Origin of the sequence: Brevibacterium sp. UCMA 11752, from assembly GCF_021532235.1 — a bacterium.
Classification (GTDB): Bacteria; Actinomycetota; Actinomycetes; order Actinomycetales; family Brevibacteriaceae; genus Brevibacterium; species Brevibacterium antiquum.
Genome location: NZ_JACBOS010000003.1, coordinates 56380 through 112277 on the forward strand (window position 1 = coordinate 56380; position 55898 = coordinate 112277).

General features: G+C 62.3%; 55 protein-coding genes and 1 pseudogene (2 of these 56 only partly in view). 22 read left to right on the forward strand and 34 right to left on the reverse strand.

What is annotated here, in order from left to right:
- Positions 1-464, forward strand: the 3' portion of a protein-coding gene (locus HU144_RS00330; protein WP_235349609.1) for a glycosyltransferase. 247 nt of this gene lie to the left of the window's left edge; 464 of the gene's 711 nt are visible here — the last part of the coding sequence; its start codon lies beyond the left edge, outside the window; the stop codon is at positions 462-464.
- Between the two features lie 64 nt (positions 465-528).
- Here HU144_RS00330 and HU144_RS00335 read toward each other — a convergent pair whose 3' ends face one another.
- The 3 genes from HU144_RS00335 to HU144_RS00345 are packed head-to-tail and all read right to left on the reverse strand — an operon-like array spanning position 529 to position 3038.
- Positions 529-990: a DUF3151 domain-containing protein gene (locus tag HU144_RS00335; protein WP_235349610.1), complete on the reverse strand. Its 462-nt coding sequence runs from the start codon at positions 988-990 to the stop codon at positions 529-531.
- Positions 991-1023: 33 nt separating this feature from the next.
- The gene (locus HU144_RS00340) at positions 1024-1962 is read right to left on the reverse strand and encodes a hypothetical protein (RefSeq protein ID WP_235349611.1); all 939 of its coding nucleotides are present in this window, start codon (positions 1960-1962) and stop codon (positions 1024-1026) included.
- Positions 1959-3038 carry a glycosyltransferase family 2 protein gene (locus HU144_RS00345; protein ID WP_235349612.1) on the reverse strand — a complete coding sequence of 360 codons (1080 nt, stop codon included), beginning with the start codon at positions 3036-3038 and terminating at the stop codon, positions 1959-1961. The genes HU144_RS00340 and HU144_RS00345 overlap by 4 nt, the downstream gene beginning before the upstream one ends.
- A gap of 189 nt (positions 3039-3227) precedes the next feature.
- On the opposite strand from HU144_RS00345, the gene HU144_RS00350 reads away from it, so the two are divergent.
- The 4 genes from HU144_RS00350 to HU144_RS00365 are packed head-to-tail and all read left to right on the forward strand — an operon-like array spanning position 3228 to position 7384.
- Positions 3228-4820, forward strand: coding sequence for a sodium:solute symporter (locus HU144_RS00350; RefSeq protein WP_235349613.1), 1593 nt, complete (start codon positions 3228-3230; stop codon positions 4818-4820).
- Positions 4813-5730, forward strand: a complete 918-nt coding sequence (locus tag HU144_RS00355; protein ID WP_235349614.1) for a dihydrodipicolinate synthase family protein — start codon at positions 4813-4815, stop codon at positions 5728-5730. Before HU144_RS00350 ends, HU144_RS00355 begins: the two co-directional genes overlap by 8 nt.
- A complete protein-coding gene (locus HU144_RS00360) occupies positions 5727-6695 on the forward strand; it encodes an ROK family protein (protein WP_235349615.1) in 969 nt (322 codons plus the stop codon). The genes HU144_RS00355 and HU144_RS00360 overlap by 4 nt, the downstream gene beginning before the upstream one ends.
- Positions 6695-7384 carry an N-acetylmannosamine-6-phosphate 2-epimerase gene (locus HU144_RS00365; RefSeq protein WP_235349616.1) on the forward strand — a complete coding sequence of 230 codons (690 nt, stop codon included), beginning with the start codon at positions 6695-6697 and terminating at the stop codon, positions 7382-7384. Before HU144_RS00360 ends, HU144_RS00365 begins: the two co-directional genes overlap by 1 nt.
- Positions 7385-7415: 31 nt before the next feature.
- Here HU144_RS00365 and nagB read toward each other — a convergent pair whose 3' ends face one another.
- Together nagB and HU144_RS00375 are read right to left on the reverse strand one after the other, a co-directional pair.
- Positions 7416-8198, reverse strand: a complete 783-nt coding sequence (gene nagB, locus HU144_RS00370) for a glucosamine-6-phosphate deaminase (protein WP_235349617.1) — start codon at positions 8196-8198, stop codon at positions 7416-7418.
- Between the two features lie 13 nt (positions 8199-8211).
- Entirely contained in the window at positions 8212-8895 is a 684-nt protein-coding gene (locus tag HU144_RS00375) for a FadR/GntR family transcriptional regulator (RefSeq protein ID WP_235349618.1), read from the reverse strand.
- 170 nt (positions 8896-9065) lie between these two features.
- On the opposite strand from HU144_RS00375, the gene HU144_RS00380 reads away from it, so the two are divergent.
- The 3 genes from HU144_RS00380 (at position 9066) to HU144_RS00390 (ending at position 11334) form a co-directional block, all read left to right on the forward strand.
- A complete protein-coding gene (locus tag HU144_RS00380; protein ID WP_235349619.1) occupies positions 9066-10148 on the forward strand; it encodes an SPFH domain-containing protein in 1083 nt (360 codons plus the stop codon).
- A 227-nt stretch (positions 10149-10375) separates the two neighbouring features.
- Positions 10376-10900 carry a MarR family winged helix-turn-helix transcriptional regulator gene (locus tag HU144_RS00385; RefSeq protein ID WP_235349620.1) on the forward strand — a complete coding sequence of 175 codons (525 nt, stop codon included), beginning with the start codon at positions 10376-10378 and terminating at the stop codon, positions 10898-10900.
- Between the two features lie 11 nt (positions 10901-10911).
- Positions 10912-11334 carry an organic hydroperoxide resistance protein gene (locus HU144_RS00390; protein ID WP_235349621.1) on the forward strand — a complete coding sequence of 141 codons (423 nt, stop codon included), beginning with the start codon at positions 10912-10914 and terminating at the stop codon, positions 11332-11334.
- Positions 11335-11457: 123 nt separating this feature from the next.
- On the opposite strand, the gene HU144_RS00395 is transcribed toward HU144_RS00390, so the two are convergent.
- On the reverse strand, positions 11458-12666 hold the full coding sequence (locus HU144_RS00395; protein WP_235349622.1) for an NAD(P)-dependent malic enzyme: 1209 nt from the start codon (positions 12664-12666) through the stop codon (positions 11458-11460).
- A gap of 432 nt (positions 12667-13098) precedes the next feature.
- Between HU144_RS00395 and HU144_RS00400 the strand changes: the two genes are divergently transcribed.
- A complete protein-coding gene (locus HU144_RS00400) occupies positions 13099-13641 on the forward strand; it encodes a TetR/AcrR family transcriptional regulator (protein ID WP_235349623.1) in 543 nt (180 codons plus the stop codon).
- A 17-nt stretch (positions 13642-13658) separates the two neighbouring features.
- The gene (locus HU144_RS00405; protein WP_442862669.1) at positions 13659-14300 is read left to right on the forward strand and encodes an NAD(P)H-dependent oxidoreductase; all 642 of its coding nucleotides are present in this window, start codon (positions 13659-13661) and stop codon (positions 14298-14300) included.
- A 67-nt stretch (positions 14301-14367) separates the two neighbouring features.
- Here the strand turns inward: HU144_RS00405 and HU144_RS00410 are convergent, their stop codons facing one another.
- On the reverse strand, positions 14368-15180 hold the full coding sequence (locus HU144_RS00410; RefSeq protein ID WP_235349625.1) for a CoA-transferase subunit beta: 813 nt from the start codon (positions 15178-15180) through the stop codon (positions 14368-14370).
- Entirely contained in the window at positions 15177-16109 is a 933-nt protein-coding gene (locus HU144_RS00415; RefSeq protein WP_235349626.1) for a CoA transferase subunit A, read from the reverse strand. The genes HU144_RS00410 and HU144_RS00415 overlap by 4 nt, the downstream gene beginning before the upstream one ends.
- 224 nt (positions 16110-16333) lie before the next feature.
- On the opposite strand from HU144_RS00415, the gene HU144_RS00420 reads away from it, so the two are divergent.
- Positions 16334-16987 (forward strand): histidine phosphatase family protein, encoded by a 654-nt coding sequence (locus HU144_RS00420; RefSeq protein WP_235349627.1) that lies wholly within the window; start codon positions 16334-16336, stop codon positions 16985-16987.
- Positions 16988-16994: 7 nt separating this feature from the next.
- Here the strand turns inward: HU144_RS00420 and HU144_RS00425 are convergent, their stop codons facing one another.
- A complete protein-coding gene (locus HU144_RS00425) occupies positions 16995-18347 on the reverse strand; it encodes a 2-hydroxycarboxylate transporter family protein (protein ID WP_235349628.1) in 1353 nt (450 codons plus the stop codon).
- 155 nt (positions 18348-18502) lie between these two features.
- Between HU144_RS00425 and HU144_RS00430 the strand changes: the two genes are divergently transcribed.
- Genes HU144_RS00430 through HU144_RS00440 form a run of 3 tightly spaced genes read left to right on the forward strand, consistent with a single transcriptional unit; the run spans position 18503 to position 21366 of the window.
- Positions 18503-19723, forward strand: coding sequence for a CaiB/BaiF CoA transferase family protein (locus HU144_RS00430; RefSeq protein WP_235349629.1), 1221 nt, complete (start codon positions 18503-18505; stop codon positions 19721-19723).
- A complete protein-coding gene (locus HU144_RS00435) occupies positions 19723-20658 on the forward strand; it encodes a hydroxymethylglutaryl-CoA lyase (protein ID WP_235349630.1) in 936 nt (311 codons plus the stop codon). The genes HU144_RS00430 and HU144_RS00435 overlap by 1 nt, the downstream gene beginning before the upstream one ends.
- A gap of 27 nt (positions 20659-20685) precedes the next feature.
- Entirely contained in the window at positions 20686-21366 is a 681-nt protein-coding gene (locus HU144_RS00440; RefSeq protein ID WP_235349631.1) for a GntR family transcriptional regulator, read from the forward strand.
- A gap of 68 nt (positions 21367-21434) precedes the next feature.
- Here HU144_RS00440 and HU144_RS00445 read toward each other — a convergent pair whose 3' ends face one another.
- The 3 genes from HU144_RS00445 to HU144_RS00455 are packed head-to-tail and all read right to left on the reverse strand — an operon-like array spanning position 21435 to position 24583.
- Positions 21435-22946, reverse strand: a complete 1512-nt coding sequence (locus HU144_RS00445) for an amidohydrolase (protein WP_235349632.1) — start codon at positions 22944-22946, stop codon at positions 21435-21437.
- Between the two features lie 57 nt (positions 22947-23003).
- The gene (locus HU144_RS00450; protein ID WP_235349633.1) at positions 23004-23837 is read right to left on the reverse strand and encodes a hypothetical protein; all 834 of its coding nucleotides are present in this window, start codon (positions 23835-23837) and stop codon (positions 23004-23006) included.
- Between the two features lie 17 nt (positions 23838-23854).
- Positions 23855-24583, reverse strand: coding sequence for a DUF5058 family protein (locus HU144_RS00455; protein WP_235349634.1), 729 nt, complete (start codon positions 24581-24583; stop codon positions 23855-23857).
- Between the two features lie 138 nt (positions 24584-24721).
- On the opposite strand from HU144_RS00455, the gene HU144_RS00460 reads away from it, so the two are divergent.
- Entirely contained in the window at positions 24722-25717 is a 996-nt protein-coding gene (locus HU144_RS00460) for an Lrp/AsnC family transcriptional regulator (RefSeq protein WP_235349635.1), read from the forward strand.
- 57 nt (positions 25718-25774) lie between these two features.
- Entirely contained in the window at positions 25775-26668 is an 894-nt protein-coding gene (locus HU144_RS00465; protein ID WP_235349636.1) for an oxidoreductase, read from the forward strand.
- 1 nt (position 26669) lies between these two features.
- Here the strand turns inward: HU144_RS00465 and HU144_RS00470 are convergent, their stop codons facing one another.
- The 3 genes from HU144_RS00470 to HU144_RS00480 all read right to left on the reverse strand — a co-directional run bounded on the left by HU144_RS00470 (position 26670) and on the right by HU144_RS00480 (position 30751).
- The gene (locus HU144_RS00470; RefSeq protein ID WP_235349637.1) at positions 26670-27536 is read right to left on the reverse strand and encodes a uroporphyrinogen-III synthase; all 867 of its coding nucleotides are present in this window, start codon (positions 27534-27536) and stop codon (positions 26670-26672) included.
- A gap of 100 nt (positions 27537-27636) precedes the next feature.
- Positions 27637-29331: an SLC13 family permease gene (locus HU144_RS00475; RefSeq protein WP_143923636.1), complete on the reverse strand. Its 1695-nt coding sequence runs from the start codon at positions 29329-29331 to the stop codon at positions 27637-27639.
- A 256-nt stretch (positions 29332-29587) separates the two neighbouring features.
- On the reverse strand, positions 29588-30751 hold the full coding sequence (locus HU144_RS00480) for an enolase C-terminal domain-like protein (RefSeq protein WP_235349638.1): 1164 nt from the start codon (positions 30749-30751) through the stop codon (positions 29588-29590).
- Positions 30752-30884: 133 nt separating this feature from the next.
- Between HU144_RS00480 and HU144_RS00485 the strand changes: the two genes are divergently transcribed.
- Entirely contained in the window at positions 30885-31568 is a 684-nt protein-coding gene (locus HU144_RS00485) for a GntR family transcriptional regulator (protein WP_235343673.1), read from the forward strand.
- 24 nt (positions 31569-31592) lie between these two features.
- Here HU144_RS00485 and HU144_RS00490 read toward each other — a convergent pair whose 3' ends face one another.
- Positions 31593-32078: a DUF2000 family protein gene (locus HU144_RS00490; RefSeq protein WP_235349639.1), complete on the reverse strand. Its 486-nt coding sequence runs from the start codon at positions 32076-32078 to the stop codon at positions 31593-31595.
- A gap of 48 nt (positions 32079-32126) precedes the next feature.
- Here HU144_RS00490 and HU144_RS00495 point away from each other — a divergent pair, with 48 nt between their 5' ends.
- On the forward strand, positions 32127-32903 hold the full coding sequence (locus tag HU144_RS00495) for an AraC family transcriptional regulator (RefSeq protein ID WP_235349640.1): 777 nt from the start codon (positions 32127-32129) through the stop codon (positions 32901-32903).
- 76 nt (positions 32904-32979) lie between these two features.
- Here the strand turns inward: HU144_RS00495 and HU144_RS00500 are convergent, their stop codons facing one another.
- The 5 genes from HU144_RS00500 to HU144_RS00520 all read right to left on the reverse strand — a co-directional run bounded on the left by HU144_RS00500 (position 32980) and on the right by HU144_RS00520 (position 38589).
- Positions 32980-33702 (reverse strand): hypothetical protein, encoded by a 723-nt coding sequence (locus tag HU144_RS00500; protein ID WP_235349641.1) that lies wholly within the window; start codon positions 33700-33702, stop codon positions 32980-32982.
- Between the two features lie 152 nt (positions 33703-33854).
- On the reverse strand, positions 33855-34982 hold the full coding sequence (locus tag HU144_RS00505; RefSeq protein WP_235349642.1) for an epoxide hydrolase family protein: 1128 nt from the start codon (positions 34980-34982) through the stop codon (positions 33855-33857).
- A 696-nt stretch (positions 34983-35678) separates the two neighbouring features.
- A complete protein-coding gene (locus tag HU144_RS00510; protein WP_235349643.1) occupies positions 35679-36497 on the reverse strand; it encodes a 2-keto-4-pentenoate hydratase in 819 nt (272 codons plus the stop codon).
- Positions 36498-36550: 53 nt separating this feature from the next.
- Positions 36551-37516: an NADP-dependent oxidoreductase gene (locus tag HU144_RS00515; RefSeq protein ID WP_235349644.1), complete on the reverse strand. Its 966-nt coding sequence runs from the start codon at positions 37514-37516 to the stop codon at positions 36551-36553.
- Positions 37517-37626: 110 nt separating this feature from the next.
- The gene (locus tag HU144_RS00520) at positions 37627-38589 is read right to left on the reverse strand and encodes a CPBP family intramembrane glutamic endopeptidase (RefSeq protein WP_235349645.1); all 963 of its coding nucleotides are present in this window, start codon (positions 38587-38589) and stop codon (positions 37627-37629) included.
- A gap of 107 nt (positions 38590-38696) precedes the next feature.
- On the opposite strand from HU144_RS00520, the gene HU144_RS00525 reads away from it, so the two are divergent.
- Positions 38697-39296, forward strand: a complete 600-nt coding sequence (locus tag HU144_RS00525; protein ID WP_235349646.1) for a TetR/AcrR family transcriptional regulator — start codon at positions 38697-38699, stop codon at positions 39294-39296.
- Between the two features lie 54 nt (positions 39297-39350).
- Here the strand turns inward: HU144_RS00525 and HU144_RS00530 are convergent, their stop codons facing one another.
- The 7 genes from HU144_RS00530 to HU144_RS00560 all read right to left on the reverse strand — a co-directional run bounded on the left by HU144_RS00530 (position 39351) and on the right by HU144_RS00560 (position 45762).
- Positions 39351-40307, reverse strand: coding sequence for an alpha/beta fold hydrolase (locus HU144_RS00530; protein WP_235349647.1), 957 nt, complete (start codon positions 40305-40307; stop codon positions 39351-39353).
- Between the two features lie 8 nt (positions 40308-40315).
- A complete protein-coding gene (locus HU144_RS00535) occupies positions 40316-41002 on the reverse strand; it encodes a TetR/AcrR family transcriptional regulator (protein ID WP_235349648.1) in 687 nt (228 codons plus the stop codon).
- A gap of 97 nt (positions 41003-41099) precedes the next feature.
- On the reverse strand, positions 41100-42125 hold the full coding sequence (locus tag HU144_RS00540) for a phosphotransferase family protein (RefSeq protein WP_235349649.1): 1026 nt from the start codon (positions 42123-42125) through the stop codon (positions 41100-41102).
- Positions 42122-43345, reverse strand: coding sequence for an acyl-CoA dehydrogenase family protein (locus HU144_RS00545; RefSeq protein WP_235349650.1), 1224 nt, complete (start codon positions 43343-43345; stop codon positions 42122-42124). The genes HU144_RS00540 and HU144_RS00545 overlap by 4 nt, the downstream gene beginning before the upstream one ends.
- A gap of 97 nt (positions 43346-43442) precedes the next feature.
- Positions 43443-44444, reverse strand: coding sequence for an NADPH:quinone oxidoreductase family protein (locus tag HU144_RS00550; RefSeq protein WP_235349651.1), 1002 nt, complete (start codon positions 44442-44444; stop codon positions 43443-43445).
- Between the two features lie 29 nt (positions 44445-44473).
- The gene (locus tag HU144_RS00555) at positions 44474-45256 is read right to left on the reverse strand and encodes an SDR family oxidoreductase (RefSeq protein ID WP_235349652.1); all 783 of its coding nucleotides are present in this window, start codon (positions 45254-45256) and stop codon (positions 44474-44476) included.
- Positions 45253-45762, reverse strand: a complete 510-nt coding sequence (locus HU144_RS00560; protein ID WP_235349653.1) for a MaoC family dehydratase — start codon at positions 45760-45762, stop codon at positions 45253-45255. Before HU144_RS00560 ends, HU144_RS00555 begins: the two co-directional genes overlap by 4 nt.
- Positions 45763-45941: 179 nt before the next feature.
- On the opposite strand from HU144_RS00560, the gene HU144_RS00565 reads away from it, so the two are divergent.
- Together HU144_RS00565 and HU144_RS00570 are read left to right on the forward strand one after the other, a co-directional pair.
- Complete coding sequence (locus HU144_RS00565; RefSeq protein ID WP_235349654.1) at positions 45942-46901, forward strand: phosphotriesterase family protein; 960 nt, start codon at positions 45942-45944, stop codon at positions 46899-46901.
- Positions 46902-46955: 54 nt separating this feature from the next.
- Entirely contained in the window at positions 46956-48344 is a 1389-nt protein-coding gene (locus HU144_RS00570) for an MFS transporter (protein ID WP_235349655.1), read from the forward strand.
- A gap of 93 nt (positions 48345-48437) precedes the next feature.
- Here the strand turns inward: HU144_RS00570 and HU144_RS19505 are convergent.
- Positions 48438-49405: pseudogene (locus tag HU144_RS19505) on the reverse strand (Abi family protein).
- Positions 49406-49555: 150 nt separating this feature from the next.
- Positions 49556-50365: an SDR family oxidoreductase gene (locus HU144_RS00580; protein WP_235349657.1), complete on the reverse strand. Its 810-nt coding sequence runs from the start codon at positions 50363-50365 to the stop codon at positions 49556-49558.
- 158 nt (positions 50366-50523) lie between these two features.
- On the opposite strand from HU144_RS00580, the gene HU144_RS00585 reads away from it, so the two are divergent.
- Positions 50524-52059 (forward strand): AMP-binding protein, encoded by a 1536-nt coding sequence (locus HU144_RS00585; protein ID WP_235349658.1) that lies wholly within the window; start codon positions 50524-50526, stop codon positions 52057-52059.
- 212 nt (positions 52060-52271) lie between these two features.
- On the opposite strand, the gene HU144_RS00590 is transcribed toward HU144_RS00585, so the two are convergent.
- The 4 genes from HU144_RS00590 to ligM form a co-directional block, all read right to left on the reverse strand.
- Entirely contained in the window at positions 52272-53177 is a 906-nt protein-coding gene (locus tag HU144_RS00590; RefSeq protein ID WP_235349659.1) for an FRG domain-containing protein, read from the reverse strand.
- Positions 53178-53428: 251 nt separating this feature from the next.
- Positions 53429-53989, reverse strand: coding sequence for a type IV toxin-antitoxin system AbiEi family antitoxin domain-containing protein (locus tag HU144_RS00595; protein WP_235349660.1), 561 nt, complete (start codon positions 53987-53989; stop codon positions 53429-53431).
- Between the two features lie 115 nt (positions 53990-54104).
- The gene (locus tag HU144_RS00600; protein ID WP_235349661.1) at positions 54105-54323 is read right to left on the reverse strand and encodes an HTH domain-containing protein; all 219 of its coding nucleotides are present in this window, start codon (positions 54321-54323) and stop codon (positions 54105-54107) included.
- Between the two features lie 395 nt (positions 54324-54718).
- Positions 54719-55898, reverse strand: partial view of a vanillate/3-O-methylgallate O-demethylase gene (gene ligM / locus HU144_RS00605; protein WP_235349662.1) — the 3' portion only. Its footprint extends 230 nt past the window's final position; only the last 1180 of its 1410 coding nucleotides appear in the window; the start codon falls outside the window, past its right edge; it ends in the stop codon at positions 54719-54721.

A 55898-nucleotide genomic window follows, 5' to 3' on the forward strand; every position in this document is an offset into this window, starting at 1 on the left:
ATGCCGCCGCCGAGTACTTCATCGGACAATGTGGCATTCACACCCAGCAGGCGCTTGATGCGATGTGGCTCGCGTTCACCGACGCCGACAGCCGCGTGCCCGAACATTGGATCGCCTCCCAGATCCGTAATGCCGAGCTCGGTGTCGACTGCATCGTGGGCACGGTTGCACCGCGACCTGAGACCGGGTCGTCCGAGCTCCTTGCCAAATGGCATGCCGCACATGAACTGGGCGAGGACCACCCGTTTGTCTTCGGGGCCAACCTTGGTGTCCGCGGAACCTACTTCGAACTCGTCGACGGAATTCCGCCCCTGCCATGCGGTGAGGACGCGGCCTTGGTGGCTGCGGTTCTCGAGGCCGGCGGCCGGGTGCTGCGCACCGACACCTGCCGGGTCCTCACCTCAGCTAGGTTGGAAGGACGAGCCGCAGGCGGGTTCAGCACCTACCTGCAGGAGCTGGCGTGAACTGGCTCCCAAGACGGCTTGGAGCCGCCCTCTCGCGATAAAGAGTTCTTCTTCTGAAGAGCCCCTACTCCCCTGCTGCAATCGCATCGATGGCAGCTGGGTCGGACGAGCGCAGGAACTCTTCGATCCGAGCAGCCTCTTCACCTTCGCCGATCGCACCGGCGGCACGGCCCAGAGCGTTGAGCGCGCGCAGAAATCCGCGGTTGATCTCATGCTTCCACGGGATCGGACCGGCACCGCGCCATCCGGCAGCACGCAGCGAATCGAGACCACGGTGGTAACCGACGCGGGCATAGGCGTAGGAGTCGACGAGGCGGCCCTCGCTGTGTGCTTCATCGGCCAGGATCGCCCAGGCCAGGGATGAGGCGGGCAGGCTGGCGACGATGTCGATGGGCTCTTCGCCGGCGTCGAGGCGCTTCTTGGCGTCAACGTCCGCGTGGTCATCGGGCAGGTAGGTCGGCTGGGGGCCGAGCTGCGCGGCGTCGAGGTTCCCGATGTGCGATGGGTTGCCGATGGGCTGTGTCATGTCATCTCCTGATCATTGGTCTCGTGCAGGGTTTCAGTTGGACTTCACTTCTGAGGGTTGGATGGAATACGGGTTGGTGCTCAGGGCTCCGAAGATTCCAGCATCGGCAAGTTCCTTCAGTTGCTTCTCGTCCTTGACTCCGGTGGCCCAGACCTTGAGATTCGACTCGGTCCAGGTGCTCACCGCATCAGGTTCGACGGCAACCATGCTGTAACCCGACTTCTCCAAGTCCTCGGGCGAACTTGAGGAATAGTCGCCGGTGAACATCACGGCCACCTCGGCGTCGGATGCGGCCTTGGCGACCTCGGCATCATCGGTGCGCACGATCGTCGAATCGGCGATGTCCGCCTCGGCGATCTTCTTCAGCACTGGGGTTGCTACCTCGGGTGATTCGATCAGGGGCATGAGCACGGTGGCTCCAGCCATCTCATCGACCATCTGGTCCCACGTGATGGGCTCACCGGGGGCGGTGTTCTTGCGCGGAGGCTTAATGTCCTGGCCCAGGAACGAATCACGATCCAGCGAGGCCAGGTCGTCTTTGAGCTCCATCGCCTTGGGCGCGGACGTCGGATCCGCGGCGACGATAGTGCCATCGCCGAGTTCCGACAGGGTCGGTGCGGGCAGGTACCCGAACTTCGCGTTCTCTGTGAAGGCGAATGTGGAGTTCGCCGGGTACACCTCGGAACCGCCGTCGAGAGCGGCGACCACGGGCTTGTTGAGCGAGTCCACGGTCAGGTGGTCCTTGCTGCTGAACATGTTGAACCCGAGGACGGCGACGACCGCGATGACGACGATGATGCCGGCCCACAGCGGTGCGTTGAATTTCTTCGGTGCTGGTCGCTCGGGCACCGCATCGCGTCCGGTGTCGACCGGCTGATCGAACGGCTCTTCGGGCGACTGCGGGCCGTTGGCCTGAGACCGCTTGTTCTGTTCACGTTCACTGCGACCGTAGCGACGATTCTTCTTGCTCAACGACTGCCGTCTTTCGTCGATCCGGCGCCGGTGACCAGGCCCCGCAGGAACCCGGCACCCCAGCACAGGTGCATGGTGGGCAGGATGAGCCCGAACCAGGCGCGTTCGCGTCGCCCGCAGTCCTTAGCCGCCGAGGCGGTCGCCAGTATTGCCGATACGTATCCCAGGCTGGGAACGTGGACCAGAGAGGTGAAGCGGCGCAGGAATTTCGGCCATGTCTTCGTGCGCCCCGTGAGCTGCAGGAGGGCTTCGATGACGCTGGCGGCCATTCCGAGGACCAGTATCGGTGGTGCGAAGTAGCGCAGCGAGTTGGCCGATCCGTAGCGACGGATGAGCTCGGCGCGCCAGATGCCGGTGGCCCAGAACTGCTGGGCGATCTTCGACCAGGAATCCCGCGGCCAGTACGTGACCTCCATATTCGGGTTGAACCAGATGCGCCCGCCTGCGGTGCGGATGCGCAGATTGAGCTCCCAGTCCTGTCCGCGTTTGATGCCTTCATCGAACCCGCCGAGGTGGTCGAAGACCTCACGTCGATACACGCCGAGGTAGGCCGACTCGGCCTCGCCCGCTTCGTCACCGGAATGGTAGGCAGGACCACCCAATCCGACAGGTGACATATAGGCTCGCGCGACAGCCTTCTGGAAGGAAGTCCGACCGCGGGCGAGCATGAGCCCGCCGCAGTTCGCGGCCTTGGTCTGACGCAGGGTGTCGATGGCCTGCTTCGTATAGTCGGTGCGCAGCCCGGAGTGTGCGTCCACGCGGATGATGACCGGGTGATGAGTCGCGGCGATGGCCAGGTTGAGGCCGATCGGCGTAGCCGCCTGCGGATTGTCGACGGTCTGGATCCTCGGATCGTTGGCCGCCATGTCCGCGATGATGCGGTTCGTATCATCGGTCGAGGGCCCGAGGGCGAGGACGATTTCCTTGTCTCCCTCGTAGTCTTGGGCCAGGATCGTGGTGATCGCTTTGGCGATGTGCTCGGCCTCGTTGAGGACCGGCATGATGAAGGAGACACCAGGGCGTTCGGCCAGCGGCGGCAGACCCTCCGGGGTCAGGATCTCAAGAATTTTCGACACGCCTTCAATCTTCCCACATGCGCGCTGTCTCAGTCTTGAGGGGTTGCTCAGGAGGGCCCGTGAGCAGGAAGGCTTGTGCGCAGGGACCCATTCGCGTACCTTTGCAACGTAGGACATCATACGTCTTATGTATCAGTCGGGATTTGGCACTGACGCATTCCCGTTCGGTCTTTCTGTGGAGGAGGGAGCATGGACGCTCCGGGACTCGGCGGCCTGAATTGGGCCGTGATCATCATCTATCTGCTGGCAACGCTGGGAATCGCGGTCTGGTTCACCCGTAGGGCGAGCGCCGGAACCGATTCCTTCTTCAAGGCCAACGGTCGCATTCCGGCGTGGGCGGCAGGCTTCAGCATCTATGCCACAACTCTGTCGGCCATCACCTACATGTCGACCCCTGAACAGGCCTTCCTCACGGACTGGTCCTATGCCGCGGGCAACATCGCCATCTTCGCGATCGTGCCGCTGCTCGTCCTGTTCTACATCCCCTTCTTCCGCAAGCTCGACGTCACCACCGCCTACGAATACCTCGAGGAACGCTTCGGGCCCACCATTCGTGTCCTCGGATCACTCCTGTTCGTGCTCTTCCACATCGGACGTGTGGCCATCGTCATCTACCTGCCCACACTGGCCATCAGCTCGGTCACCGATATCAGCCCTGTTGTCGTCGCTGCTGCGGTCGGCGTTCTCTCCGTGGTCTACACCTTCCTCGGCGGCATCGAAGGCGTCATCTGGTCAGATGTGGTCCAGGGAATCATCCTCCTCGTCGGCGCCGCCGTGATCCTCGTCTTCGGCATCGCCGCGCTCGACGGGGGTCTGGCCACTGTGGCCGCCGACGCAGCCGCGGACGACAAGTTCATCTCGGCAGACAACTGGAAGTTCGGCGGCGCGGCAGCGGCCATCCCGATCGTCTTCCTCGGCTCGGTCTTCAACAATCTCCACCAGTACACCGCCAGCCAGGACGTGGTGCAGCGCTACCAGACGACCGATTCACCCAAGGCCACGATCCGATCCCTCATCGTCAACGGATTCCTCGCCCTGCTGACGATTCCTCTGTTCTACGGAATCGGCACGGTCCTCTACAGCTACTACCAACATGCCGAGGCTCTCCCTGAGGGGTTCAACACCTCGGCCCTTGTGCCCTACTTCGCTGTTACGGCCCTGCCGGCGGGCATCTCGGGTCTGCTCATCGCCGCGATCTTCGCTGCCGCCCAGTCGACGATCTCCTCGAGCCTGAATTCGATCTCGGCCTGCGTCACCGTCGATATCAGGGATCGGTTCTTCCCGCCCAAGAGCGGTCTTGCCCGCACCGGCGTCGGCTTCTCCCGACTCGTCATCGTCATCGTCGGAGCACTCTCGGTCGGGGTCGCCCTCTACCTGTCGGCAACGGACCAGGCCCAGACTTGGGACCTCTTCCTGTCCATCACCGGCCTCTTCGGGGTTCCTCTCGCCGGAGTCTTCGCACTCGGCATCTTCACCAAACGTGCCAACAGCGCCGGAGTCCTCAGCGGCCTCATCCTCGGTGCTGCCGTCGCCTGGTACGTCCAGGACGTGGCGGGTCTGACACCCTTCGCGGTCTCGGCCGTCGCCTTCGTCGGCGCCGTCGTCTTCGGCTATGTCATCTCCCTGTTCACCGGATCCCGAAGCGCTCGGGCCGACCACGACGTGACCGCACTGACGATCTACGGCAAACGTGACCAGTACACACGTCGCATCTCAACCTCCCCGGCGACAGCCTCGGCGGGGGCAAGCAGCACCACCAAGCAAGGACACGAACATGAATGAGTTCCACGGCATCATCCCTCCACTGCTGACCCCGCGCACAGAGCGCGGAGAGCTGGACCGCGAGGGCACCGCGTCCCTCGTCGACCACCTCATCGACGGTGGGGTACACGGCATCTTCGCACTCGGCTCCTCGGGTGAGGTCCCCTATCTCACGTCGAGCGAACGCGATCAGGTGCTGAGCACGGCCATCGAGGCCGCCGGTGGTCGGGCCCCAGTTCTGGTCGGGATCAGTGAGCAGACGACGGGCCGGGTCCTCGACGAGGCGAAGCGCCTGCTGTCGATCGGTGGTGACGCCGCCGTCGTCACCACCCCCTTCTACGCACTCTCCGATGCCGCCGAGATCGAGCAGCATTTCCGCACGGTCACCGAACGCCTCGACGTTCCGGTCTTCGCCTACGACGTCCCTGTGCGCACTCACACGAAGCTGCCGCACGAGGTCACGGTCCGACTCGCCAAGGAGGGCGTCCTCGCCGGAGTCAAGGATTCCTCGGCCGATGACGTGTCCTTCCGTCGCCTGCTCATCGAGACCAAGGGGCAGCCCGACTTCGCGGTCTTCACCGGCCATGAGGTGGTCGCCGACGGTGCGCTTCTCGGCGGTGCCGCCGGCATCGTTCCGGGCCTGGGCAATGTGGACCCGGCCGGATACGTTCGACTCTTCGACGCTGCCAGAGCCGGCGACTGGGCCACCGTTGTAGACGAACAGGATCGCCTGGCACGACTGTTCCAGATCACCGCCGCGCCCACTCCCGGACGCGTCTCCCCCGGTGCTGCCGGCCTCGGGGCATTCAAGACGGCCCTGCAGCTCATGGGTGTCATCGGCTCCAACCGTATGGCCGAGCCGATGCTCGCACTCGATGCAGAGGAGACCAACCGCGTCAGGGAGGTCATCTCCGCCGAGGGGCTTCTGTGACCTCAGCTGCCATCGTCGCCGTCGACGTCGGAGGCACGAAGATCCGTGCCGGGTCCGTCATCGGCGGCGTCCTCGGCCACCTCCTTCAGGTCCCGACGCCTGCACGCGCTGGGAGTTCGGCAATCCTGGACTCCATCGCCGAGGTGGTCCGCGGGGTCATCCGCGACACCGAGGAGCCGCTCGGTGCTGGGAAGGTTCACCGCTGGAGGGTCGGGGTCGGGTCTGCCGGAGTCATCGACCCGGAGACGGGGACCGTCGTCTCCGCCACCGATTCCCTCGCTGGTTGGGCCGGGACCCGGGTGGGCGATGGGCTCAGCGATCGCCTCGATCTCGAGACGCGGGTCGTCAACGATGTGCACGCTCATGCGCTCGGCGAATCCATCGCTGGGGCAGCTCGAGGAACCCGCAGCTCGCTGCTCGTCGCCGCGGGCACGGGCATCGGCGGTGGCTTCATCACCGAAGGCCGTATGCTCACCGGCCGGAACTCTGCGGCAGGACACATCGGTCACCTTCCCGTCGCCGCAGCCCAGGGGCTGCCCTGCCCCTGCGGGGGCGAAGGACATGTGGAGGCGATCGCCTCAGGTCCCGCCGTACTCGGCGCCTATCGACGCCACGGCGGCAGCGCGGAGGTGTCCTCGACCCGTGAACTGGCCGAGGCCGCACACTCCGGGGACGTCATCGCCGATGAGGTGTTTGCGCAGGCCGGAGCCGCACTCGGCTCGGTTCTGGGCGGAGTGGCCAATGTGCTCTCCCCCGACGTGATCGTCATCGGCGGCGGCCTTGCCGGCAGCGGCGAGCTGTGGTGGAGGCCTGTGCGCGAAGCCTTCGACCGCGAACTCATCCCCGCCGTCGGCGGCCTGGCCCTGCGACAGGCACAATTGGGACCAGACGCCGCCCTCATCGGCGCCGCGAGCCTGTGGTCAGACGAGATGACCAGGACGCTGACTGGCAAGGAGACTCAGTGATGTTCACCAGACAGGAGATCCTCGATACCCTGCGCGGACGCCTCATCGTCTCGGCCCAGGCCTACCCGGGTGAACCCATGCGCGATCCGCGGACGATGGCCCAGGTCGCTGCCTCCGCCGTGCGCGGCGGTGCGGCCGCGGTGCGCATCCAAGGCATCAGCGACATCCAGGCCACCCGATCGGCCGTGGAGACTCCGATCATCGGTCTGTGGAAGGACGGTTCCTCCGACGTCGTCATCACACCGACCTATCAACATGCCCACGCCGTGGCTCTGGCTGGCGCTCATGTGGTTGCCCTCGATGGCACTCGCCGGGCACGCCCGGACGGACTGACCTTGTTGCAGACCATCGCCCGCCTGCATGCGGAGACGAACTCCCTGGTCATGGCCGATTGCGGCAGTCTCGAGGATGCACGCGGTGCGGCCAAAGCCGGTGCGGACCTCATCGGCACCACCCTGGCTGGCTATTCGGGCGAGCGCCCGAAGACCACGGGACCCGACCTCGAACTCCTCGCCGAGATCCGGGCGGCGGAGCTGGGACCGATGCTTATCGCCGAAGGTCGCATCCATTCACCGGCCGATGCGGCAGCGACCTTGACCGCCGGCGCCGAGGCTGTGGTCGTGGGTACGGCGATCACGCACCCGACGACGATCACGTCCTGGTTCGTCGACGCCTGCGAGTCTCGCTGACTGCCGGTCTCGCTGACGGCGAGCTCTGAGCTCAGAGCCTCTGTCCGTCGAGTCTGCTCGCGTAGGTGTGTCGGTAGTAGTCGCCCAACTGCAACCGTGAGGCGGCCTCGTCGTCGACGAGGATCGTGACATGGGGATGCATCTGCAACACGGTGGCCGGCCACATCGATGAGATCGGGCCCTCGACCATCTGATGCACGGCCTCTGCCTTATGACCGCCGGTGGCGATGAGCACGAGGTGCCGGGCCTCGAGAATCGTCCCCAGGCCCTGAGTCAGACAATGCTGCGGGACTGCGTCGACATCATCATCGAAGAAGCGAGCATTGTCGATCCGCGTCTGCCGGGCCAATGTCTTCACCCGCGTCCGTGAGGACAGGGACGATCCAGGTTCGTTGAAGGCGAGGTGACCGTCAGTGCCGATGCCGAGGATCTGCAGGTCTACTCCCCCCGCCTCGGCGATGGCACGGTCATACTCCGCCGAGGCGGCACTGAGGTCTTCAGCCGTCCCATCCGGGCCCTGCACCGCACCCTTCGCGAAGTCCACGCGGGAGACGAATTCGTTGTCGATGACGTTGCGGTAGCGCTGCGGATGCGAGGCCGGCAGCCCCACATATTCGTCGAGCATGAAGCCGCGCACCTCGGCGAATGAGAGTCCGTCCTGTTCGTGGCGCCGTGCCAGCTCGTCGTAGACGCTGAGCGGGCTCGACCCGGTGGCCAGACCAAGCACGGGTGAGGGCTCCTCGCGCACGAGGGTCTCGATTGCGTTGGCGACCAGCGTCGACAGCTCGTGGTCAGGGGCGATGATGACTTCCATCAGTTCTCTTCTCTCAATCGACGTCGCGGTCGAGGGCTCGGGCAATCGGATCATAGTGGACTGTGATCGCGGCGTGGAAGGCTTCGACATCTCCGGCCTGAGCCGCCTCGAGCATCTGACCGTGCGCTTTTGCGGTCTGCTCCAGATCGGCGGCCACGGCGACGTTGAGCCGGGGAAGCACTGCCGTGTGCACGTCCCAGAAAGCGGCGACGAGCTGGCCGACGAGCGAATTGTCCAAGGCCGACAGCAGCCCCGTGTGGAAGGCCCGGTCCTGCTGGGGAAACGATCGCCCTTCCTTGGCCATGGCGACCATGTCGCCGACAAGCGCTGAGAGCTCAGGGTTCGTTGTCCCCTGCAGACTTCTCACTATCGCCTCGGACATTCCGAAGTCGAGGGCCCGGCGGACTTCGACGACGTCCCGCAGTGCTCGCAAGTCATCGCCGGGGCTGAGCACGCCGCGGAAGACCAGTGCCTCGACGAGCGCGTCGAGAGACATCTCGCCGACGTAGGTTCCGTGCCCGTGCCGGACGTCGACGATGTCGAGCGTCGACAGCTTGCGGATGGCTTCCCTGACATTCGATCGGGAGACGCCGAGGCGCTCGCACAGTTCCCCTTCGGTGGGCAGGAGATCGCCGGGCCTGAGTCCATCGGAGAGGATGAGATCCTTGATCCGATCAGATGTCGTCGTCTTCGCCATCCTCGCCCTCCACAGATCGATTCGCACCGGAATTCCATTATACGTCTGACATCAGATGTACTGCCACCGATTGATTTTGAGAACCCTGACACAGCACCCGCCGTTGTCACTAGAGTGGTCAGCAACAGATGTTGTCCGAAGCACCGCACCTACCCAAGCTCGGAGGAGCCATGGAAATTCTCACCGGCGGCGTCATCGTCGTTATCGTCATCGTCCTCATTCTTGCCGTACTGCTGTTCGGCAAGCTGAGGACCAGCTTGTTCTTCACGGTCAAGACGCAGGAGAACATCATCGTCGAGCGATTCGGCAAATTCAAGAAGGTTGCGAAGCCGGGCCTGAACTTCAAGATGCCGCTCGTCGAAACCACCAGCAAGCCGATATCGCTGCGCGTTCAGCAGCTTGAGGTCAACATCGAGTCGAAGACGAGCGACAACGTCTTCGTCACCGTGCCGGTGGCTGTGCAGTATGTCGTCGAAGAGGACAATGTCACCGACGCCTACTACAAGCTGGCGAACTCCGAGGAGCAGATCCGTTCCTATGTCTTCGACACCGTGCGCTCTGCCCTGTCGGGACTGACCCTGGACACGGCGTTCGAGTCGAAGGACGATATCGCTGAAAACGTCGAACGTCGCCTCTCGGAATCGATGCGCCGGTACGGGTTCAAGATCGTGAGCACCCTGGTCACGGACATCACCCCGGACTCGAAGGTGCGCGACTCCATGAACTCGATCAATGCCGCACAGCGCGATAAGGTCGCCGCGCAGTCCCTGGCCGAGGCCGACAAGATCAAGCGAGTCACCCAAGCTCAGGCCGAATCCGAAGCGATGCGACTGCACGGCGTGGGCGTGGCCGCTCAGCGTAAGGCCATTGCCGAAGGTATCGCCGAACAGTACGCGAAGCTGCAGGAAGTGGGCATCGACAAAACCGCCGAGCAGCTGCTCATGATGACCCAGTACTTCGACACCATGCAGAACGTGGCCCAGGAGGGCCGCTCGAATGTGCTGTTCATGCCCTCAAACCCGGGCGGCCTGGGCGAGATGACGCAGGAGATCAGGAACACTCTCTTCGCGGCCAACGCATCCGAGGATGCGAAGAACACCACTGGGCTGCACGGAGCCACCGGGCCCCAGTCTCAGCAGCAGTCTGTGTCGAAGGCGGCGCAGAGCGCACGTGCTGACACGCAGTCGGTCCTCGACCGCGCCGCCCAGCAGGCGCGCACCGAGGACTGGAATTCGCCCGCCGACGATGCCTGAGGCGAACAGCCTGCAGCAGGTCTTCTGAAACGACCGCCTGATATGTGTAGACGGGCGCCAGTGCGAAATTTCGCACTGGCGCCCGTTTGTGTGCTGACAGGAACTTGCACGCATGCAGGCACTGTTCGAAGCAGCCGGCCCCCGATCGGTCCCATCAGCATCCGCCTGGGAATCAGCGGTTCAAAATTTGAGTTGTGCACAATTTAATTGTGTGCAACCATTAAAGCATGGACCCGCTCGCACTCGACAGGCAGCTCTGCTTCGCCCTCTACTCGGCCTCTCGAACGATGACCTCGACCTACCGTGATCTCCTCGACGATCTCGGCATCACCTATCCGCAGTACCTGGTGATGTTGGCCCTATGGGAGCACTGCCTTTCGGGGAACTCGTCGCAGGACAACAGAGCCGAACCGAACCACGACCCCGGGACAAGGAACACAGGCCTCGCGGTCAAGGAGCTGGGTTCACGACTGCAGCTCGATTCGGGAACCCTGTCGCCGCTGCTGACCCGCCTCGAGGGTCTCGGGTTCGTCACCCGCCGACGCTCGGCAGCGGACTCGCGCAGCGTGTTCGTCAATCTCACGTCGCGAGGAGCAGCCGCCAGGGCCGATGCCGATTGCATTCCTCGCGAGCTGGCCGAACGCACGAAGATCGACACCGACAACATGTCGGATCTGCTCGACGCATTGCAATCACTGACGCGTAATCTCCGCGAGGCCCCCACGACACACCACACAATGCATCACCGATGAAAGGACTGAACATGAAGGCTCTCTACACCGCGGAAGCGCTGGCCACAGGAGAAGGACGCGACGGGCACGGACGCACAAGCGACGGAAAGGTCAACGTCGACCTCGCCACCCCAACCGAGATGGGAGGGTCCGGCGAAGGCACGAACCCGGAACAGCTCTTCGCCGTCGGCTATGCCGCGTGCTTCCACTCGGCCCTTCGCCTCGTCGCCGGACAGGCCAAGGCCAATATCGACGACTCCGCCGTCGGGGCACAGGTGAGCATCGGCAAGAACGATGAGGGCGGCTTCCAGCTCGCCGTCGTACTCGAGGTCACTCTCCCTCACCTGGAACAGACCGAGGCCCAGGCGTTGGCCGACAAGGCTCACAAAGTCTGCCCGTATTCCAATGCCACACGCGGAAACATCGAGGTCACAATCACCGTCACTGACGACTGACCTCGTCAGCCTCGATCGATCCGCCCTCCCAGGGGCCCGGCGATCACAGACACCAGAAAGAGCTTCGGGCTCGGAGGGCATCTGCCCGCCGAGCCCGAAGCCCTGATCTCATCGAAGGCCGAGTCAGCGCCTCGCGACGCCTTCGGCATCCGCAGCCGCCTCAACCGCAGCAGCCACGGCAGGAGCAACTCGCTCGTCCATCGCACCGGGCACGATGTAATCCGGGCGCAGGTCGTCGCCGACCAGGTCCGCGATGGCACGCGCAGCGGCGAGCTTCATCGCGTCTGTGATGTCGGTGGCTCCCACGTCCAGGGCCCCGCGGAAGATCCCGGGAAACGCGAGGACGTTATTGATCTGATTCGGGAAGTCGCTGCGACCGGTGGCCACCACTGTGGCGTACTTCGCAGCAATGTCGGGCAGAACTTCCGGGTTCGGGTTGGACAGGGCGAAGATGATCGCGTCATCAGCCATCTGCGACAAGTGCGCCTCGTCGATGGTGCCGCCGGAGACTCCGATGAACGCATCGGCACCGTTCAGCGCTGTGTCGATTCCGCCGGAGATGGCCCGTGGGTTCGTCTCGGCGGCGAGTGCCTGCTTCGTTTCGGTGAGATCGCTGCGGCCGGCTTCCACGACGCCCTTGGAGTCGAGGACGACGACGTCGTCGACACCGGCATCACGCAGAATCTTGACGACGGCCACACCGGCGGCACCGGCACCTGAGACGACGACACGCAGCGACTCGAATGGCTTGTCGACCACGCGCAACGCATTTGTCAGCGCGGCGAGCACGACGACGGCGGTTCCGTGCTGGTCATCGTGCATGACGGGAATGTCGAGGGCGGCCTTGACGCGGTCCTCGATCTCGAAGCAGCGAGGCGCGGAAATGTCTTCGAGGTTGACGGCGCCGAACGTCGGAGCCATGCGGACAATGGTCTCGACGATCTCGTCGGTGTCGTTGGTATCAAGCACGATCGGGATCGCGTTGAGTCCGCTGAAGCTCTTGAACAGCGCGCACTTGCCCTCCATGACGGGCAGAGAGGCCTTGGGGCCGATGTCACCGAGGCCGAGCACAGCCGAGCCGTCGGAGATGACGGCGACGAGGCGGCCGGTCCAGGTGTGGGTGCGAGCCAATTCCGGCTCGTCCTTGATCGCAGTGCAGACCTTGGCCACGCCGGGCGTGTAGGCGATCGAGAGATCGCGCTGGGTCTCGAGCGGTCGAGTGAGCTCGGCGGAGAGTTTTCCGCCTTCGTGTGCGGCGAAGATCTCCCCATCGGTGATGGCAGGAGCAGAGGTCTGTGCCGACTCTGCGGCAGTTTCGGTCGTAGTCGTCATAATTGATCCCTTAAGGTCGTGTGACGGCCGGCTGAGAACCAGTGCTGTCATCGAATTTCGTCGATCACTGCTCGTGCACCGAATAGTGCTCGAGACAGCGCTCGGTCAGGACTGAAGGCCACGCGAAGGTTAGTGCGGTGACGTCTGCGATGATGCGTGCCCTGACCCCTTTGTGAAGGAATCGGCGACCATGCGCAGTGCAGAAGCGGCACGCACAAGAGCGAGCTTCGACCTTGTGGGTCGCTTCCGGCAACTTGGCCAGCATAGACCAACACCGCCGCCAGGTCACCCGAAATCGTCACCTCCACCGGGGTTTCCCCTCATTCCAGCGGCATGTTCATCAGACCTTTGACCACAGTTTGACCACCGCGCATCCGGTCGTGCCGTCTCCGGACCTCGCCAAAGTAAAACGTTCGTTGTACAGTAATTGACATGCCCACGACACGCACCGACATCGTCGCCAGCTGTGAGCCCGTCTTCGACCGGAACGGCTTCGCCGCGACCGGCATGGACACCCTCACCGAGGCGGCCAACGTCTCCACAAGGACCCTGTACAAGCATCTGGGCAGCAAGGCCGGACTCACAATCGCCGTCCTCGCGGCCCGGATGGAGCGCTTTTTCAGCGCATGCACGGCGTCGACCTTCGACGAGCTGCTCACTGACCTTGAACGATGGATCGAAGCAGAAGGTGCCCGTGGCTGCCTGTTCCTGCGTGCTCAAGGAGAAGCCGATGCGCTGAGCGCCGGGGCTGAGGTCTCCACTGTGGTCGCGGAATATCGGCGACGACTACGTGAGCTCATCGGCCGCCTCGTCGTCAACGAGCTCGGCCGTGATGACGACACGTTGAGCGATGAGCTGCTCATCATTTTCGAGGGAGCAACATCGACAGCCTCATACCTGGGCCCGCGGACAATCGCTGCGGCCCGCAGCGCGGCGAGCGCCGTGCTGATGAGAGGAGATCCCTGCACCTGCTGACCGTCTTCGCCCACCCGATCCGCACGAGCTACCCGGGAGCGGTGATGGATGCCTTCCACGAACCGTTCGAGGCCGCAGATCACTCGATCGATGTCCTCGACCTCCACGACGAGGACTTCGACCCACGATTCACCGAGGCGGACCACACCCACTTCTGGGGCGGTCCGATCCCGTCCGGCATCGCCGATATGCACCAGCGGGTTGAGGCCGCAGACCGATTGGCGTTCGTGTTCCCGGTCTACTGGTGGTCGATGCCGGCGCTGATGAAGGGGTGGATCGAACGGGTCTTCACCGGCGACTGGGCCTATCAGTACGGTGCGGGTGTTGCCGACAGAGGCAAGGAGCCGCTGACCGGGCTCCTCCCCCGCGTACCGGCAGCACTCCTCGGAGTCGGCGGTTCCAAGCAGCGCACGTATGACAAATACGGGTATGGGGAAGCGATGCACGCCCAACTCGACATCGGCATCTTCGCCTACTGCGGAATCACAGATGTCGAAAGCCACCTCATCTACGACGTCGAGGGTGAGCACAACGCCGATAACCGAACCGCCGGAACCGCCCAGGCGCGAGACATCGCCACCGCATTCGCGTCTGAGACCCGCACTCCGAGAAACGCCAAAGAGGAGTATCTCGAGAATCGCTCAGGCCGTTCGGCCTGATCATCATCCTCGTCCTGTGGTTCCACGATCCGCGGTTTGCCGCCTTGTCTGTCGACGGCAGCTCGACTCAGCGCAGATAGATGCGGGTGGGGTCGAGATCGTCCCTGAGCACGGCCAACTCTTCGGGCGTAGGTGCGTGAGTCGTTTCGAGGTCAGTCGCGACCTGCAGGTCCCATCCGGTCTGTCGGACAACCTCGGAGGGGTCGACTCCTGGGTGCACCGCACTCAGCGTGAGCTCCTCGTCTTGGGCGAATCGGGTCATGATTCCCAGGTCCGTGATCACGTGCGTGACTCCAGCACCGGCGGGCATGGTGCCGACCTCGAACTGTGCGGCTCGATGGGGGCTGGGCGAGGTGACGAAGTCGAGCGTCTCGACGAAGGTGCGCGGGGTGTGGCGACGCATGACGAGGAAGATCTCGGCCGCTCCGGCCATGGCCTCGATCGCTCCCCCGGATCCGGGAAGCCTGCTGTCAGGGTGCTCCCAGTCATCACCAATCAGAGTCGAGTTGAGGCTGCCGTAACGGTCGACCTGCGCTGCACCGAGGAATCCGACGTCGATCCGCTGCCCCTGCAGGACATAGTTGAACAGGTGGGTCATCGGAATCACCGAGGCGGCTCCCGGTACCAGCACCGAGTCGGAGATGGTGCGCGGAAGGTCCGGTGGCCTGGCCCCGGTGACGCCGGATTCGTAGACGATCTCGATCTCCGGTGCCACGGTGCGCTGAGCCAGTGACGTGGCCAGGGTCGGAAGTCCGTGTCCGGCGAAGACGACTCGGCGTCCGGCGAGGGCTCGAGCCGAGTGGATGGTGAGCAGCTCACTGCTCGTGATGTCCTCCCCAAGGCTCTTCGTGTCGGTGTGTTCAGGTGTGCCAGCGGTCATTCCCGACCTCCATAGTTGACGGGTGTCGAATAGGCGTCACGGATTCCCAGGCGGTCGAAATGGTCGGGTCCGAGGAGTGCGAGGAATTCTTCGTGATCTGCGGTGTCGTGGATGTTGGTCTGCAACCAGGTCTTGACCGCCTCGGCGTCACGGGCCAGAGCCGACCAGTCGCGAGAGAAGGCGTCGTCTCGGTCGTAGTATCCCTGCACTGCGTGCGGGTGCGCGCCGCGTGGAACTTCGACGACTGCGTCGACGACGTGGGAGGGAACGATCGTGCGGTTCGGGTCGGAGCGGATGATAGACTCGTCGACGATCTCTTCAACGGTGACGATGAGCCGGCGGCCCGCGAAGGCTGCCTCAGTCTGGATCCCGAGCATCCCCCAGGCCTGCACATTCCCGGCTGAGTCGGCACGTTGGGCGTGGATGACTGTGAGGTCCGGGTTGAGTGCGGGCACGACATAGATCGGCGGGCCGCCGAAGGGGTCATCCACGGCCTTGATCCGGGGATTCTTCTCGGCGAGATCGCTTCCCCGGTAGGAGGCGATCGGCTGGAACGGGAGTTTCGAGGCCCCGGCCTGGTACCTGGCCACCATTCCGCCGTGGCTGTATTCGTCGAACCACAGCGGCTCCGGATCCGAATGCTCGACCCTCCGGCGAAGTTCATAGAGGGAACCCGCCGAGCTGTTGGCCACGAAGGCAGCGATCAGTCCCGTGAGAGCGTTCGCGCCGAGGAGCTGGTCGACGATGACATCACAGGACATGCGCGCCAGGGTGAGATTCGAGAATTTCTGACGGATGATCTCGTGTGCGGCAGCAACTGGCACAAGGTGTCCGAAGCCCTCCAGCGCGACCGTATCTCCATCATTGAGATGGGTGCTGATCGCCTCTGACAGACTCATCGTCTTGTCCACCGCGTCCTCCATGAGCATCGACTGACTGTGACCTCGATCATCCTGCCAAAACAATTTATGCCAGTCCAATGCAGAAACTGTCCACCATTCATACATTCTGAGCATTATTCATCACTGGTCGTTGTGTCACGCAATTTTATCGACCGAACGATCGCTTAGGTTCGCTCGGCACCGTAGACTCGAAATCGATCGGCATTTGCGCGCACCGGCTCCGATGGCGGACGGTCGAGATGAGGAGAAGCATGAGTGTTCTGTATCTGGTCCGGCATGGGCAGGCATCATTCGGCACCGACGACTATGACCGGCTGTCCGTTCTCGGCACGGAGCAGAGCCGCATCACCGGCGAGCTTCTCGCCGCTCAGAAAGTCTCGCCGGTTCGCATCATCCACGGTGAGATGCTGCGCCAGAGGCAGACTGCCGAAGGCATCCAAACAGGCCTCGGCAGCGGCCTGGTTCCTCATATCGACTCCGGCTGGAACGAGTATCAGGCCTGGGAACTCACCGGAGCACTGACCGACCCCGATCCTCGTGCGCCGAAGGATTCGAAGATCTTCCAGGCCGAGCTCGAACGCGGAGCTGCCCGCTGGGCCAGCGGAGACCACGACGGCGACTATACGGAGACATTCAAGCAGTTCACCACCCGCGTCAACACCGCCCTCGATGACGCGTGCGCGGCAATGAGCTCTGGCGAATCCACGATCGTCGTCTCCAGCGCCGGAGCAATCGCGTGGACGGCGGCCAGACTGCTCGGCGGCGGCTTCGACCAGTGGATGGCATTCAACCGGGTCACCGTCAACACCGGAATCACGCGCATCATCACCGGCCGCAGCGGCACCAGCCTCGTCTCCTTCAACGAACACGGCCACCAGATCCCGGAGCAGGTCACCTACCGATAATCGGCCTCTACAGCAGGTACGGGGCCAACGCAGACAAGGCAACGAGGACCAGGCCACCGCCGATGCGTGAGGAGATCGACAGGAACGGCAGCAGGTTCAATCGCTGCGAGGCCTGCAGCACAGCGAGGTCACCGCTGGATCCGAAGTCGGCCAGCCCCAGACCGGCCGCGATCGCCGATTCGATCCAGTACAGCTTGACCAGCCAGCCGACGAAGCCGGCAACGAGAGCGGCTACGATCACGGTCAGCAGAGTCATCGCCATATATCCGGGGTCCGAGACCAGCGAGAGGACTTCATCGATGTTGATGGCGATCACGCTGATGGCGACGAGGATCGCAGGAATCATCGCATTGGCGACGAAGACGTACCAGAGGTCGACCGACTCTTCCACGTACTGTGGCATCGGGACGAAGATCTTCGCCAGCGCGCAGATGAGGATGAGGAACACATAGGCGTGCAGTGCTGGAAACAGATCACTGAGCAGGTTCGACACGGTAAAGAGGGCGCCGGCGATGAAGAAGCCCATTGCGGCCAGCTTGACTGCTGCCGCCGGTGAGGCGAGCTTCTCGGCCGTCGCTTCGGGCAGACGAACTCCCTGGGCGAGGACCCCCTTACCGTTGAAGGCCTTGAGGCGGTGCCCGTGCTTCTTGCCCACATTGTTCAGGACCGCAGCGATGATGATGCACATGATGTTGCCGACCGCGACCGCCGGCACCAAGGCCGTCAGGTATTCGGCCGCGGATCCGCCGCTGTTGTGAGCGATGATCTCCGAGATCGGAATGGCTCCAGCTGCAACGCCGCCACCCAGAACCGGTCCGGCGACGAAGAAGATCGCGTAGCCCGCACCGACTCCGGTGACCTGTCCGATCAGACCGATCACGGTCAGGCACGCAGCGATTGTGACGATGATCGGGATGAGAATTCGGGCGCCGGCCTTGATGAGCAGGCCGCGAGGCATCCCGAGGATGCTGCCGGTGATGAGCGCCGCCACGACGAATTCCCCGAATCCCGAGGTGTCATAGAAGCTGGCCACCAGGCCTTCGATGGAACCGGGGAGAACACCGACGTATTTGAAGATCGCCGGAAAGAGGATGCAGAGAATGACCCCGCCGCCGATCACCTTGAAATAGGGGATGGAATTTCCCACCCACATCAGGATCCCACCCAAGGAGATGACTACCGCGAAGGCCGCCGTCATCCCGGTCCCCTCAGATGTGAGGCTCACTGCGATGAGTGCGATGATCGCCATCGGCATGAAAGCCAGGATGGGCAGCCCCATAATCGTGCGGTCGAATGACCTGGCGCTCTCCTGCACCTTCTCCGCCTGCGCAGAGTCCTCTTTGACTTCTCGACTTGTCATGATTGTTCCGGTCCTACCTGGTAGACAAACTTCGTTGATTGCATACAGATCCGTGTATGGTGTTTCTAGAATCGGCTCCATTGCTGGGAACGATTGAAAGCATACCTCAGAATACCGGTTAATTGTATGCAACTTTTTGTTTCAAAGGAGAACCAGTGAACGAAGTGACACCGCGCCCCTCAGGTACAGGACCTTTGAGGGGAATCCGCGTTCTTGAGATGGGACAGCTCATCGCCGGTCCCTTCTGCGGACAGCTCTTGGGCGACCTCGGTGCCGAGGTCATCAAGATCGAGGACCCCAAGAACGGTGACCCGATGCGCCAATGGGGACAGGCCACCATCAAGGGCTCATCACTGTGGTGGTCCGTCCTGGCCCGCAACAAGAAATCTGTGACCCTCAACCTGCGCACCCCGGAAGGCCAGGAAGCTGCACGAGCATTGGCCGAGTCCGCCGACATCGTCGTCGAAAACTTCCGCCCGGGCTCACTCGAGAAATGGGGGCTGAGCCACGAAAAGCTCCAGAAGAACAACCCCGGACTCATCATGCTGCGCGTCTCCGGGTTCGGCCAGTCAGGGCCCTATGCCAAGCAGGCCGGCTACGGGTCCATCGGTGAAGCCATGGGCGGTCTGCGCTATGTCGTCGGAGACCCATCCACTCCCCCATCACGGGTCGGTGTCTCGATCGGTGATTCCCTGGCGGCACTGTTCGGAACCATCGGCGTACTCGCCGCACTCCAGGAACGACACAACAGCGGATTCGGCCAGGTCGTGGACTCTGCGATCTACGAATCCGTCCTGGCAATGATGGAATCCATGGTGCCCGAGTGGGCAGACGACGGCATCCAACGCGAACGCAGCGGTTCGACCTTACCCAAGATCGCTCCCAGCAACGTCTACCCCACCGCCGATGGGCAATGGCTGATCATCGCCGCCAATCAGGACACGGTCTTCGCACGCCTGGCCGCGGCCATGGGCAATCCCAGACTCGCCGAAGATCCCGAGTACTCCACCCATACAGCCAGGGGCGAGCGCCAAGCCGAACTCGACGAACTGGTCGCCGAATTCTCCCTGCAGTTCAAAGCCGACGACCTGGTCGAACTCCTCAACGAGCACTCCGTGCCAGTCGGGAAGATCTTCCGGGTCGAAGACATGCTCAGCGATCCGCAGTACAAGGCCCGCAGATCCGTCGTCGAGGTCGAGAGCAAGGACTATGGATCGGTCACGATGCAGAACGCCTTCCCCCGGCTCAGCCGCACAGACACCGCCGTGCGGTGGGTCGGGCCCGAGCTCGGCCAGGACACCGACGAGGTGCTCACAGAGGTCGGCTACGACCACGATGCACTCACTGAAATGAGAGACAAGGGTGTGATCCGCTGATGTGGAATCTGCCAGAGCGTGCTCGCGTCGTCGAGGTGGGGCTCAGAGACGGTCTCCAAGCAATCGAGGCGCCGCTGTCCACCGATTCTAAGATCGCCATCGTGTCCGAGATGATCGCCGCCGGATTCAAGGAGATCGAGGTCGCCTCCTTCGCTCACCCGAAGGTTCTGCCGCAATTGGCCGACGCCGAGGCTGTGCTGGCCGGAATCCCCCGCCCACCTGATGTGCGTTTCCGCGCTCTCGTCCCCAACGCCAGAGGTGCGGTTCGAGCTGCACAGTGCGAACTCGACGAGCTGACGTTCGTCGTCCCGGCAGAGGACGGCATGGCGCTGAAGAACCAAGGGACGACGACGGACGGCCTCTTGGCCCAATTGGAAGAGATCAGAGAGGTCTCACGAGGTGCAGGTCAACGACTCATCGTCGCCGTTGCCTGCGCGTTCTTCTCCCCCTGTTATGGACCGGTGTCGAAGGCGGCACGGGACAAGGTCGTTCGGAAAGCACTCGAGGTCGGTGCCGACGGCGTCTACCTCGCCACGACGACCGGCGAGGAGACCCCGCTGGAGGTCTTTACCGGAATCAGCGAGACCAAGCGCGATTTCCCAGACCTGGAAGTCGGTGCGCATCTGCACAACCGCAACGGCTTCGCCCCGGCGAATGCATTGGCTGCCCTGTCTGCCGGCGCCGACTGGCTCGAATCCTCGGTGGCCGGGCTCGGCGGGGACATGTGGTTTCCCGGAGATCCGAGTGTGCTGGGGAACATGGCAACCGAGGATCTCATCCACCTGCTTGATGGAATGGGCATCTCCACCGACATAGACTTGAGCCGTGTCAGACATATATCTGAAAGTCTCATCGAGGAGACGGACTTCCCAGTCTCCTCGTTCGTCAGCCGAGGTGGCACCCGTGAGGAACTCGCCAACGCATCGTGGGGATAGTTCCCGATGCCTCTAGACAATGACGCGATGCCACCTCAGTTCGGCGACTCACACTGGACCGAAGTCAGCTCACGCATCCTCGGCTTGGTGGTGTCCGGGGATCTGCCGCCAGGGTCATGGATACGTGAGAACGACCTCGCCGGTCGCCTCGGCGTGAGCCGGACTCCCATCCGCGAGGCCTTCCGCGAATTGGTGGGGGTCGGTGTCGTCGAGGTCGTCCCGCGCCGCGGGACGCGTGTGCGCAGCTATGACGCTGCGGAGATCGAACAGATCTATCGCTCACGTGCCGTCATCGAACCCTACGTCATGTCCGAAAGCGTCGGGCGGCTGACCGAGGATGACTTATCCTCACTGTCCGACCTGACCGAGCAGATGAAGAGCCTTGGGTCCGATCCGATGACGCGGCACCACATCGCTTCGGTGAACAACGAGTTTCACGGCATCTTCATCCGCAACAGCGCAGCCCAATCCCTCATTTCGACGACGTACAACCTCATGATTCCCATCGTCGTGGCGAAACTGTTCGCGTCATACTCGGACAACGATGTGTCGTCGAGCATGAATCACCACGATGAGCTCATCTCTGCGGCGAGAGCCGAGGACAAGGAATGGGTCGCCGCGGTGAGCAAGACCCATATCATCAGTGGGCTCAACCGATTCAAGGCGATGCAGATCGAACAGACACCGGGGCAGGACGACCCTCAATAGGCGTCGTGCGGCGGGGTCGGGAATACTAGCGACCCGGCCTGGTGATCCACCCAGCCGGGTCGCCGAAGTCACGACCGCCGCGCGGGCCCCTGCTGCCCGGCCGAGCGCCCGTCTTTTCGCAGCGGCGGTGCCACGACGCCGTCTGGGATCGGTGGCAGGTACGGAGTCTTCGCCATGATCTGGCCATGCTCACGTTGGGCATCGGCCAAGAGTTGAGGATTAGTTGCGATCGCCGTCGCGGTAGCCGCCATGGACTTGGCCGCGTGGATCATGCCCTTGTGCGCGGACGGCAGTTTGCCCTGTGCCACCGTCTGCCAGGCGTGGAACGGAGTGCCCAGTGCTGCCGTGGACGAGCTGATCTGGACTGTGGGCACCACCCAGCTCACATCACCGACATCGGTGGACCCGGTTCCCTGGTTACGAGGCATGTCCGGATGGAATGGAGCAATGTCGTCATGGATGGCTCGCTTGTCATCAGCGGCCCATCCGACGTTGCGCTTCGCCTCGGCGATGGCCCGATCATCCAGACTGACGGCGAACCCGGCGGCTGCAGCCTGATCATCGGCATCGAAGGGCACCGGGCCCAGCTGGTTCAGCACACCATCGAGTGCGTGTTCGAGTGCCTCGTTGGGCAGCACCTCGGCGCAGGCACCGTCGAACTCGATCTCCAATTCGGTCTCGGTCATCAGCTCGGCACCGCGGGCGATCTTGACGACACGTTCGTAGAGGTCCTGCATCTGCTGGGTGTCCTCGGCCCGGACGACGTAGTAGACGCTGGCGTGGGCTTGGACGACGTTGGCAGACCTGCCGCCGGCGTCGGTGATCGCATAGTGCACGCGAGCGCTGTCAGGCATGTGCTCGCGCAGGAAGTTCGTTCCGACGTTGAGCAGTTCGACCGCATCGAGGGCGGAGCGTCCCAGGTGGGGCATGGCACCCGCGTGTGCGGCGAGCCCGGTGTAGTGGAAGTAGACCTGTGAGTAGGACAGGGTCAGGTGCTGTCTGGCGTTGGTGGTCGGGAACGGGTGCCAGGTGACGGCAGCGTCCACATCGTCGAACGCTCCGGACTGGACCATGAAGGTCTTACCGGCGGCAGCCTCTTCAGCCGGGCAGCCGTAGTAGCGCACCTGTGCCTCGATGCCGGCGGCCTCGAAGTACTCGGCGGTGATGACCGCGGCCATGAGCGCACCGGAGCCGAGCAGATGGTGGTGGCAGCCGTGCCCGTCGCCCGAGGTGTTCGCCGGATCCGGTGTGCGTGCGGGGTTGCCTGCTTCCTGGCTGATGTCGGCCAGGGCATCGTACTCGCCGAGGAAGGCGATGATCGGTCCAGAGGTGCCGCGATGGGCACTGAACGCGGTCGGGATGCCTCCGACCGCCTCGGTGATGGTGAATCCGTGTGCCCGGGCAGCGGCCTGGTGCTTGTCCTGGGCGCGGAACTCCTCCCAGCGCATCTCAGGATCGTCCCAGATCGAATCTGCCATCGCGGTGAATTCCGAGGCTGCGGCATCGGCTCTCTCGACGATGGCGTCCAGGTGTTCCGCTTCCAGCGGTTGACGGGGAGGTGTGGCGGGGTCTGCGGTCATGGTGGTGCCTTTCACTGGTGGCGTGGTGTCGCTGGCTTCAGTCTGGTCCGGTCGGCGTCAGTCCTGCTTGGACGCCTCAGCTCGCGGACTCGCAAGCGGCTGCGAACGCTCGTCGGGCTGCGAGCTTGCGTCGGTCGATCCGGCCGAGACTGTCGAATCTGTCGATTCGGTCGATTCGGTCGATTCGGTCTTGGGTGCTGGTTTGAACATCAGCATCGCGATGACGGCAGTGAGGACCACGCCGAGGAACGGAGCCGCGTTGGCCAAGGCCGGCGTCAGCGGGGCCAACCCATAGATGACGACGATGCCGACGATGAGTGCCGTGACGATGAGCTTCGGCTGCTTGCGGTTGCCGATCACGTTCTGCATCACGAAGGCTCCGAGGACCGCGGGAACCACGTACGTGGTCACAGCACCCAGCACATCAGCGGGGATGACAGTGAGCAGCCATTGGCCGAAGACGCCGACGATGAGCATAAGCCCGATGACGTGGATGAGTGCGGCCGAGCAGATGGCCAGGGCCGCTGCGATCTGCGCCTGAGGCGTGCCCGGTTTGGCCTTGATGCTCTCCTGCGCGGTGACGGCTGCGGGAAGGAGCTTCGTGGAGATGTTGCCGATGAGGAAGGCCTGATACATTGCGCCCGGACCCAGGATCGGGAAGTACGAGATGGGTTCGATGACCCAGATGACGCCCATCACCGCGGCGATCGCCACAACACAGGTGACCAGGGTCATCGGTTCGATGGAGTAGCCTCCGAACGCGACGAGCATGATCGGGCCCGAGAGCATGGCGATCATACCGGCGAGCATGGTGATCGGCCCCCATGTGGACGTCGTCTTGTCGAAATCGGCCATGGGATTGGCTGTGGTGGAGTTCGTGATTGCGGACATGGTGTTCTCCCTGGATCTCATGAGATGAAGTAGCCGACGGCGATGGCGACGATCATGGCCGCACCGAGTGCGAACTCGCGCAGCATGGGTTTCTTCAGCCACTGCGCGACCAACGTGAGCAAAAGCATCACACCCGCCGAGGTGACGAAGACGATCGCGGCATCTGAGCTGGCCGCGAACTCCTTCAGACCCAGAGTGAAGAAGGCTCCCAGGAGTGCCGCGGTCGGCAGGAGCGCCCAGCGTGCCGAGCGTTTGCGTGCGGTCTTCGTGGTCGTCCCCTCGCCCATGCCGCGCTTCATGATCGGGGTCATGATGAGGGTGACGACCATCCAGCCGCTGCCGCCGATGGCCAGGGCCAGCAGCATGGTCACCAGCATGTTGCCGTCGACGTTGGGCTCACCGAGTCCGGTGCCCATGACGCCGAGGGCGAGGTTGGCCGCGATCGTCTCGTAGGCGGCGCTGCCGATGAGTCCCAGGCGGGTGATCGTGCTGGGTGTGCCGAAGAGCGGAAGCAGGGCGAGCGCCACCAAACAGACCGCGATCGAGGGACCGATCGCGGAGATGCCTCCGGCGCGGAAGGCCGTGTTCACCTCGGTCCCGCTCATACCCACCTTGACCGCGGCACTCTTCGCCGCCCGCAGGTAGATCACGCTTTGGACGGCGATGATGACGAGGACGGCGATCGCACCGATCCACAGCAGCGGATGGCTGACCGCCTGAACCAGAGTCGACGTGGTCTTCTCCATATATTGTGCCTTTCGCGTCGAGTCGTTTCCCGTCGTTGGGTCAAACGATCTGCCAAGTGATGTTAGTCACGTGGTGCGCTCCGGACGCCACATCGCGATGAATCTGTGACAATTGACGATATTGTGATCGATTCCTCGATGTCAGACAGCGATGCCCGGCTGATTCACGCACTTCAGCTCGCCCCCAGAGCGACCTGGAGCGAGCTTTCGCGGGTCCTGGCAGAGAGTCCTGTCGTCTTGGCCCGACGCTACGAGCGTCTGCGTGAGGCAGGAGTGGCCAAGGTCATCGGCCACCCTTCAGGAGTCAACATCAGCCGCAATCTCGCCTTCGTCGAGATCGATTGCGAACCCGGGTCACTTGCCGCGGTCACGGCGACCTTGGTGGAGCTTCCGATGGCGATGACCTTGGACGTCACATCATCGGGCACCTGCCTGATCGCCACGTTGATCGCGCCAGACGATGAGTCTCTCGCAACTGTTCTGCTCGACACTCTGCCGAGCCTGCCGGGCATCCGGGAGGTGCAGACGCACATTGCCACATCGACGCTGAAGACGGGTGACAACTGGAACCTCAGGGCCTTGGACACCGAGGAGGCCGCCTTGCTGCCTGCCCCACGTCCTCCACGGGCTCGAGCCGCGCGAACACTTGACCCGCAGTTCCGCAGTGATCTGATGGCCAGTTTAGGCAAAGATGCGCGCAAGCCAGCTGCGGCCTTGGCACGCGAACTGGGTGTCAGCGAACAGAAGGTCCATGATGCGATCGCTCGGCTCGTACACACCAAGCAGTTCCTGCTGCGCACCGATGTGACCAGCGCGTGGAGCGAATGGCCGGTCCACGTCTGGTACTTCGCCGACATCCCACCGCGCCAGCTCAGCACGGTCGCAACGGCGCTGTCCGCGCATCCGGAGATCCGCTACGTCGGCACCTCAGCGGGGCCGGCCAACCTGGCCTTCGATGTGTGGCTGCGCAACTTAAGCGTCATACACGTGTTCGAGGAGAGAGTCTCATCGCTGGCCCAGGCCGGAATCAAACTGCGCCGCCAGGTCATCCTGCGCACCCCCAAGCGCGTGGGACACGTTCTCAACGATGCCGGTCGGTTCACGGATCGCTATATCGCACTTTCGGGGCTGTGATTCGGAGACGTCCGTCCCTGCCTTGTTCACGCGGAGCCCACTGCGTAGCCTCGGGGCATGGTGAAGTATCGGTGGACCGCAGCGGACATGCCCTCAATGGATGGCCACACGGTGGTCGTCACCGGGGCCACCAGCGGAGTCGGCGCCGCAACCGCGACCGCGTTCTCACGCGCAGGAGCGCATGTTGTTCTGGCCGTCCGTGATGTGCAGCGCGGTAGGGATGCCGCGCGCACCATGGGCGGCAGCACCGAAGTCCGAGAACTCGATCTTGCCGATCTGTCCTCGATCAGATCGTTCGCGCAGTCCTGGGGCGGTCCACTCGACATTCTGATCAACAATGCAGGAGTCGCCGGGCGCCGAGGTGCTCGCACCAAGGACGGTTTCGACCTTCAGTTCGGCACCAACCATCTGGGTCATTTCGCACTGACGAACCTTCTCCTGCCACATATTTCCGATCGAGTGGTGACTGTGGCGTCTGGCGCGCACAAGGCAGGTGAGATCCATTTCGACGACTTGACCTTGAGCAGACGCAGATACGGATTCGCCGAGGCATATGGCCAATCCAAGCTGGCCAATCTGCTGTTCGTCCTCGAACTCCAGCGTCGCCTGCGCAGTGCCGGTTCGAGCGTTCGCTCTGTGGCCGCCCATCCCGGCTACTCGGCGACGAACCTCGGGACCAAAGGTCAGCCCACAGTCCTCGTCGCCGCGGCGAATCTCGCAGGACGGATATTCGCCCAAAGCGGTGAACACGGTGCCCTGCCCACACTGTTCGCCGCGACTCAGGACCTCCCTGAAGCAAGCTATGTCGGCCCGGACGGTCGCGGGGAGCTGCGCGGCTCCCCCACCTTGGTGGGACGATCAGCGAGGGCCAGCGACCTCACCACCGCCTGCCGGCTGTGGGAGGTCTCTGAGGAGCTCACCGGCGTCAGCTTCGGACTCGATACGGATTAGCTCACCCGCGGCTCTCCGCCCCCGCCTGTTTCCGGGCCGTGAGTTCGGCCACCAAGGCGCGCACCAGCGCACCGAGGCGGAATCTGTCAGGGACCAACGGCGTTATTCCGTGCTCCACCAGCGGTGCCGCCGTGACGTTGCCGACCACCGCGGCGAGCACACCGTTCTCGTCGGCGAGAGCAGCGAGGACTTCCGGCAGCAGACCCTGGTCCCGGGCGGCGTCCAGAAATGCGCTGACCCCGGGCGCCGAGGTGAAGGCCACGGCATCGCAGCGACGGCCCGCGACGAGGCCGACGGCTGCCACCACGGCCTCCGGATCGGGCGCGGGGCCCCACCGGTAGACCACCAGCGAACTGACCTCGGCGCCGGCTGCCGCGAAAGCTTCATCTAGACCGTCAGCGCCGGCACCATGGTGCTGCACCGCAATCCGAAGGCCGCGCACTCCTTCTTCGAGCAGGACCTCCTGGACCTCAGAGTTGGTCTCTGATTCGGCGACCCAGGCCGGTGTGAGCCCAGCGGCTTGGATTGCGCCGCGTGCCTTGGGACCGCGGGCGATGATCCGGGCACCGGCGAGCATGGCGTGCCACTGTTCGCTGAGGCCCTCTGCCTCGGCGACTTCGGCCCAGCCGTTGAAGCCGACCCCGGTCGTGACCACAACGACATCGGGCTGAGCGTCGATGAGGGCACGCGTGCGTGCGACGAGCTCAGGGTCATCGATGTTCGGGATGACCGACAGTGTGGGCGCGTGCACGATGGTCGCACCGTGCCGTTCGAGGGCACCAGCAAACTGTTCGGCCTTCCGCTGGGCAGTCAGAACCACACGGCATCCGGCCAGCGGGCCGCTCAGGTCACTTCGAGACTCGTCCATGCACACATCCTTGCTTTCGCAGGACGTCAGGGCAACTCACGGATCAATGCAAGGGACGCTGAAATCGGCTCGGTTGATCTCTCAGAGTCACAACGGCCTTTCACAGATATGAGGCAGGCGTCGAGAGCAGGTCAATCCCCCACAGCCAGGGAAGTACGAGAAACACTGCTGCAATGATGAACGCCAGGGCGAGTATGTTGATCCAGAATCCGGTCCTCACCATCTCCAGGATTGTGATCTTCCCGGTTCCGAACATGATCGCATTCGGTGGCGTCCCCACTGGGAGCATAAACGCGCAATTGGCCGCCATTGCGCATGGCACCATCAGCGCGTAGGGGTGGATGCCCAGGGCAAGTGCGAATGCCGCCATGACCGGAAGGATCATCGTCGCAGTTGCAGCGTTTGACGTGATTTCCGTGAGGAACAGCACGAGCGCGGTGGAGATGACGATCACGAGGAAGATGTTGATCCCGTCCAGGGTACGCAGCTGTTCGCCGATCCACTCGGAGAGACCGCTGTCGACGAAGCCTGCAGCAATTGCCAGGCCGCCGCCGAACAATAGGAGGATGCCCCACGGAATCTTGGTGGAATCCTCCCACCGGAGAATTCGCTTCTCTTGGGTGCCGCGACTCGGCAGCGTGAACAGAACAATCGCGCCCATGATGCCGATGACGCCGTCGCTGATACCCGGAAGCAGGTCCTCCCAGATGAATGAGCGGGTGACCCACATAAACGCAACACCGATGAAGACACAGAGAACTGTCTTCTCCTGACTCGACATTTTTCCAAGGGCAGCCTTTTCGTCCCTGATGAGTTCTTCTCCGCCCGGCAGTTGTTTGAAGCGGACTTTGAACTTCACGCCTGTGAGGTAGAGCCAGGTGAGAGTCAGCAATATGACGACGATTGGGACTCCGAACAACATCCATTGCGCGAACGAAATGGTCTCGTCGAACAACTCTCCGACTGTTGCAGAGAGTACGGCGAGAGGTGGCGTGCCGATCAGAGTTCCCAGCCCACCGACGGTGGCCGCGTACCCGATACCGAAGATGATCGATTTCTCGAACTTGGGGAGTTCGTCCTGGTACTCGCCTCCTCGCAGAGATCGCGCGGCCTGGTAAGCGACAGCCAAGCCGACGGGGATCATCATCATTGTGGCCGCGGTGTTGGATACCCACATAGAGAGGAATCCTGTTGCGACCATGAAGCCGAGCACAATGCGGCGCGGGCTCGTGCCGATCGCTGCGACGATCGAAAGTGCGATTCGTTGATGCAGATTCCACTTCTCCATCGCAATCGCCAGTGTGAAGCCCCCGATGAACAGGAAGATGATGTCGTTGCCATAGGCGGCAACGACCGAATCTCCGTCGAGCGCTCGGGTGAGAGGAAACAGGACCACCGGAAGCAGAGACGTAGCAGGGATGGGGATCGCCTCGGTGATCCACCATGTCGCTACCCAGAGCGTGCTGGCGAGGACTGCCTGCGCCTCAGAACTCAGCCCGTCAGGTTTGAAGAAGACGAGAGTGAGTGTGAAGAGCAGTGGTCCTAGAAATAGCCCCGTAAGGCGTGCAGGCGTGTAACCGGGCCCAATGGGGTCCGGAGCCTTCGCCGCCCCGGCCTCGTCAATGTGGTCCGAGCGGTCTGTGGTCGATGTGCCCCCAGCTGCGCTGCTCATTGCCATGGTTTGGATACCGGTTGGCTTCCGGACATTTGAGAACGTGAGGATCTTCTTGATCTCGTAGTGCGACGCCCACAGGCTTCCCCATATGGCGTTGAGATGAGAGTGTGCTGTTGCCATTGCTGTACCTTCTTTGGTCTCTTGCTCGGCGTATGTATTGCAGTGTCAGTTCGTGTGTCGCGTGCGAAGCGATGTCCGACTTCGTCATCAGATGGAACTGTGATGCCGGGTGTGTAGAGGCCGGTCGGTGTGAGAGGAAAAGCCGGCGGCGTTGACGGCGATCGCTTGGTGATCCGGTATAGACAGATCGTTCGTAACAGCTGGCGGCCCCGTTCTGCCGAGAAGGCCAGGGGGCCGCCAGCCGGATGTGGTGAAATCAGGCGTGCAAGTTCCGCAGCACCTCGTAGAACGCGGCCTTTCCTTCCAGCCCGATGCCCGGTAAGTCTCCGGGTGATACACGGCCATGGGAGATGACAGCGTCGTCGGTGAATCCGCCGGTGGGCTGGAATTCCCCGGGATATGATTCGTTGCCGCCAAGTTTGAGCGCGGCGGCAATGTGCAGTGAGAACTGGTGACCGCCGTGCGGGATGCAACGGCGCGATGACCACCCGTGCTGGGAGAGCATGTCGAGGACACGTCTGTACTCTGTCAGGCCATAGCTCAGAGCGGGGTCCACTTGGATGTAGTCACGGTCGGCACGCATGCCCCCGTATCGAATCAAGTTGCGAGCGTCTTGGACAGAAAAGAGGTTCTCACCGGTGGCAATGGGATTGCGGTAGTTCTCCGACAACGTTGCATTGAGTCCGTAATCGAGAGGATCGCCTACTTCCTCGTACCAGAACAGGTTGTACTGGTCGATGGCTTTGCCGTATTCGAGCGCGGTGTGGAGGTCGAACTTGCCGTTGACATCGACCATGAGCCGCGAACCATCCCCGTCGAGTACGTCAATGACGGCCTCGATGCGCTCGAGGTCTTCGGCGAGGTCGGCACCGCCGATCTTCATCTTGACGTTCTCATAGCCGGAAGCCAGGAAGCCTCGCATCTCGTCCTGCAGGTCGTTCAGTGTCTTGCCGGGGGCGTAATAGCCACCAGCTGCATAGACGAAGACGTCATCGTCGGGATCGCCATCGCCGTAGTGGTCGGAGATCCAACGGTACAGAGGGACTCCAGCGATCTTGGCGGCCAGGTCGTGGAGTGCCATATCGGCAACGCCCACGGCAACAGAACGTTCACCGTGACCGCCCGGCTTCTCGTTGGCCATCATGATGTCCCACGCCTTGGCTGGGGAGAGCTCACCGTTGTCGGTGAGCTCGTCAATCGCTGCGTTTTCGAGTCGCGGCAGGATGCGGTCGTTCAATATGGCAGTGGCGTTGTACCGACCGTTCGAGTTGAAGCCGTAGCCGACCACCGGCTTGCCGTCGACAATGACATCGCTGACAAGCGCCAGGATCGTGCAGTCCATCTTGCTGAAATCAATGTAGGCATTGCGCATCGACGAACTGATCGGAATGGTGCCCGCATGAGCAGAGACAATCCTCATGGTCCTCCTTCTTCGGATTAGGATCTTATAAGACTCTTATAAGATGGTTATACCGTACACTGGCCGGACTAGCGGTACAAGGTCAAAAGGGCCTTTTCTTGGGAATGGGGTCACCATGAATGGCGCTGGCGTAATGCCGAGCAAAGGTTCGCAGGCGTACGCGGAGCTTCGGCGCCGGATCACATCTGGCGAGCTGGCACCCGGGTCGCGTTTGTCGCAGTATGAACTCGCAGAAAACCTGGGGATGAGCATCACCCCACTTCGTGAGGCAATCCGACGATTGGCGAGCGAAGACTGGCTCACAATAGATGCCCATCGGGACGCACGCGTCGCCCCGATGAGCGCATCCGAGGCCCGTCATCTGCTGGAGGTTCGCTACTCGCTGGAACCATCAGCAACCGAACTGGCCGCCAAACGCAGAACCGAGAGGGACATTGCCGCAATGAAGGCCGCGGCCGACAACCTGCTGCCTGTGACTCGGGACTGGGGGGAGGAAGCCATCGGTGCGCACCGAGCCTTCCATCGGTCCATCTACGTCGCCTCGCACAATGACGTGATGGTCAAGCTATTAGACGACCTGTGGGACAAATCCGATCGGTACCGACGCATAGGCCTCGAGCTTCCCGCTGGCGCCAAGCCTCGCACCATCGATCAGAATCAACACCATCAGATCCTCGAACTGGTCATTGCCGGCGATGGAATCGCAGCCGCCGATCTCGTCCGCACCCATGTCAGGAACAGCCTCGGCGCCGAAGTCACGGGAGCTCTGGAGAACCAAGAGTTCGGCTATTTCCCGTTTGCAGAGCATTTCGCCTGAGAGCCGGGAACCTGCGGATTGAGATCACCCGTGCATCCGCGCGCCTTTCACCAACCGATCCACCGCATTCTTCGGCCCGCGCAGAGCAATGCCGACTAAGTTGAGATCATCGGCAGCGACCGCAGCCACAGCCTCACGGTTGGCGGCATCGTGGCCGGTCGAGAACAGTTCCTGCGTGTACACAGCCATCGGTATCCCGCGGCCCAGTGCCTTCGTCCGAGCCTTGGCCAGCACCTCCGCGCCACCAGTCATGACGAGAACTGGCTGGCGCAGCATCGGAAGATAGTAGTTGCCGTCGGCATCTCGGTAGCTCTCCCCCACCAGGTTCGGTTCGCTGGTCGCGATGCCGGACATGAGGAAGGCGGTGACGTTGAGCTCCTGCCAGGGCAGCAGGTCATCGCGGAGGACCACGACGACCTTCGTGTCGAAGCGGACCACCTCGGTGGCGGTGGAACTGACCGTATCGGTGGTGCCTGCGACTGTCTCTGCTGTGTTCGTGTTTTCGTGCATGCTCACACTCTTGTTCAATTCCCAAGGTGGGTCTTGTACGTTTGTGACATGGCTGATGTGATCCATGCGTGGCACCCGGATGTGCCCCTGGTGCAGGAGGTGTTCCACGCACAGTTCGAACATCATGCCTATCCGTCGCACACTCATGATTCATGGACGGTTCTGCTCGTCGATCAGGGAACAGTGACCTACGATCTGGACCGGCACGAGCACCAGACGACGAACTCGACGGTGACGCTGCTGCCGCCCGAAGTGCCCCACGATGGCCGCTCGGCGACTCCTGATGTCCCGTTTCGCAAGCGTGTGCTCTACCTCGAACCCGAATGGTTGCCTATGGGCGCCATCGATGCAGCAGCGCAGACACCGATGCTCGTCGACCCAAGCGTCACCTCGACCGTCGACCAGATCCATGCCGCATTGAGTGACCCGGCCGATGTCCTCGCTGCCGAGTGCGGGGTCCTTGCGCTGCGTGACCTCGTACAGCCGCACCTGAAATCACCAGTCGACACGGCTTCTGACAAGCCACTTGCCCGTCGTCTGCGCCACCTGCTCGATGATCGTTTGGAAGAGGCCTTCACCATCGCCGAGGCGGCCGCTGACTTAGGTGCCCACCGCAGTCACCTGGTTCGGGTGTTCACCCAGACCTACGGGATCGCCCCGCACCAGTACGTCATCGGCCGTCGCGTGGACCGCGCCCGCAGGCTTCTCCTGTCCGGGTTCTCCCCCGCCGAGGCGGCCGCCCAGTCCGGCTTCCACGACCAGTCCCATCTCACCCGGCACTTTCGCCGGACCTTAGGAACGACCCCGGGCGTCTTCGCGGCCTAAGGATGCACGCGGGCCCAGAACCGCTTCCCTGAACTCCGCGCCCCATATGGCAAGCGTGAGAATCCACAGGGTCGTTCTACCGGGGCCTGTTGCGAAGGTGCATCGGCACTTGCGATGTAGCTATCAATAGCGAATGTAGATCGCGATCCAACATGGCGGCCAACCTCAAGAAGTCGTCAAATGCTTCTTCTGCGCTCAGACGCATTTTCTGCCCCGAAAGCGGGAATCCATTGACCAAGGGCTCGTGATGAGCGACCCGGTTACGAAGATCGTTAATGCGAGAAACGACAGCCAGAGCATATTCTCGATTCCAGCGATGACCATCGAGTTTTGCTTGTACTCGTCCGCCAGGAAACGCTTTGTCTAGCACCCCACGCCAAAGAACTTCATAGTCGCACCGCGTTCGTCGAGGTGGCTTACCTGCGTGATCGCCCTTATCGAGCAAACCACGCCAGAACCCGAACATGCACTGTGCCACCAATTTGCCCGGAGTCTTCGGTCCGGCAATTCGTCCCCAAGCAGTGTTCAGCGCTGCCGCAGATCGATCATCAAGTGGCACAGACAAGTTTGCGTACCATTCGGCACCCCATTTGGCTTCCAGCTGAGCATTCATGGCATTTCGCAAAGCGACTTCAATGATGGCGAGATCAGCAAGAAACCCGACCGAAATTCCGCGATCCCACAGGTATAAGTCGCGAGCAAGACTCACATCACCTGACGCTGCGGAGACGTACGTGCTCATGCGAATCGGAGTGATCGAGCGATCGAGTGCTGCAAATTGCTCCGTCGACAATTCCAATGGACTCCCGCTCTCGTTCACGGTATTCTGATAGTGAAGTCCCCGGCGAACGCCTCTGTCGAACTTGAGTCGGCAAGCAGCCGGGGTTATTCTTTGCCAAAATCTAAAGGTTCCGTCGGCAATCGCGTAGCTGCCTCCGCCAAGCCACTTCCTCATCCAAGCGAATCGGCAAATGCCCGAATGTCCGAAGCCAACAGGTCCGGCGCCTGCAGGGACGCGAAATGTCCACCACGGTCATACTCGGTCCAACGCACAATCGTGTGAGAGAGCTCGGCCAAGGGACGGACGGACGAATCGCCGGGGAATTTCGCAACCGCTGTGGGCACCCCGGAGTTGGAGCCGGCTGCGAATGCGTCTCCTGCTTCCTTGTACAGTCTCGCCGAGGAGCCAGCCGTGCCGGTGAGCCACGTTGTCGTGACGTCAGTGAGGATCGCATCCCACTCGATAGCGGTCTGCCTCGAGGCCGCCGGGTCGTAGTCGACGAACCATTCCAGGTCCCAGGCGAGAAGTCCGGCAGGAGAATCGTTGAGCGCATGGGCGAGCGTCTGTGGCCTCGTGGACTGGATTGCAGCGTATCCGCTGCGCTCCTCCCACCCCGATGCCGCAGCGTAGACAATCCCTTGTTCTTCTTCACTGAGTCCTTCGAGCGGTTCCTCGGCCGTCCAATCAATGGCTGACAGGGTGATCAGCCCATTGGTGTGCACGCCGCGCACATGATCAGCGTCGATCCTCCCGATCTCAGGTCCGAGAAGTGACCCGAAATCACCACCCTGAACGAGATAGTTCGAGTACCCGAGGCTGCGCATCAGTTCCGCCATCATTCGCGCGATCCTCTTCATGTCCCATCCCGGTTCAGTGGTTGGGCCAGAGAAGCCGAACCCTGGCAGGGATGGCGCCACAACGTCGAAGGCAGGGCCTCTCTCAGGGTCAGTCAGCTGAGGCAGGAGGGGTAAGAAGTCGGCCACTGTACTGGGCCATCCGTGCAGCAGAAGCAACGGAATGGCATTGCTGGTCTCGGAACGAGCATGGAGGAAATGCAGGTTCTGTCCGTCGATGACTGCGGTGAACTGTGGGACGCGATTGAGCCAGGCTTCGTGGGTTCGCCAGTCGTATTCAGTGCGCCAATATTCGACCATGTCTTTCAGATAATCGCCGTTGACCCCATGCGACCAGCCGACGCCCGGAAGCTGGTCCGTCCAGCGAGTCCGGGCCAAACGGTCGTTGAGGTCATCGAGTTCGGATTGGTCGACGTTGCTCTGAAATGGCTGCGCTTCAGACATGGCATCAGCATGGCAGACGGGTATGACACGGGCCGTCTTCGTTCTGCCTGTCAGGCTGCGTCATCTGCTCGATAGCTACCTGGAGGAGACCTTCACACCCCCGCCGGGGCGGCTGCTCAGTCATGCTTCCATGGCCAGTCCCTTCCCACATCGCACCCAGCGCTTCCGCGAACATCCTCTTCTCACATGCTCCGACGTTCTCGCGACTCACCGTGTACTCCGTGACGAAGCCGTCCGACTGGTTATGGCACCCTTAGCAGCAAGCTTCATTGTCATCAAAATCTCGCCTCGGTATCGTCAGGCTGGAACGGCACTCTCTCCAAAGCAAAGTGTGTATAACTCGTTTGCGGACTCATACATGCTGTACCGTCGACTGATCCGCTAGGAGGAAAATGAGCAACACAAGTAACAGATTGCCATCAACAGCAGGCATCTGGGCTGCGCTTGGAGCATTCCTGATCTTGTGGATAGCAATTTCGGTGGTTGCATTCACGAAGGAGGACGGTTCTGCCGCAATTGCCATCAGCGCCGCGGCTCTGGTTCCGCTGGTTCTCTTCGGTACTGTCATTATTCTGCGGGATCGCAGACGGCGACGCAGATAGGGTTCACTGTCACATCTCGATTGGTGTCTATTGCGCTCGTCGCTCAATACGATCCTAAGTGTCTTGGCGACCTGACGCTCTACGACGCCCCAACTCAGTCCACGAAAGTGCAGGTGACAGCACCCAGACCGTCGAACCTCGCTGACAAAGAATCGCCCGCTTCAACCGGGATGGGTTCGGAGCACGTACCTGTGGTGATGAAGTCCCCCGCTGCCAGACCGATGTCGACGGCTGAGAGCTCATTGACCAGCCAGGTCAGTGCTGCGGCTGGGGCATCGAGAACGTTTCTGCCTACACCCTCAATGGTTCGGGACCCTGATGGGCCGTCGACTTCGGCGGTCATCGACACCTCAGCCAGATCGTGCGCGGACCAGGTCTCCTTCGCCGCCGGTCCCAACACGAATCGGTGGCCGCAGGCGTTGTCGGCGATCATCTGCAGTGCACCGGCTGTGGTGACATCGGTGAAGCGGGAACTTGGCAGTTCGATGCCGAAGTGCAGTGCAGACACCGCCTCCATCACCTCGTCGAGGGTGTAGATGCTTGTGTGCAGAGGCAGCGCGGTGCCGAGGACGAACACGAATTCCGGCTCGGCCAGACACATCGAGTTGCCGCTCAGCGACACGGCCTCCCCGTCTCCTTGGACGCGGTCGGCGAGCACGCGACCACCCAGCGGGCCCTCGACGTTGATGTGCCGTTGCCCGGCCTCACTCGTCGCCGCGATCTTCCACCCGCGGGTGGGCTGCCCTTCCAGCTCGGCATAGCGGGTCTGCATCGCGTAGGCCTCTGCCCGGGTCGCTGGAACTGCCTCTGCCGGCAGCGCATCGATCGCCGCCCCTTGCAGACCCACCTTGTGCACGGCGGTGGCGCCGCGTTCGATCTTCTCCGGCGAAGACATCGCATTCACGTCCGTCATGGGATCAGTGTGGCACGGCACGATCTACCCGTGGAGGTGTGACCGTCAAACGGTCATATCGTCAGCACTGTCTTAGGCAGGTGGCCGTCGTCCATCTGCCGATGAACCTCCACAACGTCCTCGAGCGGGGCCGTGGCCGGAGCGGGCACGTGAAGTTCCCCGTTTTCGATGAGCTCAGCCACGTATTCGAGCGCAACATGATCCGGCTCGACGATGACGTTCGTCCAGCGGACACCTGCCTGTGCGGCAGCCGCGTCGAGGCCCTGCTGCTGCCCCGAGGGCACTCCGACGACGATGCCATCTGACTTGGTCAGCGGAACTGCGCGGAGGGCGAACTCGCCCCCGATGAGGTCGATGACGACGTCGACATCGCTGATTCGTCCCTCGCCGAGGCTGGGGTCGTCGAATTCCTCGCTCGCATAGTCGATCACTCGGTCGATGCCGAGAGCTTCCAAACGCTTGAGTTTCTCGCCAGTCGCATGACCGATGACAGTCGCGCCGAGCTTCTTCGCCATCTGCACAACATAGGTACCCACGGTGCCACCGCTGCCGAGCACGAGGACGCTCTGCCCGCTGCGCACATCCGCAGCTTCGTGCACGATCTGGTACGCCGTCGTGGCAGGGAGAGGAATCGATGCGGCAGTCGCGAAATCCAGAGAATCGGGAATGCGCACGAGGTGGCGAGACGGTGAGGTCACAAATTCGGCGTATCCCTTGGCCGGGTAGGGAAAACGGGGCATCCCGAAGACGCGATCACCTAGTGCGAAGCGATTCACCCCATTGCCCAGGGCGGAGACCTCGCCGGCGATGTCCCACCCTACCGTGATGGGGAATGCGCCCATGAGCTTTGCCACGGATGCTCCGCCGCGGGTCTTGCCGTCGACGGGGTTGACTCCCACATGGCTGACGCGCACCTGGACCTCGGTGGGAATGGGTTCGGGGATCGGTGCGTCGTGGATCAGGTTGAGGACTTCAGGCCCGCCGAATTCGTTCTGGACTACCGCGCGCATCTTGCTCATGTCTCCTCACGTCTGCTTCGCTCTGGCCTGCTGCAGTGACACATCGAGGGCCGAGGATGGGGTCAGACAGTGAGCATATCCCGCACATCGACATCAACGGAGTTGACGTCTCACTCCTCGCCTCCGCGTTGGAACTTATCACTTGGGGTGTAAGCGGGGCCCGACTTCCGTGTCCACCACCAGATGATCGCCGTGATGACCACGATGACGAGGGCGGGAAGCAGCTGGTAAGGCGTTCCGACCCCGGCGGATCGGTCTCCGATAGCTGCTCCGAAGTCGATGCGCAGGTAGAAGGCTGCAATGAAGCTCAGGGTGTTGAGCAAGGCGTGGAGAACGATTGCGATCTCAACCCCACCCGTGCGCCAAGTGATGATGGACAAGCAGGTGAACAGAGTCAGGTACCAGGTGATGATGTACGGATCGGTGGCTCCGTGCATGGCGGTGAATGCCGCGCTGGTGACGACGATTCCGATGATCAACCCGAGGCGCCGGCTGTGCGTCCAGCTCCCGAGGATGCGAAAGACCAGTCCGCGGAAGCCGTATTCCTCACCCGCCGCCTGCAGCGGAGTCAGGAGGAAGGTGATGAGGAACATTGCGATGAGATCCGCGTGCGACCAGGGGACTTCTTCAACTGGTCCGAGAAATCCGATGGCGTTGACGATGAGCCACGCGGGACCGAACACCAGGAGCGATTTGCCGAGCAGGTCGAATCGGAACCGCGAGGACACGGAGTGCAGCGATCCGGCTGGCACACCATAGAGCCAGCGTTGGATGAGCATGCTCCACGGGACGAGAAGGGCAAGGCCGATCATGCTTCCGGCATGCCGGGCAGGCGTGTAGTCGGATGGACTGTTTCCCAGCCCCGTGTCGATGACGGCGCTGAGCCAGTTGGCGGCGAGGGAGAAGAAGACCAGCCCTGCCAGCAGCAGCACGATCGCAAGGATGCCTCGTCCGATGCGCCGATGGGTGCCGGCGAGGACTCGGTGATACTCCACTCCGCTGGGAATTGCAGAGAAGTCCTTCGGCTTCCCCTCAGAGCTGAGAAGCCAGACAGTCCTACTTGATGTCGTCATGAGATTCCTTCCACGGTGACCACCGGAATACCCACCCGGGCAATACAGTGTATTGGTTACTTGATGGTCACTAGCGTAATCTACTAATACGGCGTAATGGAAGGGGAATGATGGAACTTCAGCCACCAGAGGGAATCGGCAGCAGAGACAAAATCCTGTGGGCTGCCGCGACGATGCTCGGTGAAGAGCCGGGAGCGATGATGAGCGTGCGGGCAGTTGCCAAGCGGGCCGGAGTGAGCACGGGGTCGCTCCAACACCACTTCCCCACCAAACGTGCGCTGATGGATGAGGTGATCGCTCGGGTGTATGACCTGATCATCCCCGCAGACACAATGCATGACACCTCAATACCTGCACGGGAGAGACTCGTGGCATGTCTGCAACGACTTCTCGTATCGGCCGGAGCCGATCCGCGAGACGCGTGGCGTGAGACCTTCGACCGATACATCGCAAACGAGCCCTCAGAAGGGGCCAGGGCACAGTATCTGGCCAGCGAACGAGAGCTTCACCGCCGCATCGAATACTGCCTGAATACCCTCGAGGACGAAGGCGCATTGCTGCCAGGTGACAACGCTCGACGAGCCCGCATCCTCTTCACCTTCATCAACGGGCTCTCGATCGCACAAGCGCTGCCGTCGGACGACACGCATCTGCCCACCGAAATCGACGCGCTGTATGCGGTCGCCGATTGGGTCTTATCGCAATGACTATTTGGCGCTGGCGGCGCGGACACCTTCGATCGGCACCTGCCCTGCCTGCACCTATGAAGCCGAGTGCTCCCGCGCCAAAGCGATGGCCTCACGCGCGATCTCGCCAGGGTGCGATTCCGGGAGCCAATGGGATGCGCCTTCGAGGGGGACAAAGCGGTAAGGGCCTTCGACATACTCGGCGGTGCGCTCCGCAGTGGCGCGAGGGAACGCGATGTCTTCACTGCCCCACACGAAGGTCGTCGGCACGGTGGCTGGGGTGCTCGACAGTCGAGCACGACCATCCGCGGCCTGGTAGTACTTGAGCACCGAGCCCATTGCTCCAGGCTCGCTCAAGCGCGCTACGTAGGAGGCCGCCATGTCATCGGGGACGTCGCCGGAGTAGAGATCGAGGAGTCGTTCTCCGTCGTTGCGCAGCAGAGTGCGGGCAACTCCGTCCGGATGATCCTGGATCGAGCGCATATATTCCATGCGCTCGTACTGGTCCGGGTCCGCCTGCACCTGCTTGGCATGGGCAATCGGATGTGGAGTCGAGACAACGGTGCTCGTCAGCAGACGCTCTGGATGGTTGGTCGCGTAATGCCAGGCGACCATCCCACCCCAGTCGTGGCCGACGAGGTGAAAGCGGTCAAGCCCCATAGCGCGTGAGATCTCGTCGAGGTCCGCGACCAAGTGCGGCATTGTGTACTCATCGACGGAGTCGGGACGCGCTCCAGGAGAGTATCCTCGCTGGTCATAGGCGAACACGCTCATCCCCTGCTCAAGGAGAATCGTTGCGGTCTGCTCCCAACAGGCGGCGAATTCTGGCCACCCATGCAGCAGCAGCGCATCGCCGAGCTGCGGATCCGGATGAGCCGGCGTCGCACGGAACCCGGCAAAGTCCCCGTGCTCCGTGGTCACCGTCAGTGCTTGCGCCTCTGCGACCGAAGGCAATTGTGCCAGGCGAGCCGCCACCGAAGCGTTGTCGAAGGGTGCACCACTGCGCGGGTCAGATGTCGTCGACGATGTCATGGAGACTCCTATGTTCGGCGGGAACCATCGGCAGGGATTCCCAACGCGTTGACCCACAGCTTCGTTGCGGTCTCTACGAGAAGGTCATCAGTGCCCCAGCCCGGCTCTTCCAATGCGTACTTGTAATACGCCATGCGGCCGACCATCAACGACAATGCGCTGGCAGACATGACCGGATCAAGACTCGGATCAGCAAAACCCTCGTCTTGGAGTTTCTTGATCCACTTGCAGTTTCGCTTGGCGAAGGCCTGCCCTCGGTCGAGGCGCAAACGCCGGAACTTCGGGTCGATCGATGCGACCTGCTCAAGCAGGAGCATCAATTTGGCATTGCGTTTGTATGCCTCGATATAGGCACGATTACCCGCGTCGAGAGACTCGACGACAGTGCGATTGGCATGGTGCTCCTGCGGCGGACCGGGATGGAGCATATCGTCTTGAGCTTCCTGCAGAACGGCAGCGAGAGCCTCTTCTTTGCTGTCGAAGTACGTGTAGAAGGTGCCCGTGGAACATCGGGCTTCCTTCGTGATGTCTGTCAGGCGCGAATCGATGAACCCATCGCGTTCGAAGACGGTGCGGGCAGCAGCCACCAGGGACGCACGAGTGCGGAGGCCCCGCGGTGTGGACGGGAGCTCACGCTTCAGTGCGGAGTCGACAAGCGCGGGCAGTTCCTCACCGTGTTCTTCGGTCTTCGACATGATCAGCCCATCATACAATCCGGCGACGGAGCGATCTCGCCCACCGGCAGCCCCAGCGCATGTGCCGACACACTGCCGACATCGACAATTGGCGCCCTCATGGTGCCAACCCGTTCTCCCTGGCGACATCCCATCCGTGGTCGATCATCGCTTGGATGTTCTCCGGGGTGAGGGTGACTCCGGCGGCGTTCTCCGGATTGTCGAGGACCCTGCGATAGACCCCCTCGGCGATGATGGCGACCTTCCACACTCCCAGCACATGCCAGAATCCCAACGCCTGCCCATCACGCACTGAAGCGCGCAGATACTCCGCGGCCATCTCCGCCCGGGTCGGAAAGCCGTCCAAGGCTGAAGCGGCGAACATTCCGCCCGGCATTTCACCGGCCTGCGTCCAATACGCGAGCGCACTGCCCATATCGGCCAGTGGATCGCCCAGGGTCGAGAGCTCCCAATCCAGGACCGCGCGAATGTCACCCGTGTCCTCGTCGATGATGACGTTGCGGATGTGGAAGTCACCGTGGACCAGTGCGATCTCAACCGAGTCCGGCTGGTTGTCTCGAAGCAGATCGGTGAGGTCATCGAGGTCGGGCCGGTCCTGAGTTCGGCTGTCCTCCAGTTGTCGGCTCCACCGTTTGAGCTGTCTCGGCGCGTAGGGTTTCCGGGAGGCCAGATCGCCCAGCCCCACAGCATCGATGTCGACTGCGTGAATCTTCGCAAGCGTCCGCGCGAGCTCGAGGCCGAGTCTCCGGCGCACATCTGGCGTGAGCGAATGGGCGGTCTCCTCATCGTCGACGACCGTGCCCTCGACATGGGCCATGAGGAAGACGGGGACGTCGGCAACGGCGGGATCCGTGCACACGCCAAGGGTCTCGGGAACAGGAACTCCTGTTCCCTGCAGAGCCGCCATGATTCGGTGTTCGCGTGCGACATCGTGCGCCGAGGCGAGAAGCTTGCCCAGCGGGGGCCGCCGGGCAATCCAGGAACGTCCGGCCTCGTCGTCGATGCGGTAGGTGAGGTTCGACTGGCCCTGGCCGACTCGAGTCCCTCTGAGCTCACCGACGACCGTCTCCCCCACAGCCTGCATCCAGACGGCAAGCGCTTTCAGGTCGAGTTCGATGCTCATCCGGCGTCCCGAGCGGTCTTGCGTCGGCGCAGTTCCCGCCGGGCAATCGAGCGCTTGTGCACCTCGTCGGGCCCGTCAGCCAGTCGCAGTGTGCGCAGGTGAGCGTAGAAGCCAGCCAGTGGGAAGTCATCAGTGACACCGCCGCCGCCGTGGACCTGGATGGCTCGGTCGATGATTGTCAGCGCCATCTCTGGGGCCTTGACCTTGATCGCCGCGATCTCCGTCGCCGCTTCCCGGTTGCCCACGGTGTCCATCATCCATGCGGCCTTGAGCACGAGGAGGCGGGTGGCTTCGATCTCGATGCGCGCCTCGGCGATCCAGTCTTGGATGTTGGCGCGCTCGGCGACGGGCTGTCCGAAAGTGACTCGCTGCTGGGCACGGTCGATCATCAGCTCGAGTGAGCGTTCTGCCATGCCGATTGTGCGCATGCAGTGGTGGATGCGACCTGGTCCCAAGCGGGCCTGGCTGATGGCGAACCCGTCCCCCTCGCCGGAGAGCAGCGCGGTCTTCGGCACCCGGACGTTTTCGAAGAGGATCTCTGCGTGTCCTTCCCGGTCCATGTATCCGAACACCGGCAGTCCGCGGACCACGGTGATGCCAGGGGTGTCCTTCGGCACGACGAGCATGGACTGCTGGCGGTGGGTCTCCGCGTTCGGGTCGGTCTTGCCCATGACGATGAAGACCTTGCAGTTGGCGTGCAGTGCGTTCGAGGCGAACCACTTCCGCCCGTTGAGGACGTAGTCATCGCCGTCGGAGGTGATGCTCATTTCGATGTTCGTCGCATCGGAACTGGCCACGTCGGGTTCTGTCATGCAGAAGGCGGAGGCGATCTCACCGGCCAGCAGGGGCTTGAGCCATTTCTCCTTGTGCTCATCGGTGCCGAAGAGAGCGAAGACTTCCATATTCCCGGTGTCCGGGGCATTGCAGTTGATGGCCTCGGGGGCGATCTCCGGGCTGCGTCCTGTGATCTCCGCGAGGTGCGCGTACTGCAGGTTCGTCAGTCCCGCACCCCACCCTTCGTAGGGCAGGAACAGGTTCCACAGTCCCTGCGATTTCGCCTCCCGTTTGAGGTCGTCTAGGACCGGTGGGTGGAAGTTCGGGTCACCGGCTTCGGCACGCTGGCGGTGGTAGACGGACTCTGCCGGATAGACGAATTCGTCCATGAAGGCGTTGAGTCTGGTTTGGTAGTCGAGGGTGGTCTCGTCGGGCGCGAAGTCCATGGCTCCTGCTTTCTAGTGGGTTCGTATGAGTGGATCAGAATTCTCGGGCGCCGAGGTTGTGCGTGCGGGTGTTTGCCCATAGCGCGCAGGCGCAGGCTCAGGTGCCCGTCGCGGCTGTTGCGCTGCCATCTCCGTTGACGTCGAGGAGCACCTTGCCCCGCACGGAGCGGGAGTCGATGAGCTCCAGCGCCTCACCGGCCTGGCCCAAAGGCAGGACGGCGTGGATCGCGGGATCGAGGTCTCCGGCAGACAGGTGGGGCCATAGGGTTTCCCACTGCTGGGCCAGCATCTCGGGCCGGCTCGCCAATGCTGCTCCCCAGCCCACGCCCGCAACGGAGATGTTGCCCAGCAGCAGCCGGTTGACCTTGACCTCGGGGATCTGGCCCGCGGTGAAGCCGAGGACCAGGAGCGTGCCGAAGGTCGTCAGGCACCGCAGCGAATCGGTGAAGCGATCGCCTCCCACCGGGTCTGCGACCAGGTCGACTCCGCGCGGGTAGATCTCTTTGACTTCCGTCTTGAAACCATCGGCGAAGACCACATGCTGAGCGCCGAGGTCGGCCACCATGTCCGCTTTCTCCTGGGTGGAGACGACGGCGACGACCTCTGCACCGTAGGCGAGTGCGACCTGGACCAGGGCGCTGCCGAGTCCGCCGGCGGCCCCGTGGATGAGGACGCTCTGTCCCTTCTCGAGTCTTCCCCGCACCCGCAGAGCGAAGTCCGCCGTCAGCAGGTTCATCGGCATTCCCGCTCCAGACGCCAGTGACACTGACTCCGGCAGGGGCAGGACGCTCGCGGCGGGAACTGCCATGACCTCGGCGTAGGCGCCGGTGCCGGCAACGCCGACGACCCGGTCACCGACGGACAGGCCGGTGACATCGGCCCCCAGTTCACGGACCGTTCCGGCCACCTCGGAGCCCATTGTGTAGGGCAGCGGCGGCTGCATCTGATATTGGCCGCGCGATTGCAGCAGTTCGGGGAATGTCACTCCTGCATAGGCGACGTCGACGAGCACCGTGCCCGGGCCGGCCGTGGGTGTCTCGACGTCTGCGAGCGCGAGCGAACTCGGCCCGTCGGTGGCGCTCAGTTGTACTGCCTTCATGATCTTCGTTCTTCCTTGTCCGTTGTGTCTCAGAACCCTGTCGAGGCGACGACGCCGCCGTCGACGGCGATCGTCTCCCCGACCACATAGTCACCGGCGCGCGATGCCAGGTAGGCCGCGGCTCCGGCCATGTCCTCGGGGCGGCCGATCCTGCCGGCGGGGATGCGTGTCTGAACGTCGTCGCCGTGGTCGCGGGCGTCCTTGTTCATCCGTGAGGGGAATGCTCCGGGTGCGATCGCGCTGACGATCACGCCCTCGGGTGCGAGCTGTGCGGCCAGTCGCTTGGTCAGATGGATGACTCCTGCCTTGCTCGCGTGGTAGCTGTAGGTCTCGTTCGGGTTCGTCCTGATGCCGTCGATGGAGGCGATGTTGATGACCTTGGCCAGATGGTCCCCACCGGCGGCGGCCGAACGCAGCTCGGGTGTGAGTTTCTGGGTGAGGAAGAACAGGGCCTTGAGGTTGAGGTCCATGACCTTGTCCCAGCCGTGTTCCGGGAACTCGTCGAAGGGTGCGCCCCAGGCGGCTCCGGCGTTGTTGACGAGGATGTCCAGCCTCGATTCGTGCTCACGCAGTCGGGACACGACGGATTCGAGTCCCTCCGGTGTCGAGATGTCCCCGGGGAGGGAGACGCAGGTGCCCTGCTGGGACAGTTCGGCGGCCGTCGCATCGCATTCTTCGGCCTTGCGGGCTGTGATGTAGACGCGCACGCCGAGTTGGACGAAACCCTCTGCGATCATTCGGCCGATGCCGCGTGAACCGCCGGTGATGAGCGCGCAGCGTCCGTCGAGATTGAACAGTGTTGACATGTTCATGCGGATTCCTTTGCTCGGGCCGACGACTCGACATCGGCTCCGTGTTCGGTGAAGTACCCGATCGATTCGGCCACGCACACGGGTTTGTCGATCCCCTCGGCTTCGAAGACCTGGGTCGTCGTGATCTGGGCGGATCCGGGCTGTCGTCGCTCCACCTCGGTGACGGTGGCATGCATGCGAACGCGTGACCCCACCGGCCTGGGGTTCGGGAAGCGGACCTTCCCGTACCCGTAGTTGAGGCTGTGGGCGAAGCCGTCGAAGGCCATCAGCTCCTCCATGAAGGCCGGCCCGAGCGAGAGCGTGAACAGGCCGTGGCCGATCGTTCCCGCGAAGGGCCCGGTCGCTGCCCGCTCCTCGTCGACGTGGATCCACTGGTGGTCATTCGTCAGATCGGCGAAGGAGTTGATGTCGTCCTGGACCAGCACATGCCAGCCGGTCGGGCCGAGCTCCTGGCCGACGAGCGCCTCGAGGTCGGAGATCGAAGTGGGGCGAATGGGGGTTGTCATGGTCTGCCTTTCAATGGGCGCAGCGCAATACAAGAGGATACGAAATGAAGGAACGCGAAGCCGTACTTGAAATTGACTTCATATTCGATAACGTAAGACTAACCGTGTGAGCGCCGTCACTTCAAGTGGCATCGGCACCAGCCACACGGCCGAGCTACGCATGCAAAGGAGCAGCACCTATGGCACAAGTCCAAACCGTCACCGGCACCATCGACAGCAGCAGCCTCGGCAAGACCCTGGTCCATGAACACATATTCGTTCTCAGCGAAGAGATGCGGCAGAACTACGACTCCACCTGGGACGAGGAGGCTAAGGTCGCCGATGCTGTGGCCAAACTCAACGACCTCAAGGACGCGGGAATCAACACGATCTTCGACCCCACCGTCGTGGGGCTGGGCCGCTACATTCCACGCGTGCAGAAGGTCGCCGCGCAGACCGACATCAACATCGTCGTGGCCACCGGCCTCTACACGTACACCGATCTGCCGCACCGGTTCGACGTCCGCGGGCCCGGCCTCCTCATCGATGAGCCCGAGCCGCTGGTCGGCCTATTCGTCGGTGACATCGAGGACGGAATCGCGGACACCGGAGTCAAAGCGGCGTTCCTCAAATGCGTCATCGAGAAACAGGGGCTGACCACCGGGGTGGAGCGGGCCATGCGTGCGGTCGGGCAGGCGAGCGCGCAGACGGGCGCCCCGATCACCGTGCACACCAATCCGCAGACCGAATCCGGTCTCGTCGCGCAGCGGGTGCTCAAGGAGGAAGGCGCGGATCTGAGCAAGGTGGTCATCGGACATTCCGGCGATTCTACGGATCTGGACTACCTGATGAAGGTCGCTGACAACGGCTCGCTTCTGGGCATGGACCGTTTCGGTCTCGACGTCTATCTGCCGACACAGCAACGCATCGACACGATCGTCGAACTCGTCCGCCGCGGCTACGTCGAGAAGATCACCCTGGCCCACGACGCTTCCTGCTACATCGACTACTTCTCACACCAGGAGAAGAGGGACATCCAGCCGAACTGGCATTTCCGTCACATCTCCGATGAGGTCATTCCGACATTGCTGGAACGCGGTGTCAGCGAGGACGCCATCGACACCATGCTGGTGAAGAATCCGCGCCGCTACTTCGAGTGACACACGCAGCACGCAGCACCGATGGAGCAGTTTTCAACGAACAAAGGACTCCGCATGCCCCCGAACTCCACCACCAGCCTCAGTCGCAGCGAATCCAAGGTCCACGCCGGAAAACACGGGCGCCTGCGTGCGGCCGGACTCGTCGGCTCATCAATCGAATGGTACGACTTCTTCCTCTACGGCACCGCCGCCGCACTCGTCTTCCCGCACGTGTTCTTCCCCGACGCCGAGGGCATCAACGGCGTGCTCCTCTCGTTCTCAACCTTTGCCACAGGCTTCATCGCCCGTCCGGTCGGCGGGCTGCTGGCCGGCAACTACGGTGACAAGCTCGGCCGCAAACCCATGGTCGTCATCTCTCTGCTGGGAATGGCGATCTTCACGTTCGCCATCGGCTGCCTACCCTCGACCGGGAGCATCGGCCTCATCGCACCAATCCTGCTCGTGACCTGCCGCTTCCTCCAGGGCATCGCCTGTGGGGCACAGTGGGGCGGCCTTGCGCTCCTGCTCAGCGAGTCGGCTGGTCCCAAACACCGGGCGTTCTCAGGTTCCTTCATGCAGGTGGGCGTCCCCTGCGGGGCGTTGTTGGGCAATCTCGTCTTCGTCATCGTCTCCACGTCCATCAGCCATGAGGCCTTCATCTCGTGGGGATGGCGGGTCCCCTTCTGGGCCACGGCGCTCCTCGTGCCCGTCGTCATGTACATCCAGCTCAAAATCGAGGACTCCCCGGAGTTCGAAGCGCTCAAACATGAAGTCTCGGCGGACAAACCCGCTGTCGTGCGTGCACCTCTGTGGCAGGCCGTGAAGTCGCACTGGAAGACGATCCTGCTCGCCTCCGGCACACTATCGGCCACGAACTGCGTCTTCTACATCACGATCGCCGGCGCACTGTCCTACGGCACGACGTACCTCGGCATGGATTACAACAGCATGCTCATTGCAGCCATGCTCTCCACCGGCGTCGCAATCCCCGTGACTCTGCTCGGCGGCAGGTTGGCCGACAGGATCGGACGTCGCCCTGTCATCATCATCGGCGGCGTCGGGATTCTGATCTGGGCTTTCCCCTACTTCGCTCTCATCAACGCAGCGAACATGGCCATGTTCACGATTGCGGTCAGCGTTGCCGCCGTGTTCCAGTCGCTCGTCTATGCTCCGGTCGCCTCGTATTTCGGTGAGCTGTTCGCACCGCAGATCCGCTTCTCCTCGGTGTCCTTGGCCTATCAGCTCAATGCGATCATCGTGTCGGGCTCGACTCCCATCGTGATGACCTGGCTGATCGCGAAGATGGACGGGTCGACCGTGGGCATCACCCTCTTCGTGTGTGCCATGGCGATCATCACGGTCGGGTGCGCCATCGGTCTGAAGGAGACCAATCCGAAGTCGGTCAGGCAGTCCCCGACTGCCGTTCCCGGCGAGCATCTGCGTTCCAACAGCGTTGCCGTCTGAAGAATCAAGACCGCTCAAGGAGTCAGGCAATGCGTTCATTGGCATTCCTAGAGCACACAGGGCAACGCGGTGACGCTGTCTTCGTCCGCAGTGTCACGAATGGGGGAAGCCCATTTCAGAGGTGGCACGGTATCCACTGGTGGGGAAAGCCGAAGCGACTAACGAATCGACTTCAGAACGCCAGGTGTGCCTCGGCTCGATGTGATCCAGGAGCTGAGAAATGATGCAGATGGTTCCATACACGCGTTCGATCTGCCACGTTTCAGGTCGAGCTGCCTTAAGTGTTGGAGCAATCTCAGCAAAAGCGGGTAAGTGCTGGACGCGGGGAGCTATGCCAAGCGGGATCAGCTGACGGTTCCATAGACGTCCGTGATGTGCGCAGATGTTTCGCACAGTAGTGAGATTTTCCAGCCAGTTCGCTAACGGCGGGTGCTTATTCCAGCTCTTTCGGGAGGCTTTCGAAGCACCGTCTGCCATCGACACACCAAACCAATCGGCGATCTCCCTTTGGCCTGGTGAAGTCATCCCGGCATAGAGCTTCGATACATCCGAGAAATCGAGTAGGTCGGTGAGAACCCAGAGCGGTATGTCGCCGCCGTAGTTATCGTAGTGGTGGTCAACTGCCGCATCGTGCCCTCGGGCCCGATTGATACGGCCTTTGGCGATCCCCCACCACTTGTCATGGTCAAATGTTCTACGGAAGTTACCTGGGTCAGTGTGAGTGAGGGGCCCGCCTCACCGAGGAGGTGGCCGATCCTGCTACGGAAGGCAATTTCAACACTCTCGATACCGCGCCAGATAAGTCCTTTCAAAGCGCTGTCGAAATGGTAAAGAGCGAGGATTTCTGCAAATTGCGTTCCGGGAAGAAAGTCGTCGAGTCGCTGATCTTTTTGTGTCGGATGAGGCTCACGATACAAGTACCAGTAACCGCTGAGGCGGTAATAGCCGATGATCTTCAGTGCGTCGCTTGCCTGATCACTGGCCGGGATCTCCATGCCACGGATACGCAGCTGGTTGATTTGGTCGGGGATGGAAAGCCACGACTTAAGGTGGAGCACCATGTTAGCCACAGTACCGGAAGAAATCCGGCCCACTCCCGGAAATAGATCCGAGGCGGGCCGAACGATTGGTATTAGTCTACCACCGGCCGTGCACTCGAGGAATCAGGCACACCTTGAGCGGCAGGGACACCCTGCCGCTCAGGCGTTTCGTCAGCGCCCTGCAGCCGAGGTGCCCTGTAGCTTCGCCTGGTACCTGCGCATGCCGCGCAGCCACCTGTCGTAGTCCGATCCCTTCATGCGGTACATGTCGAGGACTTCAGGGTGGGGCAGGATGAGGAAGGTCTCGGCTTCGATGGCGGCCATGACGGTTGTGGCGACGTCTGCCGGCTCGAGGACATTGCCCGCCTCGGCGACTGCCCGCTGCCCCGTCAAGGCCTCTCCGGTGATCGCATTGGAATCTTCTCCCCACAGGATCTTCGTGTTCACACCCATAGGGGCGAGCACGGACACGCGCAACCCCTCGTCGCCATAGGTCACGGACAGCCATTCGGCAAAAGCGAGGGCGGCGTGCTTGGTCACCGAGTATCCTGCCTGTCCGATCTGGGTGAGCAGTCCCGCTGCCGAGGCGGTGGCCACGAAATATCCTTCCCCACGCCTTGTCCACTCGGGGACGAGTCGTTCGGCGGCGCGGATGTGGGCGCGCAGATTGACGTCGATGATCCGGTCCCAGTCGCCGTCGCCACCCAGTCCGGTGACGCCGGCAATCCCAGCGTTGGCGAAGTAGAGATCCACCTGACCCAGTTCACGTTCGGCGGTGTCCAACAGCTCGGCCACGCCGTTCGCAGAGGAGACGTCTCCTATCCAATGCGGCTGCCCCAGCTTCGCCGCGGTGTCGGCGACCTCCTCGGCGAGGTCGGCGAGGAGCACGCGCGCCCCACGTTCCTGCAGGGCTGCGGCGATTGCGGCGCCGATCCCTCCTGCTGCGCCGGTGACTACTGCATTTCGTCCTTTGAGCTCCATCGTCTTCCTCTCTGCAAAGTGACCTCACCTCATTGTGTGCAGGGCCACATCCATCTATAGTTGAACCCGCACTCAGTTTCAAGTAAACAGAGCGGCGATGATGGGCGCCGGACCCTGCACGGGTCCGCTCCTGCACCGTCGTGATCCGAAGGAGTCTCATGGCCGCGACCATGCGCACGTCAATCATCGATCTGCTCATCCCCTGGGCGCAGACGATCCCGGACTCCATTGCAGTGCGCACTCCCCCTGGCCCGGACCGGGTCTCGCTGTCCCAGCTGCGCTTCCTCGGCGAGATCGAAGCCGCACGCGATCGCTGCCGTGCCTCCGGGCTTCGTCCGGGTGATCGGACGGTGCTCATCGCCCCCTCGTGCCCGGAGTTCCTCATCGAATTCCTCGGCGCCCACGCCGCCGGACTTGCGACGGTCGCCGTCAATCCACTCTCGACGGCCCGGGAGCTGGACTACATCCTCGAGGACTCGGACGCACGTCGGCTTGTGGCCCACCCAGCCATGGCCGAGGCCGGACGAAGCGCCGCGAGCGGTCGCGGCATCGACTTCGACACCCTACCCCTGGTCGGCAACGAGGGGCCGAGCCTTCGGCTGAGAGAGGACGGCGTCGCCGAGTTCGATCATGTCGAATTCGACTGGGATGACCTGGCCGCCCTGCTCTATACCTCGGGAACCACCGGCAAGCCGAAGGGTGCCATGCTGTCCCTGGGTAATTTCATCGCCACCACGGACATCGTCAAGGAGATGACTCAGACCTCCCCTGATGACCGGTCGGCCACCGGCCTGCCGCTGTTCCACGTCTTCGGGCTCGCCGACATGGCCCTGCCCGCGCTGAGTGCCGGTGCCCCTCTCACGCTTTTCCCACGGTGGGATCCGCAGGCCTTCGTCGATGCGCTGGCGAAGGACGAGGTCTCCATCATCTCCGGTGTGCCCACCATGTGGATGTCGGTGCCCACGAACGCCGATGGGGCCGCGACACCAAACCTGCGACTCGTCAGCTCCGGCGGTGCGGCGATCGCCGGAGAGGTGATCCGCAAGGTCGAAGCGCGTTTCTCTGCACCCGTGGCGGAGGGATACGGGCTGACGGAGACCGCCGGGCTGGGCACGTTCAATCCGCTGTTCGGAACGAGAAAGATCGGAAGCGTCGGTCTGCCCACTCCCGGGTTCGAGGTCAAGGTCATCGATGTCGACGGAGCAGCGCTGCCGGCCGGTGAGGTCGGCGAGGTGGTGCTGCGCGGTCCGGCGGTCATGCTCGGGTATTGGAAGAAGCCCGAGGCCACCGCCGAGGTGCTCGATGACGAGGGGTGGTTCCGCACCGGCGACCTGGGACACCTGGATGAGGACGGATACCTCTTCATCGTCGACCGGATCAAGGACCTCATCATCCACGGCGGCTACAACGTGTACCCGCGTGAGGTCGAAGAGGTCCTCTACGAGATCCCCGGGGTTGCTCAGGCCAGCGTGGTCGGTACCCCCGATGAGAAATACGGGCAGCAGGTGACCGCTGTCATCGCCCTATCCCCCGGCGCCCACCTCGACGCTGCAGAGGTGGAGAGATTCGCCAGGGAGAACCTCGCTGCCTACAAGATTCCGCGGATCATCGAATTCGTCGAGGAGCTGCCTAAGGGACCGAGCGGGAAGATCCTTAAACGCGAGATCGTGCGGATGTACACCTCGGGTTCCTGAACACCCCGGATCCGAGCCCTCGCTCATTGGCCCGGCGTTTGCGAAAGCTAATCGATGATCGCCTAACCGAGACCATCAACGAGGCGTTCGCCCAGTCAAGCTTCCACGACCGCTCCGACGCCGCCTGACACTTCCGCCGGAACCTTTGCACCCCGCCAAGGGTCTATGTTGCCAGGCATTTGAGACTTGCTGCCCGGCCAACTTTTGTCCAACTAGTCGAGTTGGCCCTTTAAAAATCCATCGCGAAAACCGTCAACGTCAGGGAACAGCACTCGCCGGCGTCTGTTGTAGGTACGCTTAAGTGGATCGCGAATTTTGTCCTTGACCGCAGCAGGTATCACAATCGCACAAAACGGTACGTTTGCCGGTCGTCCTTGGCCACGCTCTGTTTCCAATAGGCGATTCAGCTTTGCTTCACCTGGAGCTTCTCCGGCCGGCCTAAACCCCAAGACTCCTGGCGCCTTATGCCGCCCAGGTACTGCACTACCAAGAAAGAATCCCTCCTGTGCTTTCATCCGCTCGTCAGGCAAAGCCGGGAAAATCCTGAACATCTCACCCTTAGCCTTGGATGCTTTCAACGCATGCTCGTATGTCGCGGACAGAGGTTTACCCATATGATCCCAGGTTGCACCGTCTCCATGATCGAACGAGTCGTACCAAGGAGCTTTCGTAACATCGATGGCGAATAACACCCCTGGGCTCCTTCGCACACTTCCCGTTTCATCTGGGCGGTGTTCCTCGGATGCAAACCATAGCGCTGTCATCGGATTAGAAGTGACGTCGAACAGCCGAGTCGGAACGCCGTGGTGCTGCAATAGGGAGAGCATGTGCATATCCGTAGCAGACGAACCAAGATCCCTGCCAAGCCCCCATCGTCTAGCCTCATCGAGTATGTTCATCTCGGCCTCGCGCATGCTCTCTTCGGAGACAGACTTCTCGGATTCACTGCACTTTCGATACAGAGATGAACTTAATGGCCATGAGGCATCGTTCTGCCCGCGCCAAGCGTATGTGCGGCTCTGCTCCAGTAGAGCGATGTGATTAATTATCCGGAAAAGCTGGTGCGGGGTTTTCACTTCAATCCCCCACCCGTGCGATAGCCAACCCTCGAATTCCATTTGAGAAACCATAAGCATCATCATAATTTACGTAGTTCTTTGCCTTGGCCCACAATCTAACAATCTCGAATAAATAGTAGTCGATTCATGATTGACACGCTTGGCATAGTTCGCGATTTCCAGCCCTCTCGTCTCGCAACGCACCCCACCACCGAGACGAATCTGCTCGGAACGCTTTCTCGAAACCTCCGTCTCACTACTGGCTGGACACACCCAGATTGCCGTTGGCTAGAATTTCACTTGCCCTACCTTCAGGGGTAGTTCAGTGATGCCCATCCGGCACGCTCTCTATGGTCGAGATTCGCGACGTCGTGGTTGTCGATCAACTCGCGCTGACGTGCCTGTTCGACCAGCGTTTTCCACTGCTCCAATGGCATCCTGTCATGCACGTCGACGAGAGCGCGACGAACAGTGGTCGCGGGGATTCCTTCGTAATGCGTCAGGTCCTCGTCAGGGACATTCATCCGCGTCTCGAGGTCAACCCACTCGGGAAGGGTCCTGCGCACTCGGCGACGGGTAGCCACCCGGATGCGGTGCGGATTGAACTGCCCCAGACCCAGCAGATCGAACACAGTCTCCCGCTCAAGGAATGCTCCGTCACCGGCCAGCGCCGCCGCCACCGCCGGCTCGGTCAGGTCTGTCGTGGGCACACTACGGTGGATGTACACGCCCTTGCCATACGCCTGCAGTGCGCCGCGGTGGGCAAGCTTGCGCACCTCGACAGCGGGCACCCCCGCGTCCTCAGCCTCAGTGATCGTGACGACACCGTGCTGTTCTGCAGCGATCTCCCACAGATCGTGTCGGTAGCCCATGACTCCACCTCTCTCCCTATGTCAAAAGCGTACAAGTTCCGGTACAGTTTTGACATTCTCGGGAGATCGACTCGTCGTGAACAACTGCTTCGGCGCACTCAGAGGGGCCTCAACCTCAAACCCACCGATACTCATACTCCGGGCGTCCTGGAGTCCCATACCGCGGCTGTTTGACTGCCTGCTTCGTCTTCACCAGATGCTCCAGATAACGGCGCACCGTCACCCGAGAGAGCTCCAAGGTCGTTGCCACCTCGGTGGCCGACACAGCAGAGTCAGCATCCCGCACGACACCGGAGATTGCCGTCAGCGTCTCCTCGATCAGCCCCTTGGGCAAGCCGTTCCGAGGACACCGATCGAAACGCGCTGAGTGCATTGTCAACCGAGGCCTGAGTGGCCAAGGAGCCGGCACTGGTTCCGGTGATGTTGAGCCGGAACGTCCGCTGGTCCTCCAGCTTCTCGCGGAAGGCGGTTGCGCGGTCCGGCAGTCATGCCCTGGTATTGAAAGAAACCCGAGGCCACCGCCGAGGTGCTCGATGTCGAAGGTTGGTTCCGCATTCGTTCGGACCCGAACTTTGACGACGGATTTTCGCGCATTGCACTTCGGCCATAGATGCACAACGACGAAGGCACCGGCTGCTTCACTGTCAAGAACTCGTTAACGACGCTTCTTGATGGGTCCGACCAGTGCCCGGGAGCAGGGTTTGCCGAATTCCGCTCCCGGGCGGTGGCTCAGTGGGCAACGGCGGCGGTGCGCCATCCCTGTTGGTACTGGGTACGGACGGTCTCGGCGTAGGGAACCGGACTGACTGTCACAGCCACGTTAGTCTGCCGGTGGCGTTCGACGGAAGACTTGCTTGTGCCACCGTTCGGTTCACCCCACAAGACGTTGAGCGGAGAACCGATCTCGACCTCAGGATCGACGATAGCCAGCGACAGCGGTCGCTTCTCGTTCCAGCTGTAGCCGGTGAACATCGATTGCCCGACGACCTTACCCGAGTCGTCTAGTACGGAATCGAAGTTCGAGGCACCATAATTCGCATTGGGAAGGTCGAAGAACTTGTAGGGCAGTTCTTCCTTTTGGTACATGGAGGCATGAATGGTCGCAACGTCTTCGCTGTCCCAAGCGAGAGTGACCTTCTTGCGCTGGGCTTCAGGGTCCATGGCTTTGAGTGCATCGGCACCGATGAAGTCGTGGTCATATTTGATGAACGATCCATAGCCGAGCTCCCACGGCGTAGCGTAATAGTCTTCGATGCATTCGGGGACATAGGACCCTGCGACCGCAGAGTTTGCCTCGTAGCTATCAGCACCCAACCACTTGCGATAGTCTGCCAGTTTTTCGCCAGAGTAGATGCCTGGCAGAGGAGACGGTATCCAACCGGACTCCAGTGTGTTGCATGAGTAGGCGCGTGCGCCGGCGGGTTCCAGTCCGAATTCTGCACCGGCCTCGATGATGGTTTCGCGAATGAAGTCGTAGTCCTCGTATGGTCCCCACAGTTCCAGGCCCGGAGCGCCGGCCATGCCATGGCGCAGGGTGCGGACCTGCTTACCTCCGACGTTCATCGTCGACATGTTGAAGAACTTGAGCTGCTCAAGTGGACCGCCGTGGACCTTCTCGATGACGTCCCAGGCACTGGGCCCCTGGATCTGCAGGCGCCATTCCTGACGAGTGATTGCCTTGCCCATGGGGCGCGAAGGGGATCGGCGGTCGACAGTGAGCTTGACGTTGTAGCCACCGGTCTCGGCGTGGAAGATGAGCCAGTTTGCCGCTGGGCTTCGTCCGACGTAGACGAACTCATCTTCGGCCATGCGGAACAGGATGCCATCGCCGATGACATGACCGTAGGGGGTCACAGGCACATACTGCTTGGCCTTATTCACTGGGAAGTTCGTCACCGAGTTGATCGCG

Excerpts from the sequence above, each read along its gene's own strand:
- HU144_RS00460 (WP_235349635.1), top strand. The coding sequence starts at position 24,722 with ATGTCAGACAGCGATGCCCGGCTGATTCACGCACTTCAGCTCGCCCCC.
- HU144_RS00595 (WP_235349660.1), bottom strand. The coding sequence starts at position 53,989 with ATGGGCTACCGACACGATCTGTGGGAGATCGCTGCAGAACAGCACGGT.
- HU144_RS00355 (WP_235349614.1), top strand. The coding sequence starts at position 4,813 with ATGAATGAGTTCCACGGCATCATCCCTCCACTGCTGACCCCGCGCACA.
- HU144_RS00545 (WP_235349650.1), bottom strand. The coding sequence starts at position 43,345 with ATGGACTTCGCGCCCGACGAGACCACCCTCGACTACCAAACCAGACTC.
- HU144_RS00490 (WP_235349639.1), bottom strand. The coding sequence starts at position 32,078 with ATGCACGAAAACACGAACACAGCAGAGACAGTCGCAGGCACCACCGAT.
- HU144_RS00420 (WP_235349627.1), top strand. The coding sequence starts at position 16,334 with ATGAGTGTTCTGTATCTGGTCCGGCATGGGCAGGCATCATTCGGCACC.
- HU144_RS00560 (WP_235349653.1), bottom strand. The coding sequence starts at position 45,762 with ATGACAACCCCCATTCGCCCCACTTCGATCTCCGACCTCGAGGCGCTC.
- HU144_RS00455 (WP_235349634.1), bottom strand. The coding sequence starts at position 24,583 with ATGGAGAAGACCACGTCGACTCTGGTTCAGGCGGTCAGCCATCCGCTG.
- HU144_RS00385 (WP_235349620.1), top strand. The coding sequence starts at position 10,376 with ATGGACCCGCTCGCACTCGACAGGCAGCTCTGCTTCGCCCTCTACTCG.
- HU144_RS00410 (WP_235349625.1), bottom strand. The coding sequence starts at position 15,180 with ATGACCGCTGGCACACCTGAACACACCGACACGAAGAGCCTTGGGGAG.
- HU144_RS00580 (WP_235349657.1), bottom strand. The coding sequence starts at position 50,365 with ATGGAGCTCAAAGGACGAAATGCAGTAGTCACCGGCGCAGCAGGAGGG.
- HU144_RS00400 (WP_235349623.1), top strand. The coding sequence starts at position 13,099 with ATGCCCACGACACGCACCGACATCGTCGCCAGCTGTGAGCCCGTCTTC.
- HU144_RS00515 (WP_235349644.1), bottom strand. The coding sequence starts at position 37,516 with ATGAGCAAGATGCGCGCGGTAGTCCAGAACGAATTCGGCGGGCCTGAA.
- HU144_RS00485 (WP_235343673.1), top strand. The coding sequence starts at position 30,885 with ATGCCGAGCAAAGGTTCGCAGGCGTACGCGGAGCTTCGGCGCCGGATC.
- HU144_RS00450 (WP_235349633.1), bottom strand. The coding sequence starts at position 23,837 with ATGTCCGCAATCACGAACTCCACCACAGCCAATCCCATGGCCGATTTC.
- HU144_RS00395 (WP_235349622.1), bottom strand. The coding sequence starts at position 12,666 with ATGACGACTACGACCGAAACTGCCGCAGAGTCGGCACAGACCTCTGCT.
- HU144_RS00335 (WP_235349610.1), bottom strand. The coding sequence starts at position 990 with ATGACACAGCCCATCGGCAACCCATCGCACATCGGGAACCTCGACGCC.
- HU144_RS00425 (WP_235349628.1), bottom strand. The coding sequence starts at position 18,347 with ATGACAAGTCGAGAAGTCAAAGAGGACTCTGCGCAGGCGGAGAAGGTG.
- HU144_RS00555 (WP_235349652.1), bottom strand. The coding sequence starts at position 45,256 with ATGAACATGTCAACACTGTTCAATCTCGACGGACGCTGCGCGCTCATC.
- HU144_RS00550 (WP_235349651.1), bottom strand. The coding sequence starts at position 44,444 with ATGAAGGCAGTACAACTGAGCGCCACCGACGGGCCGAGTTCGCTCGCG.
- HU144_RS00465 (WP_235349636.1), top strand. The coding sequence starts at position 25,775 with ATGGTGAAGTATCGGTGGACCGCAGCGGACATGCCCTCAATGGATGGC.
- HU144_RS00525 (WP_235349646.1), top strand. The coding sequence starts at position 38,697 with ATGATGGAACTTCAGCCACCAGAGGGAATCGGCAGCAGAGACAAAATC.
- HU144_RS00350 (WP_235349613.1), top strand. The coding sequence starts at position 3,228 with ATGGACGCTCCGGGACTCGGCGGCCTGAATTGGGCCGTGATCATCATC.
- HU144_RS00380 (WP_235349619.1), top strand. The coding sequence starts at position 9,066 with ATGGAAATTCTCACCGGCGGCGTCATCGTCGTTATCGTCATCGTCCTC.
- nagB (WP_235349617.1), bottom strand. The coding sequence starts at position 8,198 with ATGGAAGTCATCATCGCCCCTGACCACGAGCTGTCGACGCTGGTCGCC.
- HU144_RS00530 (WP_235349647.1), bottom strand. The coding sequence starts at position 40,307 with ATGACATCGTCGACGACATCTGACCCGCGCAGTGGTGCACCCTTCGAC.
- HU144_RS00390 (WP_235349621.1), top strand. The coding sequence starts at position 10,912 with ATGAAGGCTCTCTACACCGCGGAAGCGCTGGCCACAGGAGAAGGACGC.
- HU144_RS00520 (WP_235349645.1), bottom strand. The coding sequence starts at position 38,589 with ATGACGACATCAAGTAGGACTGTCTGGCTTCTCAGCTCTGAGGGGAAG.
- HU144_RS00375 (WP_235349618.1), bottom strand. The coding sequence starts at position 8,895 with ATGGCGAAGACGACGACATCTGATCGGATCAAGGATCTCATCCTCTCC.
- HU144_RS00540 (WP_235349649.1), bottom strand. The coding sequence starts at position 42,125 with ATGAGCATCGAACTCGACCTGAAAGCGCTTGCCGTCTGGATGCAGGCT.
- HU144_RS00440 (WP_235349631.1), top strand. The coding sequence starts at position 20,686 with ATGCCACCTCAGTTCGGCGACTCACACTGGACCGAAGTCAGCTCACGC.
- HU144_RS00535 (WP_235349648.1), bottom strand. The coding sequence starts at position 41,002 with ATGTCGAAGACCGAAGAACACGGTGAGGAACTGCCCGCGCTTGTCGAC.
- HU144_RS00495 (WP_235349640.1), top strand. The coding sequence starts at position 32,127 with ATGGCTGATGTGATCCATGCGTGGCACCCGGATGTGCCCCTGGTGCAG.
- HU144_RS00470 (WP_235349637.1), bottom strand. The coding sequence starts at position 27,536 with ATGGACGAGTCTCGAAGTGACCTGAGCGGCCCGCTGGCCGGATGCCGT.
- HU144_RS00445 (WP_235349632.1), bottom strand. The coding sequence starts at position 22,946 with ATGACCGCAGACCCCGCCACACCTCCCCGTCAACCGCTGGAAGCGGAA.
- HU144_RS00565 (WP_235349654.1), top strand. The coding sequence starts at position 45,942 with ATGGCACAAGTCCAAACCGTCACCGGCACCATCGACAGCAGCAGCCTC.
- HU144_RS00475 (WP_143923636.1), bottom strand. The coding sequence starts at position 29,331 with ATGGCAACAGCACACTCTCATCTCAACGCCATATGGGGAAGCCTGTGG.
- HU144_RS00585 (WP_235349658.1), top strand. The coding sequence starts at position 50,524 with ATGGCCGCGACCATGCGCACGTCAATCATCGATCTGCTCATCCCCTGG.
- HU144_RS00590 (WP_235349659.1), bottom strand. The coding sequence starts at position 53,177 with ATGGAATTCGAGGGTTGGCTATCGCACGGGTGGGGGATTGAAGTGAAA.
- HU144_RS00365 (WP_235349616.1), top strand. The coding sequence starts at position 6,695 with ATGTTCACCAGACAGGAGATCCTCGATACCCTGCGCGGACGCCTCATC.
- HU144_RS00505 (WP_235349642.1), bottom strand. The coding sequence starts at position 34,982 with ATGTCTGAAGCGCAGCCATTTCAGAGCAACGTCGACCAATCCGAACTC.
- HU144_RS00415 (WP_235349626.1), bottom strand. The coding sequence starts at position 16,109 with ATGCTCATGGAGGACGCGGTGGACAAGACGATGAGTCTGTCAGAGGCG.
- HU144_RS00435 (WP_235349630.1), top strand. The coding sequence starts at position 19,723 with ATGTGGAATCTGCCAGAGCGTGCTCGCGTCGTCGAGGTGGGGCTCAGA.
- HU144_RS00570 (WP_235349655.1), top strand. The coding sequence starts at position 46,956 with ATGCCCCCGAACTCCACCACCAGCCTCAGTCGCAGCGAATCCAAGGTC.
- HU144_RS00480 (WP_235349638.1), bottom strand. The coding sequence starts at position 30,751 with ATGAGGATTGTCTCTGCTCATGCGGGCACCATTCCGATCAGTTCGTCG.
- HU144_RS00510 (WP_235349643.1), bottom strand. The coding sequence starts at position 36,497 with ATGACGGACGTGAATGCGATGTCTTCGCCGGAGAAGATCGAACGCGGC.